Here is a 57,431-nt window from a genome sequence, read left to right on the forward strand (position 1 = left end):
TTACGCCGCACACCTGATTAAATATTAACCGTATCTCTATAAAAATTATCATATCGGCAATTTTTCACCTCTTTAATTGAATAATCATCAAAGTTTGAGCCGCGTCAACGGACTATTTTTCAGAGAAACGCTAAAATGCTTGCGTCAAGGGGGGGAGATAGCGCATTTTCTTATCTATCGGACGACAAACCTCGTCCTACTGATTACGTTACCATCATCACCGTTCTGGGATGTCGATAGGGAGTTAGCTATGTGTTCTATTTTTGGCGTACTGGATCTTAAAAGCGATCCAGTCGAACTGCGTAAGAAAGCTCTGGAGCTTTCCCGTCTGATGCGTCACCGCGGCCCGGACTGGTCTGGCGTCTATGCCGATGACCAGGCAATCTTGTCGCACGAGCGTCTTTCTATCGTTGACGTAAACAATGGCGCACAGCCTCTCTATAACGCAGACCATACGCATGTTTTAGCCGTGAACGGTGAAATCTATAACCATCAGGCGCTGCGTGCAGAGTTAAGCGATCGTTACACGTTTCAGACCGAATCAGACTGTGAAGTGATTCTGGCGCTCTATCAGGAAAAAGGGGTGGATTTCCTCGATGACCTGCAGGGCATGTTTGCCTTTATCCTGTATGACAGCGTGAAGAAAACCTGGCTGATTGGCCGTGACCATATCGGTATCATTCCGCTCTATATGGGCAACGATGAGCACGGCAACCTGTTTGTCGCTTCTGAGATGAAAGCGCTGGTGCCGATCTGCAAATCGATTAAAGAGTTCCCTCCGGGAAGCTATATGTCCAGCACCGATGGTGAAATTCACCGTTACTGGCAGCGTGACTGGTTCAGCTATGAAGCGGTTGAGCATAACAAGACCGATGCTGCTGCGCTGAAAGATGCGCTGGAAGAGGCGGTGAAAAGCCACCTGATGTCGGACGTGCCTTATGGCGTACTGCTCTCCGGCGGCCTGGATTCCTCCATTATTTCTGCTGTAACCAAGCGTTATGCGGCGAAGCGTGTGGAAGATCAGGACAAAAGTGACGCCTGGTGGCCGCAGCTGCACTCCTTTGCCGTCGGCCTGGAAGGTTCACCCGATTTAAAAGCGGCGAAGTCAGTCGCCGATCATCTTGGTACGGTGCACCATGAAATTCACTTCACGGTACAGGAAGGCCTGGATGCCATCCGCGATGTGATTTATCACATTGAAACCTACGACGTGACCACGATTCGTGCCTCAACGCCAATGTACCTGATGTCCCGTAAGATCAAAGCGATGGGCATCAAAATGGTGCTTTCAGGCGAAGGCGCGGATGAGGTCTTTGGCGGTTATCTTTATTTCCACAAGGCGCCAAACGCGAAAGAGTTTCACGAGGAGAACGTCCGTAAGCTGCTGGCTCTGCATATGTTTGACTGCGCCCGCGCGAACAAAGCGATGTCCGCCTGGGGCGTTGAGGCACGCGTACCGTTCCTGGATAAAAAATTCCTCGATGTGGCGATGCGCATCAACCCGGCCGATAAAATGTGCGGTCCGAACGGCAAAATGGAAAAACATATCCTGCGCGAATGTTTCTCCTCTTACCTGCCGGAAAGCGTGGCGTGGCGTCAGAAAGAGCAGTTCTCGGATGGCGTGGGCTACAGCTGGATCGACACCCTGAAAGAAGTTGCCGCGCAGCAGGTTACCGACCAGCAGCTTCAGACGGCCCATTTCCGTTTCCCGTACAACACGCCAACCTCGAAGGAAGGCTATCTGTATCGTGAAATTTTTGAAGAGCTGTTCCCGCTGCCGAGCGCCGCAGAATGCGTACCTGGAGGCCCTTCTGTCGCCTGTTCGTCGGCAAAAGCCATTGAGTGGGATGAAGCGTTCAAAACCATGGACGATCCTTCCGGGCGCGCCGTTGGCGTACACCAGTCAGCCTATAAATAACTGACGGCGGACGGATCAAAAACGGGCCTGTAACGGCCCGTTATTTTTTATATTGCGCGTGTTAGCGTCAGAATTTGTTGATTTAATCAGCATGCTGGTTATAAGCCAGTCAAACAAAACGTTCAGGGCAAAAAACGGGAAAAAACTTGTTGACGCTTTTAGGTCAACTCCGCATAATGCGCCCCGCAACGCCGATGAAGGTAACGCGAAAAAAGATGGCTACGTAGCTCAGCTGGTTAGAGCACAGCACTCATAATGCTGGGGTCACAGGTTCGATTCCCGTCGTAGCCACCATCTTTTTTGCGGGAGTGGCGAAATTGGTAGACGCACCAGATTTAGGTTCTGGCGCCGCAAGGTGTGCGAGTTCAAGTCTCGCCTCCCGCACCATTTCCATAAGCGGCTTTGCACGGATGGGGTATCGCCAAGCGGTAAGGCACCGGTTTTTGATACCGGCATTCCCTGGTTCGAATCCAGGTACCCCAGCCACTTTTTTAAAAAGTATGTTACAGTTATAACGCAGTAAAATTAGGCTACTTAGCTCAGCTGGTTAGAGCACAGCACTCATAATGCTGGGGTCACAGGTTCGATTCCCGTAGTAGCCACCAATTTTATTGGGGTGTCGCCAAGCGGTAAGGCACTGGTTTCTGATACCAGCATTCCGGGGTTCGAATCCCTGCACCCCAGCCATAAAAAAGACGATTTGCATTGCGGATCGCACCGAAAAATTGGGGTGTCGCCAAGCGGTAAGGCACTGGTTTCTGATACCAGCATTCCGGGGTTCGAATCCCTGCACCCCAGCCAGACGTAAAAAAGCCCGCTTTATGCGGGCTTTTTTACGTCTGTTGTCCGGCCTCTGTCGCTTTACCTTGTGCGCCTCCCTTTCTGTCTCAGAGGCGCATCTCACTCCGCTTCCTTATAGTCCCAGCGCGTACCGCAGCGCCTGCCGCTTAAGCACACCTGAGCGCTCGGCCATCATCAGACTGAGGTTGCGTACAACCCGCAACGGCGCGAAGGGATTACTGAAGGCAAAATAGAAAAGATCCATACCGGTTTGCATCAGTAAATTATCTTTCTGCCTGCGCCGCTGATAGCGGAGCAGCACCGCTTCCGAGGCCCAGTCCTCAGCGCGCTCGCGGGAGGCGGTCAGCGTGTCAATCAGCGCATCCACATCGCGATAGCCAAGGTTGACGCCCTGCCCGGCCAGCGGGTTAATGGTGTGCGCAGCATCGCCCACCAGTGCCAGCCCCGGCTGCACATAGCGCGTGGCGTGACGGCGAACCAGCGGGAATGCACCCGCAGCAACCGGCGTCACCCGGCCAAGCCGGGCGGGGAAATGGTTTTTTATCTCCTGGCTAAGCTGCACCATATTCATTCCCTGAAGCTGACGAATCCGCGCCGGTCGGTCGTACCACACCAGAGAAGCCCAGCCGTCAGAGAGCGGCAGGAAAGCACGCGGCCCTTCCGGCGTAAACTGTTGCCAGGTGCAGTCACCTGCCGCCTGCTCACACTTCACGCTGATCAGCATGCAGGACTGCGCGTAGTTCCAGCCATGTATGCCGATACCGGCCAGCTGGCGAACCTGTGAATTGGCCCCGTCGGCACCAATCACCAGCCGCGCATTCAGGGTTTCGCCGCTTTCAAGCATCATCTTCCATCCACCGTTACAGGGCTGCAGATCCTTTAACCGCGCCGGTGACAGGAGTTCGATCTCCTGCGCCTGCAGACGCTCCCAGAGCGCCCGCTGAAGGACGCTGTTCTCCACCATAAAGCCCAGCTCGGGCAGGCCAAGGGAGTCAGCATCAAAGCCGACGCGGGCGGTATGCCATTCCCAGGTCTCCAGGCGACGGTAGGGGGTACAGCGCTTCGCCACGACAGACGGCCAGACTTGTAGCTGCTTCAGCAGGTCAACGGAGGCCGCGCCAATAGCGGAGATTCTGATATCAGGATCGCTGGCCGGGTCAAATTCAGCAGGCGCCTGCTGATCCAGGACGGCCACCTGGAAACCCTGATCCGCCAGGCCGCTCGCCAGCGCAGCGCCAACCATGCCGCCGCCCACGATGACGACATCCCATTTTTTTGTCTCAGTCATGTTTTTATCCTGTCCGTAAGACATCTGCGAGCCCTCTGTCTGTAACGTTCAGGGCGAATTCTGTTACGCTAAGTGTACCGGAATTTTAGGGGCCAATTGGAATTGCTGACAGAAAAGCTTGCGCGCTGGTCACAACAGCAGCAAAGCATTACAATACGCGCCCCGTACTTCCTCCTGCTTGATAAATGGCAACCAGATGACTAAAAAATTGCATATCAAAACCTGGGGCTGTCAGATGAATGAGTACGACTCATCCAAGATGGCTGACCTGCTAAACAGCACCCACGGGTTTACCCTGACCGAGGTGGCGGAAGAAGCCGACGTTCTGCTGCTTAACACCTGTTCCATCCGTGAAAAAGCGCAGGAGAAGGTCTTCCATCAGCTTGGGCGCTGGAAATCGCTGAAAGAGAGTAATCCCGAGCTGATCATCGGCGTGGGCGGCTGCGTTGCGTCGCAGGAAGGCGATCATATCCGTCAGCGCGCCAGCTATGTCGATATCGTGTTTGGCCCGCAGACGCTTCACCGCCTGCCGGAAATGATCAATACCGTGCGGGGTTCCAAAAGCCCGGTCGTGGATATCAGCTTTCCGGAAATCGAAAAATTCGACCGTCTGCCAGAGCCAAGAGCGGATGGCCCGACCGCGTTCGTCTCCATTATGGAAGGCTGCAACAAATACTGTACGTTCTGCGTGGTGCCTTACACCCGTGGCGAAGAGGTCAGCCGGCCTTGCGACGACATTCTTTTTGAAATTGCCCAGCTGGCGGCGCAGGGCGTTCGTGAAGTTAACCTGCTCGGACAGAACGTAAACGCCTACCGGGGTGAAACCTACGATGGCGAGGTCTGCAGTTTTGCCGACCTGCTGCGCCTGGTCGCGGCGATTGACGGCATCGACCGTATTCGCTTTACCACCAGCCATCCGATTGAGTTTACGGACGATATCATTGAGGTCTATCGCGACACGCCGGAGCTGGTCAGCTTCCTGCACCTGCCGGTCCAAAGTGGCGCCGATCGCATCCTGACCCTGATGAAACGTGCGCATACCGCGCTGGAGTATAAGGCGATTATCCGCAAGCTGATTGCGGCCCGTCCCGATATCCAGATCAGCTCCGACTTCATCATCGGCTTCCCGGGTGAAACCCAGCAGGACTTTGAGCAGACCATGAAGCTTATCGCTGACGTCAATTTTGATACCAGCTTCAGCTTTATCTACTCTGCCCGTCCCGGTACGCCCGCGGCCGATCTGCCTGACGACGTGCCGGAAGAAGAGAAGAAACAGCGTCTGTGGCAGCTTCAGGAGCGTATCAGCCATCAGGCGATGACATGGAGCCGCCGCATGATGGGTACCGTCCAGCGTATTCTGGTGGAAGGCACCTCACGTAAAAACGTGATGGAAATGTCGGGCCGTACCGAGAATAACCGCGTGGTCAATTTTGAAGGCACGCCAGCGATGATCGGTAAATTCGTCGATGTGGAAATCGTTGACGTTTACAGCAATTCCCTGCGCGGCGTTGTGATTCGCACCGAAGAGCAGATGGATTTGCGCAGCGTTGAAACCCCGGCCTCGGTTATTGCGCGTACGCGCAAAGAAAACGAACTGGGCGTGGGTCTTTTCCAGCCTTGATCCTCCATTTCCTGCGGCGGGCTTTGCAGGCCCGCTGTGGGTATTCAGTCAGTTACCCTTGCTTTCTTAGAGCAGCGCCCAAATATTTGCTTCAGCGCTTGCGCCTTTTGGCCGCGCCATAAATAATTCCCTTATGGTACCGCCGTTTACTCCTACGGCGCGCCCATGACATGCCATCCTCAACCTGGCCCTGAGCGACCCAAAGGATTAGTTTGAATATTGAAACACGCGAAATAACGCTGGATCCTGCTGATAACGCCCGCCTGCTGAGCCTTTGCGGGCCTTTTGATGACAACATTAAACAGCTGGAACGCCGGCTGGGCATTGAAATCAACCGTCGCGACAACGCTTTCAAGCTTGTCGGCAAAGCGCCGTCCGTCAACGCTGCCGTGACCATCCTGCGCAACCTGTATGTCGATACGGCACCGGTACGTGGTCATATCCCCGATATCGATCCCGAGCAAATCCATCTGGCTATCAAAGAGAGCCGGGCGCTGGAGCAGTCTGACGACAGCGTTCCTGAATACGGTAAAGCGGTCAATATCAAGACCAAACGTGGTGTGATTAAACCCCGTACGCCCAATCAGGCGCAGTATGTGGCTAACATGCTGGATCACGATATCACCTTCGGCGTTGGTCCGGCGGGAACGGGGAAAACCTATCTGGCCGTTGCCGCCGCGGTCGACGCGCTGGAGCGGCAGGAAGTTCGCCGCATTCTGCTCACCCGCCCTGCCGTTGAGGCGGGAGAAAAGCTGGGCTTTTTGCCGGGCGATCTCAGCCAGAAGGTGGATCCTTATCTGAGGCCTCTCTATGACGCCCTGTTCGAAATGCTGGGCTTTGAGCGGGTTGAGAAGCTGATTGAACGCAATGTGATTGAAGTTGCGCCGCTGGCCTATATGCGTGGCCGCACGCTGAATGATGCGTTTATCATCCTGGATGAGAGTCAGAACACCACCATTGAACAGATGAAGATGTTCCTGACCCGCATCGGCTTTAACTCTAAAGCGGTGATCACCGGCGACGTTACCCAGATCGACCTGCCGCGTAATCTGAAATCGGGGCTGCGTCATGCGATTGAAGTGCTGGCGGAAGTTGACGAAATCAGTTTCAACTTCTTTCACAGCGAAGATGTGGTACGCCATCCGGTCGTTGCCCGCGTCGTCATCGCCTATGAAGCCTGGGAGGCTGCCGATCAGAAGCGGCGCGATGCGCTGGCGGAAGAACGCAAGCGTGAAGCCCTGGCCGCGCAGGTGCCGAAATGAGCACCGTGATTCTGGATCTTCAGATCGCCTGCGAACAGCCAGAAGGCCTCCCGGCAGAATCTGATTTTCGCCGCTGGCTGGAAGCGGTTCTGCCACAGTTTCAGGAAGAGAGTGAGGTTACCGTCCGCGTGGTGGACGAGGCGGAAAGCCGCGAGCTGAACCATACCTATCGGGGAAAAGATAAGCCGACCAACGTGCTCTCCTTTCCCTTCGAAGCCCCGCCGGGCATCGAACTTCCGCTGCTGGGCGATCTGATCATTTGTCGTCAGGTCGTTGAGCAGGAAGCGGAAGAGCAGGAAAAACCTTTACTGGCCCACTGGGCCCATATGGTGGTGCATGGGAGCCTGCATTTGCTGGGCTATGACCATATTGAAGATGACGAAGCCGAAGAGATGGAAGGGATCGAGACCGAGATAATGCTTGCTCTTGGTTATGACGACCCGTACATTTCGGAGAAAGCGTTACCCTGACCAGGCTGATGCCTGACATTGCCCCTTTTCCGACCCATCAGTGGAAAGGGGCCTCTCCTAATCTGACTAGAGTGACATAAACAAAAACGCCATGAGCGATGACCATTCACAGAACAATGACAGTCCCAGTAGTAAAAAGGGATTTTTTACCCTCATCCTCAACCAGTTGTTTCACGGTGAGCCTAAAAACCGTGACGACCTGCTGGAACTGATCCGCGACTCCGAGCAGAACGATCTCATCGATCCCGATACCCGTGACATGCTCGAAGGGGTGATGGATATCGCCGAACAGCGCGTTCGCGACATTATGATCCCCCGTTCGCAGATGATTACCCTGAAGCGTAACCAGACGCTGGAAGAGTGTCTGGAAGTGATCATTGAGTCCGCCCACTCCCGCTTCCCGGTGATCAGCGAAGATAAAGACCATGTTGAAGGCATTCTGATGGCCAAAGATCTGCTGCCCTTTATGAGCAGCAGCGCGTCGCCGTTCAGCATGGAAGCCGTGCTGCGCCCGGCGGTCGTGGTGCCAGAAAGCAAGCGTGTCGACCGGATGCTGAAAGAGTTCCGCTCGCAGCGCTATCACATGGCGATTGTCATTGATGAGTTTGGTGGCGTCTCAGGACTGGTCACGATTGAGGACATCCTGGAGCTGATTGTCGGTGAAATTGAAGATGAGTATGACGATGAAGAAGATCGTGATATCCGTCAGCTAAGCCGCCATACCTATACCATCCGCGCCCTGACCCCGATTGAGGACTTCAATGAGGTCTTTGACACTAACTTCAGCGATGAAGAGGTGGATACCATTGGCGGTTTGGTGATGCAGGCGTTCGGTCATCTGCCCGCGCGCGGCGAGAGCATTGAAATTGATGGCTACCAGTTTAAGGTCGCCATGGCTGACAGCCGACGCATTATCCAGGTCCACGTTAAAATTCCGGAAAACTCGCCGCAACCGACTTTGGAAGAATAATTCTCAATGATTGCTTCTTTATATCAGCGCCAGCGGGTCCGCCTGCTTTTAGCGCTGTTGACGGGTGCCGCTGGCACCCTCTCTTTTTCGCCTTATGATTTCTGGCCTGCCGCGCTGGTGGCGCTGTTTGGCCTGTTAGCGCTGACGCTTAACCGCACCACCCGCCAGGCGACCGCTATCGGCTTCGCCTGGGGCTTTGGCCTGTTTGGCAGCGGCATTAACTGGGTGTATGTCAGCATCGCGACATTTGGCGGCATGCCGGGCCCGGTCAATGTCCTGCTGGTCGTCCTGCTGGCGGCTTACCTTTCACTCTACACCATGCTGTTTGCTGCCCTGCTCAACCGGCTGTTTCCAAAGACCTCCCTTCTCCGTCTCGCCGTGGCTGCGCCCATCCTCTGGCAAATCACCGAGTTTTTGCGCGGCTGGATCCTGACCGGCTTCCCGTGGCTGCAGTTTGGCTACAGCCAGATTGACGGGCCGCTGAAGGGCCTTGGCCCGCTGATGGGCGTGGAAGGTATCACTTTTGTGCTAATGGTGACGACCGGCCTGCTGGTCTTTGCCCTGGCTAAACGCCGCTGGATTGCCGCCGTAGCCGCGCTGGCCCTGCTGCTGCTGCCCTGGCCGCTGCGGCTGATAAGCTGGTATCAGGCCATACCTGAACGCGCTGTCGAAGTGGCGATGGTCCAGGGAAATATTCCCCAGTCACTGAAGTGGGATCCTAATCAGCTGATTAACACGCTGAAAACCTACACCTCACTCAGCCGCCCTTACGTCGGTAAAGTCCCGCTGATAATCTGGCCTGAGTCGGCGATCCCCGACCTGGAAAGTAATCAACAGCCGTTCCTGAAGTCTGTCGATCGCGAACTGCGGGCTGAGGGGAGCAGCCTGCTTACCGGCATTGTTGATTCCAGGCTGGAGGATAATCGCTATCACGATTACAACTCCATTATCGTGCTCGGCGGCGAAGCGCCGTATGACTACGCCAGCCCGAACCGCTATCAGAAAAACCACCTGGTACCGTTCGGCGAGTTCGTACCGCTGGAGTCGTTACTGCGTCCGCTTGCACCGTTCTTCGACCTGCCGATGTCCTCTTTCAGCCGCGGCGGCTATATCCAGCCTCAGCTGAAAGTGGCTGGGCTCAACCTGACCGCCGCTATTTGCTATGAAATCGTCCTGGGCCAGCAGGTCAGGGATAATTTCCGCCCCGATACCGATTTTCTGCTGACTATTTCAAACGATGCCTGGTTCGGGCACTCGATCGGTCCATGGCAGCATTTTCAGATGGCGCGGATGCGGGCGCTGGAGCTTGGTCGCCCCCTGCTGCGTGACACCAATAATGGCGTAACGGCCGTCATTAATGCGCAGGGTGATGTGGAAGAGATGATCCCGCAGTTTGTTGCCGGGGTACTGGCAACTCAGGTTACGCCGACCCAGGGATTAACGCCTTATGCCCGTTTCGGCAACTGGTCTGTCTGGATTATCACGCTGCTGTTCGGCCTGACCGCGGCAGTTTTACGCTTCAGGCAGCGCTAGTCATCTCCAACGCTGGCCCTTTCCTGGGGCCAGCGCTTCTTCTCCCCCGCGTTCTCTCACCTGCACTGCGCAATCAGAGCGCTTTCTGGAAACTTTGGCATAACAATTGCTTGATAGGGTGGCAGGCCTGCTGCGTTGCCCGTCATGGCCGCTACGGCATACGCTTATGCACCATAAAGGACCAACACGTGCCCTGTGGCGGAGCATTGCCCCTGAAATGCGCCGCTTTGGTGCGGCGCAGTTCGCAAAAAAGAAACTTTATTGTTTCATTGCGTTAACAATCAGCTATGTTAGGGCTAAGGGTGTGGTTACCCCCAGAGATAAAAAGAAAAGCAGCAGGAAATACACATAACATCATAATCGGCGCAATTTTATTTTTGCGCCCCACCATGAAGGAGTTGGAACATGCAGATGCGCAAAGTGGCGTTATCGCTGCTGCTGTTAAGTGCAGCGGCAGGTGTCGCCCAGGCAGAAGAACTCACCGGCACCCTGAAAAAAATTAACGATAACGGCGTTATCGTTGTGGGTCACCGTGAATCCTCCGTTCCCTTTTCTTATTACGACAATTCGCGAAAAGTTGTCGGCTACTCACAGGCCTATTCCAGTCAGATCGTTGAGGCGATTAAAACCAAGCTGAACAAGCCCAACCTGCAGGTTAAAATGCTGCCAATCACCTCCCAGAACCGTATTCCGCTGCTGCAAAACGGCACCTACGATTTTGAGTGTGGCTCCACGACCAACAACGTTGAGCGTCAGCAACAGGCGGCCTTCTCCAACACTATCTTCGTGATCGGTACCCGCTTGCTGGTGAAGAAAGGCGGCGATATCAAAGATTTTGCCGATCTGAAAGGCAAAACGGTCGTGGTTACCTCCGGCACCACCTCAGAAGTTCTGCTGAATAAGCTGAACGATGAGCAGAAGCTGGGTATGCGCATTATCAGCGCCAAAGATCATGGTGACTCTTTCCGTACGCTGCAGAGCGGACGTGCCGTGGCATTTATGATGGATGACGCACTGCTGGCGGGCGAACGCGCTAAAGCCAAGCAGCCGGACAACTGGGAAATTGTCGGTACGCCGCAGTCGAAAGAAGCTTACGGCTGTATGCTGCGTAAAGATGACGCGTCTTTCAAAACGCTGGTGGATGAAACCATCGCCAAAGCGCAGACCTCAGGCGAAGCGGAAAAATGGTTCGATAAGTGGTTCAAACAGCCTATTCCGCCAAAAGATCTCAATATGAACTTTTCCCTGTCGGACGATATGAAAGCGGTATTTAAAACGCCTAACGATAAGGCTCTGAACTAATAATGAAAATAAGGGCAGCCCTTCGCTGCCCAATGATTGTTGAATAAAGGCCCGGACAGACAACAGCCTGAGAGACGCCCGGTGCGTCGGACCTCAGGCAAAGGCAGGTGATGGTCGTTCCCCAAAACCTGCATCAAGCGGCCTCTCATCAATCTTCAGGGTAGCTTCGCTACCCTTTTTTTAGCGGAGTATTTTATGTCAATTGATTGGAACTGGGGCATCTTCCTGCAAGAGGCGCCGTTCGGTAATACCACCTACCTGGGGTGGCTCTGGTCAGGTTTTCAGGTCACCATCGCCGTCTCCCTCTGCGCGTGGATTATCGCCTTTTTTGTCGGTTCGCTGTTTGGCATTTTGCGTACCGTACCTAACCGGCTGCTCTCCTCAGTCGGCACCTGTTACGTGGAGCTGTTTCGTAACGTTCCGCTGATAGTGCAGTTCTTTATCTGGTATCTGGTGGTGCCAGAACTGCTCCCCGTTGATATCGGGATGTGGTTTAAATCTGAAATCGATCCAAACGTTCAGTTCTTTACCTGTTCGGTGCTCTGCCTCGGCCTCTTTACCGCTGCGCGCGTCTGTGAGCAGGTGCGTGCGGCGATTCAGTCACTGCCCACCGGCCAGAAAAACGCCGGTCTGGCGATGGGGCTGACGCTGCCACAAACTTACCGTTACGTTTTGCTGCCAAACGCCTACCGCGTTATCGTTCCACCGATGACCTCGGAAATGCTGAACCTGGTGAAAAACTCCGCCATTGCCTCCACTATCGGGCTGGTGGACCTGGCGGCACAGGCGGGTAAGCTGCTGGACTATTCCGCGCACGCCTATGAATCTTTTACCGCTATCACCCTGATTTATATTGCTATCAACCTGGTTGTCATGTTCGTGATGAGCCTGGTCGAACGTAAAGTCCGGCTGCCTGGCGGCATGGGAGGCAAGTAATGTACGAATATGACTGGAGCACGATCGCCCCTAACCTGCCTTACCTGGTTAACGGCATGATCCTCACGCTCAAGATAACCCTGACGGCGGTGTTCTTCGGGATTCTCTGGGGCACGCTGCTGGCGGTAATGCGCCTGTCCAGCTTTAAGCCCATCAGCTGGTTTGCCCGGCTGTACGTCAACCTGTTTCGCTCCGTCCCGCTGGTGATGGTGCTGCTCTGGTTCTATCTGATTGTCCCCAGCTTCCTGCAAAAGGTGCTCGGCCTGTCGCCGAAGACGGATATCCGTCTGATTTCTGCAATGGTCGCTTTTTCACTGTTTGAAGCCGCCTACTATTCGGAAATTATCCGCGCGGGCATTATCAGCATCGCCCGTGGGCAGGGTAGCGCTGCGCTGGCGCTGGGCATGACCCAGTGGCAGTCGATGAAGCTGATTATCCTGCCACAGGCTTTCCGCGCCATGGTGCCGCTGCTGCTTACCCAGGGCATTGTTCTGTTCCAGGATACGTCGCTGGTCTACGTGCTCAGCCTGGCGGACTTCTTCCGTACTGCCGACACCATCGGCATCAATAACGGTACCGAAATTGAAATGGTTCTGTTTGCCGGTGCGGTCTACTTTGTTATCAGCCTTAGCGCTTCGCTGTTGGTCAGCTATTTAAAGAAAAAAAGGACAGTTTAAATGATTACCCTGAAAAACGTTTCTAAGTGGTATGGTCACTTTCAGGTGCTGACCGACTGCTCAACCGAAGTGAAAAAAGGCGAAGTTGTGGTGGTTTGTGGGCCGTCGGGTTCGGGGAAATCGACGCTGATCAAAACGGTGAACGGCCTTGAGCCTGTTCAGCAAGGCAGCATTGAGGTAAACGGCATCGCCGTTAACGATAAGCGCACAAACCTGGCGCAGCTGCGTTCGAAAGTCGGCATGGTATTTCAGCACTTTGAGCTGTTCCCGCACCTGAGCATTGTGGAAAATCTGACCATCGCCCAGGTAAAGGTACTGAAGCGTAATAAAGAAGAAGCGCGGCAGAAAGGCTTAAAGCTGCTGGAGCGCGTCGGTCTTTCCGCCCACGCCAACAAACATCCCGGACAGCTTTCGGGCGGCCAGCAGCAGCGCGTGGCTATCGCCCGTGCGCTCTGTATGGATCCTATCGCTATGCTGTTTGACGAGCCTACCTCGGCGCTCGATCCGGAAATGATCAATGAGGTGCTGGACGTCATGGTGGAATTAGCCAATGAAGGCATGACGATGATGGTTGTGACGCATGAGATGGGCTTTGCCCGCAAGGTCGCTAACAGGGTAATTTTTATGGATGAAGGACGCATCGTGGAAGATTCACCGAAAGATGACTTCTTCAACAATCCGCAATCCGATCGCGCTAAAGATTTCCTGGCGAAAATCCTGCATTAATCCCGACGGAACGGGACGCCGCATTACCCTGCGGGCGTCCCGATCGCACTGATTTTTCAGGGTTCAAAAGGCTCCCGCTGAAACTGATCGTGTCCGCACTCAGGACAGCGGGTCAGGCTTTCCGGGGTATAAATAGCGCGGGTAAAGTGACATTTCTCGCAAACCAGATTGCCCAGACCGACCACCTCACCGCTTTGATAAACGCCGTGATGGTTCAGATCCTGAAAGACTTCCCGCCACTCCAGCTGGCTCTTATCCGTGATATCCGCCAGTTCTTTCCAGATGCTTTCACGGATAACGCGCATAAAAACGCTGTCGCTGGTGGTGTCCTGCGTTTCGGTATAGCTGCGGGCGAACTCCTCCAGATCCCGCCTTACCGCACGCGTGACATCATCTATCTGCGTACGGGTAAGCTCGCCTCTGTTATACATACGCTGCCGCGCACTTTCGACCAGCGCATCAATATCGTGCTCTCCCCGATTGATCCTTTCAGTCAGCGCTGAAACCAGCTCCCGGTAGTACTGAGCGACCTTGTTCATTTTTTCTCCTTAACGTTCCAACACGTTACGCTTTAAGTCTAGCGTGAAACCTCATATTGCGTGGAGAAGTGACGCATTCACAGTGAAAACTGCACAGCGTCTTCCAGCTTGCAGAGAAAAGACCGAAGAGGGGGCGGTTACTGTTGTTGCGCTGGATGCTTATCAGCTATGCTATGCGGATCTAAACGCACTCAGAAAATTGCTGACATCCCCTGACATTCAGGAGGCCGCCAGGCGGCGACAGGCTCCCTTACTGAAAGCATACGTTCAAGTAACCTACGCGACGTAAGGTAAGACGCCTGCCCCTGATGCCCGAATGTCGAAGGATTTAGCGCTATTTACAAAGGACCACTGGCTACCATGCAAGAGCAATATCGCCCGGAAGAGATAGAATCCCACGTTCAGCAACACTGGGAAGAGAAGCAAACGTTCAAAGTGACGGAAGAGGAAGGTAAAGAGAAGTATTACTGCCTCTCCATGCTCCCCTATCCTTCTGGCCGCCTACATATGGGCCACGTCCGCAACTACACCATCGGTGATGTGATCTCCCGCTATCAGCGCATGTTAGGTAAAAATGTTCTGCAGCCGATTGGCTGGGATGCGTTTGGCCTGCCGGCAGAAGGCGCAGCCGTCAAAAACAACACGGCTCCTGCCCCCTGGACCTACGATAACATCGCCTATATGAAGAACCAGCTTAAGCTGCTGGGCTTCGGCTACGACTGGAATCGCGAACTGGCGACCTGCCAGCCTGAATATTATCGCTGGGAGCAGTGGTTCTTTACCCGCCTCTATGAAAAAGGGCTGGTTTACAAAAAGACCTCCGCCGTGAACTGGTGCCCGAACGACCAAACCGTTCTGGCCAATGAACAGGTTATCGACGGCTGCTGCTGGCGCTGCGATACCAAAGTCGAACGTAAAGAGATCCCGCAGTGGTTCGTCAAAATTACCGACTACGCCGATGAGCTGTTAAACGATCTCGATACGCTGGAAAGCTGGCCTGAGCAGGTCAAAACCATGCAGCGTAACTGGATTGGCCGCTCTGAAGGGGTGGAGATTGAATTCAGCGTTAAAGAGAGCAGCGAAAAGCTGAGCGTTTATACCACCCGTCCCGATACCTTTATGGGCGTGACTTACCTGGCCGTGGCCGCAGGCCATCCGCTGGCCGCCCAGGCCGCCGCGTCCAATCCGGCGCTGGCTGACTTCATCGCAGAATGCCGCAACACCAAAGTGGCCGAGGCCGAGATGGCCACGATGGAGAAAAAAGGAATGGCTACCGGCCTGTTTGCCGTGCATCCACTGACCGGTGACAGCGTGCCGGTGTGGGTCGCAAATTTCGTGCTGATGGAATACGGCACCGGTGCGGTGATGGCGGTTCCTGGCCACGATCAGCGCGACTGGGAGTTTGCCAGCAAATACGACTTGCCGATCAAGCCTGTCATCCTTAACGGCGACGGCACCGAACCGGATCTCAGCGCCTCTGCAATGACCGAAAAAGGCACGCTGTTTAATTCCGGCGAGTTTGACGGCCTGAGCTATGAAGAGGGCTTTAACGCCATTGCGGACAAGCTGGCCAGCACAGGCGTCGGCACCCGTAAGGTGAACTACCGCCTGCGCGACTGGGGAGTTTCCCGCCAGCGCTACTGGGGCGCGCCTATCCCCATGGTGACACTGGAAGATGGCACCGTAATGCCAACGCCTGAGGATCAGCTGCCGGTGATCCTGCCGGAAGATGTGGTGATGGATGGCATTACCAGCCCGATCAAAGCCGATCCTGAGTGGGCCAAAACTACCGTAAACGGCCAGCCGGCCCTGCGCGAAACCGATACCTTCGACACCTTTATGGAGTCCTCCTGGTACTATGCGCGCTACACCTGCCCGGACTACGATAAAGGCATGCTGGACCCGGCTGCGGCCAACTACTGGCTGCCGGTCGATCAGTATGTGGGCGGTATTGAGCATGCGATCATGCACCTGCTCTATTTCCGCTTCTTCCACAAACTGCTGCGCGATGCCGGGCTGGTCAACTCCGATGAGCCTGCCAAACGTCTGCTGTGTCAGGGGATGGTACTGGCTGACGCCTTCTACTATCACGGCGTAAACGGCGAGCGCAACTGGGTTTCACCGGCTGATGTTACCGTTGAGCGCGACGAGAAAGGCCGTATCCTCAAAGCCACCGACGAAGCGGGTCACGAACTGGTTTACGCCGGTATGAGCAAGATGTCCAAGTCAAAAAACAACGGCATTGACCCACAGGTTATGGTTGAGCGCTACGGCGCGGATACCGTCCGTCTGTTTATGATGTTTGCCTCACCGGCAGAGATGACGCTGGAATGGCAGGAGTCGGGCGTTGAAGGCGCAAACCGCTTCCTGAAACGCGTCTGGCGTCTGGTCTTTGAACATACTGAAAAAGGCGCGACGGCAGCGCTTGATGTGGCCGGTCTGAACGATGAGCAGAAGGCGCTGCGCCGCGATCTGCACAAAACCATCGCCAAGGTGGCCGATGATATTGGCCGTCGCCAGACCTTTAACACCGCTATCGCGGCCATTATGGAGCTGATGAACAAGCTGGCTCGTGCGCCGCAGGAAACGGAGCAGGATCGTGCGCTGATGCAGGAAGCCCTGCTGGCCGTGGTCCGCATGCTTTATCCGTTCACGCCGCACGCCTGCTTCACTCTCTGGCAGGCGCTGGGCGGGTCGGGCGACGTGGACAACGCCATATGGCCGCAGGCTGACGAAGCGGCCATGGTTGAAGACTCTTTGCTGGTGGTCGTGCAGGTTAATGGTAAGGTCCGTGGCAAAATTACCGTTCCGGCCGATGCCACTCAGGAACAGGTTCAGGCGCGTGCCGCGCAGGAGCATCTGGTCGCCAAATATCTTGCTGGCGTTACCATTCGTAAAGTGATTTACGTACCGGGCAAGCTGCTTAACCTGGTCGTGGGCTGATGTCAGGAGGAACTGTGCGACATCCTATTATCTCTCTGGTTGTTGGCCTGGCGGTGTTGATCACCGCCGGTTGCGGCTTTCATCTGCGCGGGACCACCTCGGTCCCGCCCGAGATGAAAACCATGATTGTTGACACGTCCGATCCTTACGGGCCGCTGACGCGTGCGGTACGCGAGCAGCTGCGTCTGAACGATGTGACTATCCTTGACGATCCCGGTGAGCGTACGGATGTTCCGTCACTGCGCCTGCAGGGCGCAACGCTTGGCCGTGATACCGCCTCAATTTTTCAGGACGGTAAAACGGCGGAGTACTCAATGGTCATGACCGTCCGCGCCCAGGTGTTGATCCCGAATAAGGGGATCTATCCTATCCGCGCCACGGTTTATCGTTCCTTCTTCGATAACCCCCTGGCGGCGCTGGCGAAAGACTCAGAGCAAAATATTATCTACAGTGAAATGCGGACGCAGGCCGCAGAACAGCTGGTGCGTAAATTGCTGACCGTACACGCGGCGGAGAAGGACAGCTCAATAGATACGCTGAACGCCACGCCGTCAGCGATGGATCAACCATCTCCCCGTACCGCCATGCCTGACGATACCTATGCCAAATGATCAGGATCTATCCTGAACAGCTGAGCGCGCAGCTTCATGACGGGCTGCGCGCCTGCTATATTCTTACCGGCAATGAACCTCTTCTGCTTCAGGAAGCCCAGGATGCGGTGCGCGCTGCCGCGCAGCAGCAGGGGTTTACTGAACACTTCAGCGTAGCCCTTGATGCCCAAACAGACTGGGACGCGATTTTTTCTACCTGTCAGGCGCTCAGCCTCTTCTCCAGCCGCCAGACGCTGATGCTGATGCTGCCGGAAAACGGCCCCAATGCCGCTATCGGCGAACAGCTGGTCAGGCTCTCCACGCTCCTTCATCCGGATATCCTGCTGCTGCTGCGCGGCGGGAAACTGACCAAAGCCCAGGAGAACAGCGCCTGGTTTAAAGCCCTGAGCGCCCACGGCGTGGTGGTTCCCTGTCAGACGCCGGAACAGGCACAGCTGCCGCGCTGGGTGGCGGCCCGTGGAAAGCACCTCAGGCTGACGCTGGATGACGCGGCGATACAGCTTCTCTGCTACTGTTATGAAGGGAATTTGCTGGCGCTGTCGCAGGCGCTTGAGCGCCTGTCGCTGCTCTGGCCGGATGGCAAACTGACGCTGCCGAGAGTCGAAGAAGCCGTTAATGATGCGGCTCACTTCACGCCATTTCACTGGGTTGATGCCCTGCTGGCCGGCAAAGCTAAACGGGCGCGCCATATTCTGCGTCAGATGAAGGCGGAAGAGAGCGAACCGGTAATTATGCTGAGAACGCTGCAGCGTGAGCTGATGCTGCTGCTGACGCTTCAGCGCCAGATGCAAAATACGCCGCTGCGTACCCTGTTTGACCAGCATCGCGTCTGGCAGAACCGCCGTCCCCTGTTTACCGAGGCGCTGCAACGGCTCCCGGCCCGCCAGGTTGCTCAGGCAGTCAGCCTGCTGACCCGCGTGGAGCTGAAGCTCAAACAGGATTATGGGCAGGATGTCTGGCCGGAACTTGAAACTCTGTCGCTGCTGCTGTGCAGTAAAAATTTTCCGGAGCATTTTTGTGATGTCTGAGAATACGCTGCACGCGCTTTTTGGCGGCACGTTTGACCCCATTCATTATGGTCATCTGAAGCCGGTAGAGATCCTTGCTGAACAGGTCGGGCTGAAAAAAGTCACCCTGCTGCCAAACAATGTCCCGCCGCACCGGCCACAGCCAGAAGCGTCGCCCGCTCAGCGTATTGAGATGGTGAGGCGGGCGATAGCGGGTAACTCGCTTTTCGATCTTGATTTGCGGGAAATGGATCGGCAAACGCCCTCTTACACTATTGAGACGCTGGCCGCGCTCCGGGAAGCCCGCGGACAGGCGCAGCCTCTGGCTTTTATCATCGGGTATGACTCTCTGCTCTCTCTGCCCAAATGGCATCGCTGGCAGGATCTGTTGTCATTTGCGCACCTGCTGGTCAGTAAACGTCCCGGCTACGATCGCGAGATGGCCAGTCCACTATTACAAGAGTGGCTGCATCAGCATCAGGTGCATACGCCTCAGGCACTGCATGAGAGCGCCGCCGGTAAAGTATTTCTGGCAGAGACGCCTCTGCTTCCCATTTCCGCAACGGAGATCCGCCAGCGTCTGCATTGCGGTGCAGCCTGCGACACGCTTCTTCCCGCCGCCGTTCTGGCCTTTATCAATGATGAGGGTTTATATCGAAAGCCCAAACCTCATGGTATACTTCGCCGCTAAATTTTCCGGAACGCTTCGGAAAAATCGTATGCCACACTCACACACCCGAGGGGGAACCTTTTGCAAGGTAAAGCACTCCAAGACTTCGTCATCGATAAGATCGACGATTTGAAAGGCCAGGATATTGTTGCTGTCAACGTGCAGGGCAAGTCCAGCATCACCGACTGCATGATTATCTGCACCGGTAATTCCACGCGCCATGTTGCGTCCATTGCCGATCACGTGATGCAGGAAAGCCGCGCTGCCGGCCTCAAGCCGTTAGGCATTGAGGGTAAAGTGACCTCAGACTGGGTCGTGGTCGATCTCGGTGACGTCATTGTGCACGTAATGCAGGAAGAGAGCCGCCGTCTGTACGAACTCGAAAAGCTCTGGAGCTAAAAAGTGAAGCTCCAGCTGGTCGCCGTGGGAACCAAAATGCCGGATTGGGTACAAACCGGATTTATGGAGTACCTGCGCCGCTTCCCGAAAGATATGCCTTTTGAGCTGACGGAAGTGCCGGCGGGCAAACGGGGCAAAAACGCGGATATCAAGCGCATCCTTGAAAAAGAGGGAGAGCTGATGCTGGGAGCCGTAGGTAAAGGGAACCGCATCGTCACGCTGGATATCCCCGGTCACCCGTGGGAAACCCCGCAGCTGGCTACCCAGCTTGAACGCTGGAAGCAGGATGGCCGCGACGTCAGCCTGCTGATTGGCGGCCCGGAAGGGCTTTCACCCGCCTGCAAGGCGGCAGCGGAACAAAGCTGGTCACTCTCTGCACTCACCCTGCCCCATCCGCTGGTTCGCGTGTTGGTTGCAGAGAGCCTGTATCGTGCATGGAGCATTACTGCGAATCACCCCTATCATCGCGAGTAAGCGACAGGGTTAACCGGACAGACTTAAGCAGCGGATGAAATTAAAACGTAACTCATTTCGTGACTATACCGCCGAGCAGACGCTGTTTGTTCGCCGGGCGCTGATCGCTTTTGCAGGGATTTTACTGCTTTCTTCCGTTCTGGTCGCCAATCTGTATCATCTGCAAATCCTCCGTTACAGTGACTACAGTACCCGCTCCAACGCTAACCGCATCAAACTGGTGCCGGTGGCACCCAGCCGTGGGATCATTTTCGATCGCAACGGTATTCCGCTGGCGCTGAACAGGACCATCTATCAGATTGAGCTCGTGCCGGAAAAGGTCGACGATCTGCAAAAGACCTTGCAGGCACTCCGGCCTATCGTCGATCTGACCGATGAGGATCTGGCCGCTTTTGAAAAAGAGCGCAAGCGCTCCCGTCGCTTTACCTCTATTACGATTAAAACCGGGCTGAACGATGTTCAGGTCGCCCGCTTTGCGGTAAATCAGTACGCTTTTCCTGGCGTCGAAGTGAAAGGCTATCAGCGGCGTTACTATCCCTATAGCTCGGCGCTGACGCACGTGCTGGGCTACGTCTCCAAAATTAACGACCGTGATGTCGAACGCCTGGATAAAGAGGGTAAATGGCCTAACTATGCGGCCACCAACGATATCGGCAAGCTGGGCATTGAACGCTATTACGAAGATATGCTGCACGGCAAAACCGGCTTTGAAGAAGTTGAAGTGAATAACCGCGGTCGGGTAATCCGCCAGCTCCATGAACAGCCTCCCCAGGCCGGTCAGGATATCTACCTGACTATTGACCTGGCGCTACAGCAATATATTGAAACCCTACTGGCCGGCAGCCGCGCCGCCGTGGTGGTGACCGATCCCAGAAATGGCGATATTCTTGCCCTGGTTTCTACGCCCAGCTACGACCCAAATCTGTTTGTGGATGGCATCAGCAGCAAGGATTACAACCGGCTGCTCAACGATCCTGACCGGCCGCTGATCAACCGTACCACGCAGGGCGCCTATCCCCCGGCTTCCACCGTGAAGCCTTTTATTGCCGTTTCCGCGCTGACCAGCGGCGTTATCACCAAAAACACCAGCCTGTTCGATCCCGGCTGGTGGCAGCTACCCGGCTCTGAAAAGCGCTTTCGCGACTGGAAGCATTGGGGCCATGGCCGCCTGAACGTCACGAAATCGCTGGAAGAGTCGGCGGATACCTTTTTCTATCAGGTCGCTTACGACATGGGCATCGACCGCCTCTCTGAATGGATGAGCAAATTTGGCTACGGTCATCTTACCGGTATCGATCTGACCGAAGAGACGGCGGGCAACATGCCGACCCGTGAATGGAAGATGAAGCGTTACAAAAAGCCCTGGTATCAGGGCGATACCATCCCGGTCGGCATCGGCCAGGGCTACTGGACGGCCACGCCGGTGCAGATGAACAAAGCGATGATGACGCTAATCAACGACGGTATGGTTAAAACGCCGCACCTGATGAAATCCTATATGGAAAATAATGTGAAGGTGCCGTGGCGTCAGCCGGAATCCGCGCCGATTGCCGATATCCACTCCGGCTACTGGGAGATCGCAAAAGATGGCCTGTACGGTGTGGCGAACCGCCCCAACGGCACCGCACGGAAAAGCTTTTCCGACGCCCCTTATAAAATCGCCGCGAAGTCCGGGACGGCTCAGGTCTATGGCCTGAAGGCGAATGAAACCTATAACGCGCATAAAATTGCCGAACATTTGAGGGACCACAAGCTGATGACGGCCTACGCCCCTTATGAAAACCCCCGCGTGGCGATCGCGATGATTCTGGAGAATGGCGGCGCAGGCCCGGCGGTCGGCACCATCATGCGCCAGATTCTCGATCACATCATGCTCGGGGATAACAATACCAACCTGCCTGACGCCGCCCCGGTGCCGTTGGGCTATGAGGGTGAATAATCATGAATGACCGTCACCAGAAACGTACGATCTGGACCCGAATTCATGTCGACCCGACGTTTTTCCTGCTGATCTCAGCGCTGCTGGTTTTCAGCTGTCTGGTGATGTGGAGCGCCAGCGGACAGGATCCGGGCATGATGGAGCGTAAGCTTGTCCAGGTGGCGATAGGCGTTATCGTGATGCTGGTTATGGCCCAGATCCCGCCCCGCGTTTATGAAGGCTGGGCACCCTATCTTTATATTGTTTGCGTGCTCCTGCTGATTGCCGTGGATGCGTTTGGCCACATCAGTAAAGGGGCACAGCGCTGGCTGGATTTGGGGGTAGTGCGTTTTCAGCCTTCTGAGATTGCCAAAATTGCTGTGCCTTTGATGGTGGCGCGCTTTATCAACCGCGATGTCTGTCCGCCGACGCTGAAAAATACCGGTATCGCGCTGGTGCTGATCTTTATGCCCACGCTGCTGGTTGCGGCCCAGCCCGACCTGGGCACCTCGATCCTGATTGCCTCATCCGGCCTCTTCGTGCTGTTCCTTTCCGGGATGAGCTGGAAACTGATTGCGGTAGCCGTGGCGCTGGTTGCGGCCTTTATTCCCATTTTGTGGTTCTTTCTGATGCATGACTATCAGCGGGATCGCGTCATGATGCTGCTCGATCCGGAAAGCGATCCGCTCGGTGCCGGCTATCACATTATCCAGTCCAAGATTGCTATCGGTTCCGGCGGCCTGCGCGGAAAGGGCTGGCTCCATGGCACCCAGTCCCAGCTGGAGTTTTTGCCGGAACGACATACGGACTTTATTTTCGCCGTGCTGGCAGAAGAGTTAGGATTGGTCGGCGTGCTGGTGCTGCTGGTGCTCTATATTCTGCTGATCATGCGCGGTCTGGTAATGGCCGCCAGAGCCCAGACCACCTTCGGACGGGTCATGGCTGGCGGCCTGATGCTGATTTTCTTCGTCTATGTTTTTGTTAATATCGGCATGGTTAGTGGCATACTGCCGGTAGTCGGGGTTCCCCTGCCGCTGGTCAGCTATGGCGGCTCTGCCCTGATTGTCCTGATGGCCGGATTTGGCATTATTATGTCGATTCATACTCACCGAAAACTGTTATCGAAAAGCGTTTAAGAGGCTTGAACATGCGTAAGGATTGGCTTTGGATTAGCCTGGCGTCAGCGCTGCTGGCAGCCTGTACCACCAGTGACCAGCAGGCGCCAGTCGCGCAACAGCAGGCCGTGTATAACGGTCCTGTCGTTGAAATCGGCGGCGTGGAGCCGCGCTATGAGCCCGTCAATCCGGACACGAATCAGGACTATAGCGTAAATGGAAAGACCTGGCACATCGTCAAAAACCCGGCCAATTTCAGCGAAACGGGACTGGCCTCGTGGTATGGCGAAGAAGCCAACGGCAACCGCACCGCGACCGGTGAACAGTTCGATCCGGAAGCGCTGACCGCCGCGCACCCCACGCTGCCGCTGCCGAGCTATGTCCGCGTGACCAACCTCGCCAACGGACGCCAGATTGTCGTCCGGGTTAACGATCGGGGGCCTTTTACCCCAGGCCGCATCATTGACCTTTCCCGGGCGGCGGGCGACCGGCTGAATATTTCCAATAATACGCGCGTCAAAGTTGACTACATCAGCGTCGCGCCTGACGGCACCCTCTCCGGCCCAGGCACGATTGGGACGACGGTCGCCAAACAGAGCTATGCGCTACCGCCCCGCCCGGAGATTGGCGGAGGCATGACCATCATGGGTGGCAGCGCTTCCGACGCAGCCTCAACTCAGCCTGCACAGTCCCCTACGGAAGCGGTTAACGTCCGTCCGGTGGAGAACAATAGCCTGAGCAGCGAGGATAATATGGGCGCGCCGGTGCGCAGTAGTGGTTTCCTGGGCGCACCTCAGCCGCTGCCTGATGGTGTGATTGAGGGGCCTGAAACGGTCGCCCCAGCCGCGCCAGTCGCGGCGGCTGCCGCCGCTCCGGCCGTCGCCAACAGCCAGTCCGCCGCGGCCTCAGGTAGCTTCGCGGTTCAGGTCGGCGCGCTGCGTGATGGCGCGCGCGCGAAAACGCTGATGCAAACCCTCAGCAAACAGTTCGGCGTGCCGGGCGCGGTAAGCCACCAGGGCGACGTCTATCGCGTTCAGCTCGGGCGGTTTACCTCCCGTCAGCAGGCCAGCGCCCTGCAACAGCGCCTGACCAGCGAGGCAGGCCAGTCATCCTTTATCACCACCGTCGCACCAGACCAAATGTAATGCCTTACCGGCAGGCCGTCAGCTGCTAACAGTTTGATACATCTGTTAACCTTAAGCAGGTAAAGACGGATGCCGGTCAGGACTGCTTTTGCTATAGTGAGTCACTTTTTTAACTCAGCCCACGGATGTTGTAGTCCTTACATGAACAATCTGACTTCCCCAAAAATGCTCAAACGCCTGACGGCAGGATCGCTGATACTGCTCAGCCTCTCCACCTTTGCCCACGCCGATGACGTGAATATCAAAACCATGATCCCCGGTGTGCCAGACATTGATGCTGAAGCCTACGTCCTGATCGACTATAACTCAGGAAAAGTGCTTGCCGAGAAAAATGCCGACGCGCGTCGTGACCCGGCCAGCCTGACAAAAATGATGACCAGCTATGTCATCGGTCAGGCCGTTAAGGCGGGGAAAATTAGTCAGGATGATATTGTGACCGTCGGCAAAGATGCATGGGCAACGGGCAATCCGGTGTTCAAAGGCTCCTCACTGATGTTTCTTAAGCCAGGCGACAGGGTGCCGGTTTCCCAGCTGACCCGCGGTATTGTACTGCAGTCGGGTAATGACGCCTGTGTGGCAATGGCGGATTACGTCGCCGGTAGTCAGGATGCGTTCGTCGGGCTGATGAACAATTACGTTAAAGCGCTTGGCCTGAAAAACAGCCACTTCCAGACCGTTCATGGCCTGGATGCTGACGGGCAGTACAGCTCCGCACGCGATATGGCGCTGATTGGGCGCGCCCTAATCCGTGATGTTCCGGATGAGTATGCTGTCTACAAAGAGAAAGAGTTCACTTATAACAACATTCGTCAGACCAACCGTAACGGTCTGCTGTGGGATACTAACCTGCATGTTGACGGCATCAAGACGGGCCATACCAACGCCGCAGGCTATAACCTGGTGGCGTCGGCAACCGAAGGCCAGATGCGTCTGATTTCTGCCGTAATGGGCGGCCGGACCTATAAAGGACGTGAAACAGAGAGTAAAAAGCTGCTGACCTGGGGCTTCCGCTTCTTTGAAACCGTGGCACCGCTGAAAGCGGGTAAAGAGTTTGCCTCCGAACCGGTCTGGTTTGGCAACAGCGATCGCGTACAGCTGGGCGTGGCGAATGACGTTTATCTGACCATTCCCCGCGGACGTATGAAAGATCTCAAAGCCAGCTATACCCTGAGCAATACGGAGCTTCATGCACCCTTAACCAAAAATCAGGTTGTGGGCACCATTAACTTCCAGCTGGATGGCAAAACGATCGAGCAGCATCCGCTGGTCGTGCTGAACGATATGCCGGAAGGTGGATTCTTTGGCCGCATTGTTGATTACATTAAGCTGATGTTCCACCACTGGTTTGGCTAACGTTTTGCATTTCAGTTGACAGAGTGTCCTGCTAAGCACAGCACTCACCGCTTGATTTCGACATAAATGCCCCCCATATTTGAAGCATCTGTAGACTCCCGCTGCGGCGGGAGTCTTTGTTTTGGCGTTACCGGAGCCCCCATGAAAACCAACCTGAAAGAACTGCTCGAATTCCCAACGCCCTTTACCTATAAAGTAATGGGTCTGGCACAGCCGGAACTGGTTGATCAAGTTGTGGAAGTTGTTCAGCGTCACGCGCCGGGCGACTACTCCCCGGACGTGAAGCCCAGCAGCAAAGGCAACTATCATTCCGTTTCCATCACCATTACTGCGACACATATCGAGCAGGTGGAAACGCTGTATGAAGAGTTAGGTAAAATTGAAATTGTTCGTATGGTGCTGTAAGCACCGTTACCGGCAGAGAGCGTCTGGCTGTTGCTCTCTGCCGGCGCTATACTGCCCTTCACTCTCCTAACGGACCACGCGTTTTGCCGCAGAACACTCTATTTATCCGTCAACTGGGCCTTCAGCCCTGGGCGCCTGTTTCAGAGGCGATGCATCATTTCACCGACCGGCGCAATGATGAGACGCCTGATGAAATCTGGCTGGTTGAACATCCTCCCGTTTTTACGCAGGGCCAGGCTGGTAAGGCGGAGCACTTGCTGATGCCGGGCGATATTCCGGTGATGCAGAGCGATCGCGGCGGCCAGGTGACCTATCACGGTCCTGGTCAGCAGGTAATGTACGTTATGATCAACCTGAAGCGCCGGAAGGTAGGTGTGCGTCAGCTGGTTACCGCGCTGGAACAAACGGTGATTGAGACGCTGGCCCATTTTGCGATTGAGGCCAGAAGCCGTCCCGATGCGCCTGGCGTTTACGTCAGCGATAAAAAAATCTGTTCGCTGGGCCTGCGCATTCGCAACGGCTGTTCATTTCACGGTCTGGCGCTGAATGTGGATATGGACTTAGCGCCCTTTCTGCGCATCAATCCCTGCGGCTATGCTGGCCTGGAGATGACGCAGCTTAGCGCCCTCAAGCCAGGCACGATGCTGGCAGACGTACAGCCGCTGCTGATTGAGCATCTTGCCAGACTGCTTCATATCGACAGCGTCCGCTGGCACGAGGGCGAAAGCCTGCCTGAAGCGTGACCGTACGTGCGGATTTACAATTACGTCACATTTTCTGTCGCGGGCTGGCTGAAACTCGCCCGGCGAGATGATATAATTTTTGCGCTTTTATCAAAAAAAGTTGAAGACCTCAATCTGAAGCATTCACGATGCGGTCATTCCCCATCCTGAGGGATGACGGTTCAACAACTCACTGAGTTTTATGCGGACCTCAGCGCATGCCAACCTGGAATTTGCAAGATTATGAGTAAACCCATTCAGATGGAACGCGGCGTAAAATACCGCGACGCAGACAAAATGGCCCTGATCCCGGTAAAAACGGTGGTCACCGAGCGCACGGAGATTTTACGCAAGCCGGAGTGGATGAAAATCAAGCTCCCGGCTGACTCCAGCCGCATTCAGGGCATTAAGGCTGCCATGCGAAAAAATGGCCTGCACTCCGTCTGTGAAGAGGCCTCCTGCCCTAACCTTGCAGAATGTTTTAACCACGGCACCGCGACCTTTATGATCCTCGGGGCTATCTGCACCCGCCGCTGCCCGTTCTGCGACGTGGCACATGGCCGTCCGGTTGCGCCCGACGCCAACGAGCCTGAAAAGCTGGCGCAGACCATCGCGGATATGGGGCTTCGCTATGTGGTGATCACTTCCGTTGACCGCGACGATTTACGTGACGGCGGCGCTCAGCATTTTGCTGACTGTATCACGGCCATTCGCGCTAAAAACCCCACGATAAAAATCGAAACGCTGGTGCCTGACTTCCGTGGACGTATGGATCGTGCGCTGGATATTCTTACCGCCACGCCACCGGATGTTTTCAACCATAACCTTGAAAACGTGCCGCGCGTTTACCGTCAGGTTCGCCCCGGCGCCAATTACGAGTGGTCGCTGAAGCTGCTTGAGCGTTTCAAAGAAGCGCACCCTGATGTGCCGACTAAATCGGGACTGATGGTCGGCCTGGGCGAAACCAATGCAGAGATCGTGGAAGTGATGCGCGATCTGCGCCGCCACGGCGTAACTATGCTTACCCTGGGTCAGTATCTGCAGCCAAGCCGTCATCACCTGCCGGTACAGCGCTACGTCAGCCCGGCGGAGTTTGACGAGATGAAAGAGGCCGCGCTGGAGATGGGCTTTACCCACGCAGCCTGCGGCCCCTTTGTCCGCTCTTCCTATCATGCGGATATGCAGGCGAAAGGACTGGAAGTGAAATAAATCATCAGGCGTGATGCTAACGCCCTGCGGGTTACACTCATTTACACTTTCGGCACCGCATAAAAAAACGGATGATTTTATCATCCGTTTTTTTATTGCCTGCGGGGCGATTACTCTTTGTGCGTTACCTGCCCGGCCGGCTTCTCATCTGCCACAGACGCTTTCTGCACGGCAGCATCATCTTCACTCATCGCCTTTTTAAACCCTTTGATCGCTGCGCCAAGATCGCCACCAAGGCTACGCAACTTATTCGTTCCAAAGAGTAAAACGATCAGAGCACCGACAATCAGCAGTTTGGCAATACTGATACCTTCCATACTTACCTTCTTTAATTAACCCGAAAAAGATTAAGGTCATAGTCAGAGCCTGTATTAACGCGCGGTTGATCGGTTAATACAACTGCAATCTGTAACAGAGTAATATCGGCTCCCCGCAGGAAAAGCGCTGACGTCAGGAGACGCTGATCCACCGGTGCCTCTCTTTGCTCCGCCACTTCGTGTTTTATTTCAGTTCAGGAGGGGCAAAACGGCAATTTTCGAGCACCGGCAGCACGCTCCGGGCATGAGCGATACGGGCAGGATCCAGCACGGCAAAGATCAGTCCTGCTCCTTCACCCGCTTTAACAGTTGCGACACCCAGCGGATCGACCACCAGACTGTTGCCAATATTTCGCGGGCCACACTCGCCGACCGCGACCATATAACAGGTATTTTCCAGCGCGCGGGCTGTCACCAGCACTTCCCAGTGCATCTCTTTCAGCGGGCCTCTGACCCAGGCGGCCGGCAGCACCAGTACGTCGGCCCCTTCCAGCGCCAGGCGGCGCGCCAGTTCAGGAAAACGCACGTCATAGCAGGTCATCAGCCCCACTTTCATGCCGGCCACCTCGACCAGCGGCGGCACTTTACTGCCAGAAATAACCTTCCGTGATTCCTGCATAGCGAAGGCGTCATAAAGATGCAGTTTTTCATAGCGCGCAACGATCTCTCCATCCCGCACCACAACCAGCACATTCTTTACTTTCCCTTCCTGAGCAGGAACATGGACAGTCATGATCGTGGTCAGCTGATTATTCCGGCTGGCGGCAAGTATCCTTTTCAGAAAAGGGCCATCCAGCGGCTGGGCTGCCTGAATAACCCGGTCGGGATCGCTTATATCCTGTGCCAGTACAGCTTCCGGCAGCAGCAGCAGGTCGGCTTCGCCCGCCAGCGCCCGCCTCATCAGGCTGATGCAGGTTTCGCTATTGTCCTGCCAGTCGCGGCTGACCGCAAACTGCCCAAGTGCAACTTTCATATTGATGCTCCCTGAAGGGCCTGCTCGCCAGACGCTGACAGAGCCGGATGCGCTCTTATCCCGTACAGGTCGATTGTGGAAGTGATAGCAAGCGTCTTGCCTGCGTGGTTAAATCTGGGCCAGAGGCTTTATCAGGTAACGCGGTGACTCTCTGTAGCCTTCCCGCTCATAGAAAGCATTAGCCTTGATACGGCGCTCATGGCAGTGTACCTCCAGACGATCGCAGCCGTGCGCCCCGGCCAGCTGTTCTGCGAACTGGAGCAGCTGTTGTCCCGCCCCTTTACTTCTTTCACCTTCGGCGATACAAAAATAGCTGATGCGGGCAAAATCCCCCGCCAGCGCCAGCTGGGGAATAAAGTGCAGCGAAAGAAAGCCGAGAATGGTTTCTCCCTGTTCGGCAATCAGCAGGCGCTCAGTGGGATCGTCGATAAGCTGTTCCAGCCGCCGTCCGATAAACGTTTCCGTCCCCTCATAGCCAAGTTCAGCTAACAATGCACTCAGTGCAAAACTGTCATTCGCCTGCGCAAAGCGGATCTTCATCGTTCTCTCCTGTTATGAGCCTGCTTACTATGAGGGGGATCGGTTTATCACCTATTGTTATAGCCTTCAGCCAGGGTTTAGCAAGCAGGCTATGTTAAGCGGATGTAATAAAGGATGAATGCGGTAGCAGGAGGTAAGCCTTTTCGCTGCAACCTTTTTATCTGCCAGCAGTAAGAAGTCTCATTTGCTGGAGGAAAAGTGAAGTATCAGGCAAAAAAAAACCCGCCAGTCGGCGGGTTTTTAGAATTCTGTCTGATAACTTAAATGGCGGCAACGTTAGCAGCAGATGGGCCTTTGGCACCGTTGGTGATTTCGAACTCTACGCGCTGACCTTCAGCGAGAGTTTTGAAACCGTTGCTCTGGATGGCAGAGAAGTGTACGAACACATCTTTGCTACCATCTTCAGGAGTAATGAAACCGAATCCTTTGGACTCATTAAACCACTTAACGCTACCTTTGATCTTAGACATCTATATTACCTTTACATGAAAAATGGACACTAAACTGTGTCGGCAGTTAGTACAGCAATTGCCGAGGCTTTTGTCCAGTAGTCAGTGACGAAAAAGTGATAAATATCGCCTTTTTTGCCGGTACAAGATGATTTCAATGCAGCTCCCTGGTCAAAACTGCCAGCGGAACCAGGCAAAGAAGACGTTGCCGTTATTGTGTGTGCCTGGAATATAAGTCATCTGGAAGGTCGCCTTGTTGTAACCTATTGATGCGAGAGGCAGCAAGGCAGGAACCGGGATATATTTCCAGTTGTCGCGCGCCGTGATCCCGGCCGTATAGCCCAGCCCAAGGCGAAAATTATCATCGTCCAGCGGCCGCCAGATCTTTTCCCAGCCGTAGCCGCCAAAGGGTTCCCATTTGTTGAAGGAATCCTTAAAGGCCATCACATAGAGGCCGTTCCAGTTGCCCTTATCGTCATAGCGCGACATGCCGCCGCCCGCTCCCCAGGGACGCTCATTGTACTTATCAATATGCTCGCGATCGTAAGTAGCCCGGTTATGCCAGGTGATGGCGGGCACATAGAGGTCGTAGTGCTCCGGCTCATTCCAGGTCGTAGCAACTTTACCGCTGAAACTTTGCCAGGTATTGGAGATCCCCTCACCCAACGTGATGGCTTGCGCCGTTCCGGCAGTAGTGAGTAACAATAATAAAAGGGTAATCGGTAGAGTAAGAGTTAACTTCATGTGGTGCCGTGCCAGTGAGTACTATCAGTAGAAATAGAAAACCAGCTTTCTCATGAAAGCCGGTTCCCGCATCCAGCTATAGTAAGGCCGCCTACATGAACGCTCAATAAATAGACTTATGTTATTTTAACACCGCGTCTCAAAATACTGGAAACATTCAGCGCGTTAATGCTTAACACCGCCGTAATATTTTGCCTCTCCTGGTCTGAATGAGGGAGCGAATCTCAACAAAAATCACAGTCCCTTAAAGCGCATTAAATAAACATGACAGCTGAAATCGATTTTAAACTGGTTTTTTCTTTCATCTAATGGGAAATAAACAGGATTAAAGAAAGAAATTTTATCGTGAATACGCTCACTTTTCATTCTACCTGCGGCTGCGAACAGCTTAAAATCAAGTTGTTAGAAGTGAACATCCCCCTCAATAATTAATAAATAAAATTTATCATTTTTTTGACGCATTTTGATAAAATAAATGCTGGTGACGTACCAGATTTGTAGCGAAAGGGAGAAGCGTGTCGTGATCATGCGTTGCGGGCAATGTGGATGTGGTAAATTTTTGTTTTCGACTCGCGGTAGTCGTTATGGCAATCATCATGGCGCAGTTTGCGCAAACTGCCATAAGCCGATGACTTTGCTGGATACGCCTTATTACGCGGCGGCAGGAGGACCTGTTTCCCGACGTAAAAAAAGCGCGCTTATCAGAAAGAGCGATCGACAGCCATCAAAGGGAATATCGTCACAGGCTAAAGGGTAACGGGGAGAAGCTTCCCCGTTACGGGGAGGCGTTTAGAACAGGATTTTAAACACGCCAGTCAGCGTCAGCAGGCCCACAATAAAAATAATTGCGATGATCCAGAGTATTATCTTCATTCCATTTTCCTCACCAAATTAAAAAAGTCACTACAGTGTAGCCACTTAAGTGTAGAAGAAGATGTGCGGTTACGCTTTCAGCTAAGCGTTAAGCTTACGGGCGATGCTGGAAAAAATCACCCTGGTGCTTTTACCACATTACATTGTTATCAAAGGGTTAGATAAATAGATCCTGCTCGTTTCTGCGAGCTTTTTTTCGCGATAGCGATCACGCTCTGCGCTTTGTTTACAGAAAATTCTTAGATGCGCAGGCCCGCCCTGGCTAGAATTATGGCAGTCATTTGCTATGGACTCACTTGCTATGACTTATCCACGATGGTTAACAAGGAGATCATATGAGCACCATTAACAGCAGTATGGGCCGTTACAGCCTGAAAGCGAAAAACGCAGGTAATCATATCCACGGGTTTATTGCTATCAATGATGAAGGCGGTTCACAGCTTACGCGGCAGGAGTTCGATGAACATTACCTGGACGATGTGGTAAATAACGTTATCTTCCCCGTCACCGGCGGTAACCGCGCCATCGCGAATGCGTTCCGGGAAGAGATGGTGAAAGCGGGATTTGAGCAACCTCATTAACCCCAGTACCCGCAGGGCCTCGCAGGAGGCCCTTTTCGCGTTATGCTGCGAGCAGAACTCAGGACTGAGGCGTGGGGTCTTCTGCTTTATTCAACTCTCCGGTCTCCGTTTTGCCTGCGGCGTCATCCAGTTCAAAGTTCCTGTGCAGCCGCTTGCTGACCAGAAAAACCGGCGTGGCAAGGAACAGCAGCAGGCTTCCCGCCATGCCGCAAATCAGCAGGCTGATGCTCCCTGACCATCCTTCCCCGGCCGTCAGCCCCGCGACCACCATAGAGAGTATAAAAAAGAAGGAGAGCGTAATACTGATCGGCCAGATATTGGTGATATCCATATCGCTCAGCGCCATTTTGACCGGTTTTACCGCCTGCCTTTCTGCTTCATTCTCTGCCCGGATGGCAACCTTCAGTGCCTCCAGATCCACGCAGGGAGCAATAAAATCTTCCGCAGGCTGAGGCTGATAAAGCTCATCGAAAACACGGCTTACTGGCGGAAAGGTTAGCGGCCAGCTGCCGCTGTGCACGCCATAGGTTTTTAACGCGGGCAGAGAGATGCGCGGCCACTGTATGGGCTGCAGATAACGGTCATTAAGCACCACCCAGCTCTGTCGCGTATTTCCCCGCGTAACATGATAAAGGCGGAAACGATCGGCTGGCGGATAGTTAAGGTTGCTGACGCGGGCAGACATTAACGGGATATGTCGCTGGCGACAATAATTTACCCGGCTCTGTCCCTGCGCCGCCAGCAGCACGCCCAGAGAAGCAATAAAGTAAAAGGACGTGCTCTCCGCCGCGAATGGCCCGTTAAGGTGTTCAGCCAGTCGGGCCTCGCTGTTCGCATTCAGATGCTCAGGCCACCAGCGCCAGCTGCGCCCGATAACATGTTCCGTCGGCACCTGAAAAACGCCCAGGGGCTCGGTTTCCGCCGGCAGCCGGGCAAAGGGGAAAACTTTGCTGAAAAAGGTGAGCGCATCATCGGGACCGTCCCACTCCCCGCTCGCCTCAAGACCATGCAGGTTGCCCGTCAGCTCGCCCCAGCCGTTTTTTCCGAGTGTATCAATCTGATATTTAGTGTCCGCAAGGCGTTTTCCGAACGTGACGATCTCCGGGGCGATCCCCACGAATTTCAGTTCGGGCACGATATGCGCGTTACTCTGTTCACTTTCCATACTGCAATAGTCCCCAAAGGCAGCTGCCCGCAAACCAGTTCACGGTATCAGGAGAATCAAACCGTTAACGCAAAGGTTAAGGAAATAAAAACGCGCCGGGCAGCCTGCCTCGCAGAGGCGGCAGAATAGTGTCATCAGATTACGTGTGATCCGGGCCCGGTCAAAATTTGGCTTTAGTAAAAAAAATCAAATAATTTCAAGGCGATAGTATACTTACTAAAAGATATTGATGGCAACTTCCCGCGTCATTTTCCTCTTTTTCCCAGAGACGACTGAAAATGGTCAGGCCAGTTTGCTGACGCGCAAGAATTAGCTTCTTGAAATTAAACGGTAAAAAACAGCAGTGTGAATGCCTTTCGGCAAGAGGAAGAATAATTTCATTACCTTCCGGCAGTGACCTGCAGGAGACAAAAGCCAGACAGGACAAAAAACAAGCGAAGGGGGACAGGGAAATAAAGGCAAGCAGAAAGCAGAAAGCAGAAAGCAGAAAGCAGAAACAGTATGCCGCCGCAACGGCGGCATACTGGCTAAACAGATCAGATAACGGCCTGTAGCGCCAGACACCCTATCAGGCCACACACGGCGATAATGGTTTCCAGCACTGACCACGAGCGCATCGTTTCGCCAATGGTCAGGTTAAAATACTCTTTAAACAACCAGAATCCCGGATCGTTAACGTGTGAGAAGATTACGCTGCCGGAGCCCACGGCAATAACCATCAGTTCCGGACTAACGCCGGTGGTTGCGATAATCGGGGCGACGATACCGCCAGCGGTGATCGCCGCCACCGTAGCTGACCCCAGCGCAATGCGCAGCGCGGCAGCGATAGACCAGGCCATCAGGATCGGAGAGACGGTGCTCCCTTCCATCATCGCAGCGATATATTTATCGACGCCGCTGTCTACCAGAACCTGCTTAAACGCCCCGCCGCCGCCAATAATCAGCAGCATCATCGCGATAATCTTAATGGATTCAGTCAGCGTATCCATTACCTGATCCATCGTCCGGCCACGGTTAAGGCCGAAGGTAAACAGGGCGATCAGCACGGCAATCAGCGTAGCCATGATCGGGTCGCCAAAAAATTCCGCATAGGCCAGTAAGCCGTGCCCTTTCGGCAGCACCATCTCGGCAACGGCGCGAAGCGCCATCAGCACTACAGGAACAAGAGCCGTCCAGACGCTGACGCCAAAGCTTGGCATCTCTGCTTCGGTAAAGGTTTTTGGATTATAGAGGCCTTCAGGAATGGGCTTATCGATGTTTTTCAGGAAACGCGCAAAGACGGGCCCTGCCAGGATCACGGTAGGGATGGCCAGTAGTGTCCCAAACAGAAGTGTTTTCCCCATATCGGCGTGGAACAGCGTGGCGATGGCTGTCGGGCCTGGATGAGGCGGTAAAAAGCCGTGGGTTACGGAGAGCGCGGCCGCCATCGGCACGCCAACAAAAAGCAGAGGAACGCGGGCGGAGGCGGCGATAGTCAGCACCAGCGGCAGCATCAGCACGAAGCCCACCTCATAAAACAGGGCGAAACCTACGGTAAAGCCCGTCAGGACCACCGCCCACTGAATGTGCTTCTCGCCAAACTTCGCGATCAGCGTGGTGGCGATACGCTGCGCGCCGCCGCAGTCAGCCAGCAATTTGCCCAGCATGGCGCCAAAGCCCATGATCAGCGCCAGTCCGCCGAGGGTTCCGCCCACGCCCGCTTTTATCGAGCCGATAACTTTATCGACCGGCATTCCCTGCATGACGCCTACCGCCAGCGCGACCAGGATCAGCGCGATAAATCCGTTCAGTCTGAATCGTATCATCAGCAGCAGCAGCAGCAGGACGCCAATCGCAACAATGACTAAAGGCATAGTTTTTCTTCTCCGGTGCGTATAGCCTGCCCGACAGACAGACTTACGTTATTTTTCCCTTACTGCTCAGCCGCAGCGGGTGATTGTTAGAGGGTAGCAGAGCCGTACTCTGGTGTTGTTACCGGGAACATGTTAACGGTAACATCCCACTACGGAAACGTTGTGCCAACGGGAAATTTACATTTTGGGAGAGAGATCAAACTTTCAGGAGTAAATGGGAAACCGGAAACGCCTTCTGGCGCGCCTGACCATCAAACGACCGCCAGGTTGCTCTTTATGATCCTGCCGACAGGCTCCCTGTCTCCTTTTTTAAGCTCCGACCCGGATCGCATACTGCCTTCTTATGCTGTTAATGCCAGTTCATGGCGCTCTGCTTCAGTTTATACGAGATGAGAAATACCTTCTGTTTGCAGTCATAAGCTTGTAACCCGCAATAGCCCCTCTGGAAATGATTGGTTTTTTCCGGGCGAGCACAGCGTCGCTGATGCTTTATTAAGTAAACAGAACGCAGAGAAATTAGAATAGAAGATAACTCACCCTAAAGAGCGTCTTCAGTTAAAAGCTACGGTGATGGGTCTATTCCGGAGCATCTGACGTGAGCTTGCAGAAATAATTTTATCCGGCCATCAGGAAATGGCTTATGGTCAGTTAAAACCTGTAGATCGCCTATTTTTCCGAAGATGCGCGATCAGAATGCGAGAGGCGCTATAATTGGGACTTTCCTCTTCTAATCCCCTGTTATATTTAGCTCTGAATTTATCTGCCGCTTAACTTTACTCCGGCACTTTTTATAATGTTTTCATCCGGAAGAGGTCATCTCATCAGGTTAGTTCATAGCGCTCTCTCGCCGGGGCATTGAGGATGACTCTTCCACCAAAAATTAAGACCCTGATCTAAAACAAGCACAGGTAAAGTAAACCCGGCCAACATGTAACAAAATGCTTCACGGTGAAACTGATTACATCGGTAAACGTTAACATTTACCGTCTTTTGCAAAATCCGCAGTTGCGTCCCCCTCCCCTTTGCCAGGAAGAGCCTGGCTGCTAAAGGATCCCACGCAGCGCGCTTCGTTGTTACAAACCGGTCACATTAATACCCTTACCAGCTTTGCATGCCCGTCCCTCAGTCCCAGTCACTGCGAAGCGATTAACGGCAAGATAAAAAGTTTTATTCACCGCAGATGTTATAAATCGCGCACTCTGTGAAAACGCTCAGTCCCGCTTCGCTTAACGCACTGCACTGAGCGTAACGGTAGCCGGCAACACATTATTTTTACATCAAAAAACCAAAATGAATAATCGTATTAACAATAGGGAAAAATAATTTAACGAAAAAGGGAAACAAATCTTCGCAAAGTTCTATGCTGTTATAGGTAAGAAAGGCCTTACTGTTTCTTCTCCTTCACCTGTTTTGGTCTCAGGATCAAACCTTCGATGAAATTACCCATTAATGGCACGATAACGTGCTGACCAGGCACGCTTTGGTTAACGGTGGGTAAATAATAAAGAAAGGGCAGTGTATGTTAGATCGAGGTAAGCAATGTTTGGATTAGATGCATTTGAACTGGCAAGGATACAATTCGCCTTCACCGTTTCCTTCCATATAATCTTTCCGGCTATCACCATCGGCCTCGCCAGCTTCCTGGCGGTGCTCGAAGGTCTGTGGCTGAAAACCAGAAACCAGGATTATCGCGATCTCTATCACTTCTGGTCGAAAATCTTCGCCGTCAACTTCGGTATGGGCGTGGTTTCGGGACTGGTAATGGCTTATCAGTTCGGCACCAACTGGAGCGGTTTCTCCCAGTTTGCCGGGAGCGTGACCGGTCCCCTGCTCACCTACGAGGTGCTGACCGCCTTCTTCCTCGAAGCGGGCTTTTTGGGGGTGATGCTTTTTGGCTGGAATCGCGTGGGGCCAGGGCTGCATTTCTTCGCCACCTGTATGGTTGCGCTGGGCACGCTTATCTCAACCTTCTGGATACTCGCCTCTAACAGCTGGATGCATACGCCTCAGGGCTACGCGATTCAGGACGGCATCGTCATCCCGGTAGACTGGTTCAAAATTATTTTTAACCCGTCATTCCCTTACCGGCTATTGCATATGTCGACTGCCGCCTTCCTGGCCAGCGCCTTTTTCGTCGGGGCGTCTGCCGCCTGGCACCTGCTGCGTAAAAACGACACGCCGGCTATCCGTAAAATGCTCTCTATGGCGATGTGGATGGCGCTGATCGTGGCCCCGATTCAGGCGATGATTGGCGATGCTCACGGCCTGAATACGCTGAAGCATCAGCCGGCTAAAATCGCCGCCATCGAAGGGCACTGGGAGAACGTCGCCAATGAGCCGACGCCGCTTATCCTCTTTGGCCTGCCGGATATGGAGGAGGAAAGAACCAAATATGCGCTGGAAATCCCCTATCTGGGCAGCCTGATCCTGACGCATAGCCTGGACAAACAGATTCCGGCGCTGAAGAGCTTTCCGAAAGAAGACCGGCCCAACTCCACTATTATTTTCTGGTCCTTCCGCGTCATGGTCGCGCTTGGCTTGCTGATGATACTGCTGGGCACCATCAGTCTCTGGCTACGCTTTCGCGATCGTCTCTACACTTCCCGCCCCTTCTTGTGGTTTGCGCTGCTGATGGGGCCCTCGGGGGTACTCGCCATTCTGGCGGGCTGGTTCACCACCGAAATAGGTCGTCAGCCCTGGGTGGTTTATGGCCTTATGCGCACCCGGGATGCCGTTTCCGCCCATGGTGAAATGCATATGAGCCTCAGCCTGCTCGCCTTTATCCTCGTTTACTCATCGGTATTCGGCGTGGGCTATATCTACCTGATCAATCTGATCAAGAAAGGCCCTAAACCGGGCGAAGGCAGTGATGAACCTGAAGGCGGCCCTGGCACGCGGCATACGCCTGCACGCCCGTTGTCTGCCGTGAAGGAAAAAATTCATACGCCGGAAGAAGAGGGGAAATAACGTGGGTATCGATCTCTCAATTATCTGGTTCGCCATCATCGTCTTTTCGACCCTGATGTATATCGTGATGGATGGTTTCGACCTGGGCATCGGTATCCTGTTTCCGTTTAATAAGGATGCCGGCGAGCGGGACATGATGGTTAACACCGTTGCGCCAGTCTGGGATGGTAACGAAACCTGGCTGGTGCTGGGCGGTGCCGGGCTTTTCGGCGCCTTTCCGCTTGCCTACGCGGTCATTATCGATGCGCTCTCCGTCCCGCTGACCATTATGCTGATTGGTCTGATTTTTCGGGGTGTGGCCTTTGAGTTCCGCTTTAAAGCGACCGAAGAGCACCGGGCGTTCTGGGACAAATCCTTTATTGCCGGATCCTATATCGCCACCTTCAGTCAGGGGGTGGTGCTGGGCTCCTTTATTAACGGCTTTGAGGTGACTAACCGCGCCTACAGCGGGCCTGAACTGCTGTGGCTGACGCCTTTTGCGCTCTTCTGCGGGCTTGGTCTGGTGGTTGCCTATGCCCTGCTGGGCAGTACCTGGCTTATCATGAAAACCGAGAATGAACTGCACCGCAAAATGACCGCGCTGACCAGACCGCTGCTGCTGGTCCTGCTGGCCATTATTGCCGTGGTGAGTGTCTGGACGCCGTTACAGCATGCGAACATTATGCATCGCTGGTTTACGCTGCCTAACCTGTTCTGGTTCCTGCCGGTGCCGGTGCTGGTGCTGCTGGTCTCCTGGTCGCTGCTGCGGGCGCTGAAGCGTCACGCGCACTATTCGCCGTTCCTGCTGACGCTCGCGCTGGTTTTCCTGGGCTTTACCGGGCTTGGCATCAGCATCTGGCCAAATATCATTCCGCCCAACATTACCATCTGGATGGCAGCCTCTCCGCCTCAGAGCCAGGGCTTTATGCTGGTGGGCGGCCTGCTGATCATTCCGGTTATCCTGGTTTACACCTTCTGGAGCTACTACGTGTTCCGCGGGAAAATCAAACCGGATGAAGGTTATCACTGATGATGTCGTCCGGCGTCTGCCGGGCCGCATGGGCCGGGTAAACGCCGGACGTAACGGGAGGACCCAATGACTGAAACTGAGCAGACGCCAAAATCCCCGTTGTGGAAACGCATATTGTGGATGGTAGTCATTTATGCCGGCAGCATCCTGGCGCTCAGCCTGGTAGCAACGCTGTTCCGTATGATGATGACCGCAGCCGGGATGAAATCACACTGACTGCAAAAGCGGGTAAGCCGGCAATATTGTCGGCTTTTTTCTGCCTGTCTTAAGGTGCCTGAGCGCGTGAAAGAGAGACGGCGGGCTGCCGGAAAATTAAGTTACGATGGCCACACCTTCGCCCGCCGGAAACCGAAACTGTCAACGCACTGTCATATTTTTAAACACAACCGCAGCGGTAAGCTGCAGAAGTTGGTCTACGCTTAATGTTCACCCATGAGGAAATCATCTCATTAAGAAGGAGGCACTATGAGTCTGTTAGACAAAGCCAACGATAAAGCTGATGAAGCAGTGGGTCTGGGCCAGGAACAGTTCGGCAAAGCCACTGACTCACCGGAGCATGAGTTTAAAGGTAAAGTGCGTCAGAACGCAGCGAAGGCCAGCTATGCGGTTGATGACGCGCTGGACTGCGTGAAGACCAAAACGCAGGATTCGCCGTTTGTCTCGCTGGCGATTGCTGCTGGCGTCGGCTTCCTTGCCGCGAAAATTTTTGGTCGCCGCTGAGCTGCCAGCGCGTGACCCGCTCACGCACGTTTCCAGAAAGGCCGACGCTGTCGGCCTTTTTTATGCCTAAAGTCTGCCGCGTTTACCCGATTTTCCGCTCATTTCTCCAGCCTGAGCTGTGCCCGTGCCGTATAGAATCGCCCATACGCCAGATAGCCAGCAATGATGGTGGACAGGCTGGCCGTGCCCAGCAGCATAAAGGTCACCATAATCTGATACTTAATCGCCTTCACCGGATCGATACCGGCGAAGATCAGGCCGGACATCATTCCCGGCAGGCTGACCAGACCGACGGTTTTGGCGGCATCAACGGTTGGGATCATGGCGGCGCGAATGCTGTCGCGCAGCAGCGTACCCGTTGCCATTTTCACGGATGCGCCAAGGCTGAGCCTTTCCAGAATCTGCTGCCGGTTATCCCGAAAGCGCTGGTTAAGGTTGCTGTAGCAAAGCCCTACGGCCACCATCGCATTCCCGGCAATCATGCCGCTGAGGGGAATGACCTGCATCGGTACAAACTGAATTGCGCCGCTGAAGATGAGGATCAGGAGCGTCAGCGCTGTGCTCAGAGCGATGGCGACAAATGAGATCGCCAGTCCATGATCCATATTGAGACTGCGCTTGCGGGCGTTCAGGGCGGCATTGATGCAGATAAAGAGTACCATCAGCACCGTAAACCAGCCGTTATCCAGTTCGAAAACAGACTTCAGCACATAGCCGATAATAATCAGCTGAACGACGGCGCGCGCCACGCTCCAGAGAATACTTTTCTCCAGCCCCAACTGCTCTTTCCTGCTGACAAGCAGGGCAATGACCACCAGCATCAGCGCCAGCGCGAGAGACTCATTGGTAATATTATGCCGATCCATCAGCGCTCCCTCTTTCCGGCTGGACTAAGGTCAGAACGCTGGCGGCTTCTGAGATATCCTTGCTGTGGTGGCTGACCGCTATCACCGCCACCCCTCTCTCCTTCACCAGTCCGGCAATCAGCTGGTTGATGCGCTGCCTGTTCTCCTCGTCCAGCGCGCTGGTAATTTCATCCAAAAGCAGCAGGTCCGGCAAAAATTGCAGGTTACGCAGCAGCGCCACCCGCTGTTTCTCGCCGCCGGAAAGCTGCCCGATTTTTTTATCCAGCATATCCGCTGGCAGATCCACCTTCGCTAAGTCCTGCTTCAGCCCTTCACGCGGCGCCTTCTTCTGGCGAATCTGCCAGGGCAGCGCAAGATTGTCATACACGGTTTCGCCAAACAGCACCGGCGACTGAAAACAGTAGGAGACACGCTGACGATAGGTTTCCGGCGGCAGTGCCGACAACGGCTGGCCTTTAAACGCGATGGTGCCCTGTGAGGGCTCAGTAAGAGAGGCGATGATTTTCAGTAACGTGCTTTTCCCACTGCCGGACGGGCCGCTTAACAAGAGAGACTCACCGGCGTTAAGGGTCAGAGAAACGGGCATCAGCAGCGGGATACCGTCCTGCATATAGCCCACGTCCCGCACGTCAAGCAGAGGGGGAGAGATCGACATAATGGCTTCATCCTGAAAAGAGATACGGCCCGATCATAACCCTAAATCTCATCAAAATACCGCCTTAGTTGCCAAACGGCGGATACCGGAAAATAAACGATGACGCTACCGCAACGGCGGTGACGTCATCGCTGACTGCCAGACGATTATTTACGCGCTTCCAGTAACTGGGCGGCATTCGCGGTGGTCACTTCAGTCCACGGCACAGAGTAGCGTTTTGCTTTGCCATCATCCCATGCCATTTTCCCTTCATACTGTTTCCAGATGTCGGACTGTGGCTTGTAGCTGTCACCTTTTACCGCACGCACCGCCACGTCAATGGAGCCCTGCATCTGCGCGTGCGCATCCTGAAGGATGGAGACCATTTCCCCCGCCTGCACTGCCCGGATGGCGTCCGATACGCCATCCACGCCGGCAATGGCAAAATCGTTCACGTTCAGATTGGCGCCTTTAATCGCCTCAATCGCGCCCAGGGCCATTTCATCATTCTGCGCAATAACCCCGTTAATCTGACCACGATGCTTCTGCAGCCAGTTTTCCATCAGCGGCAGCGCTTCAGCCCGCGACCAGTTCGCGGTTTTACGCTCAAGCACCTTGATATTGCCCGCACCGCATTCGGCAATGGCCTTATCATTTCCCTGTCCGCGCTGTATTTCTCCACTGCCGCCCTTCGGTCCCTCAATGATCACGACATTGCCTTTGCAGTTCATCTTTTTCAGTACCGCTTTGGCTTCCATATAGCCGCCCAGCACATCATCAGACACCACTTCCGCCGTCATTTTGTCGGTGTTCAGTCGGGCATTGGTGACAATGACAGGAATTTTGGCTTCGTTCGCCATAGTCACTACGTCAATATTCGCTTCATAATCCATCGGGTTGATGATGATGGCGTCGGCATGCGTCTGAATCGCCGTTTCCGCCTGGTTGTTTTGCACCAGAGGATCATAGCGACCGTCATACATGGTGAGCTGCACCTCGCCGCTTTTCACTGCGGGATGGGCTTTAGCCGCCTTTTCCATCAGCTGCACAAATTCCGCCTTCATGCCATACATCAGCACGGCGATTTTCACCGGCGCAGCCTGAGCGGCAATACTGTTGCCCAGCAGCAGGCTGGAAGTCAGTAACGCCATTTTGGTCATCTTATTCATGAAAACTCCTGGTCTTGTAGGGGAGAGATTGTTGTTATCTGAGTTTTAATCGCGCTGTTGTTTACGCGACGGGTCAAGCAATACAGCCACGACAATTAACGCCCCTTTAATAATCTGCTGGTAATAAGACTGCACGCCCAGCAGATCCAGGCCGTTATTCATTACGCCAATAATTAAAATACCGAAGAAGGTGCCCACCAGGGTTCCTACGCCGCCCGCCATACTGGTTCCGCCAATCACCACCGCGGCAATGGCATCCAGCTCGTAAGCAGCCCCCGCGCTGGTCTGCGCCGAGCCGGTACGGGCGGTCAGGATCAATCCGGCCAGCCCCGCCAGCGCGGCACAGAGGGTGTAAACCAGAACCTTGATTTTCACCACGCCAATCCCGGACGTACGTGCGCTTTTCTGATTGCCGCCCACCGCATAGACATAGCGACCAAAGAGCGTTTTATTCAGCAGGACCCAGCCGAGTGCGAAGACGATCATAAAGATAATCACCGGCACCGGAATGCCCACCACGTAACCATTGCCCAGCGAGCGGAAGTCCGGATTAAGCTGGGAGACCGGGTTTCCGTCCGTGGTTAACAGCGCCAGTCCGCGGGCGGCGGAGAGCATGCCCATGGTGACGATAAAGGGCTGGAGCCGGTAGCGCGCCAGGATGGTGCCGTTGATCAGTCCGCAGACGATACCGATGCCCAGCGCTACAATCATCGGTATCATCACCGCATTAGCGCTATCGCCGATGGAAAGGCCGCTATTGGTAGTGGCGAACCGCGCCGCCACAATGCCGCTGAGTGCCAGCACCGAACCTACCGACAGATCGACACCGGCGGTAATAATGACAAACGTCATCCCGATAGCCAGAATGCCGTTGATCGAAATCTGACGTAATACAATCAGCATATTTTCCTGACTGAGAAAATAATTGCTGCTCCAGGCCCCCTTAGCCACCTGGATTTCACCAATAACGGATACGATCAGGCAAAGAACAAAAAAAGCGATAATAATGCCGTATTTATGCAGGTGTCTTTTATTACGCGTAATAAAGGTCAGCCCCTGGTTCAGCGAATGGGTAGCGTTCATAATGGATGATCTCATAAAGGAAAATTAGGTCAGCGTTATACCGCCAGCTTCATTAATTCAGCCTGGGTAGCCCCGGCCGCCAGCAGTTCACCCGCCAGCTGACCATCTCTGAACACGACTATTCTGTCGCTCATGCCGATAATTTCAGACAGCTCGGAGGAAACCATGATGATGCCTTTATCCTTCAGGGCAAATTCAGACATAAAACGGTAAATTTCTTTCTTGGCGCCGACATCAATGCCGCGCGTCGGCTCATCCAGCAGCATGACCTGCGGATCGAGCAGCGCCCAGCGCCCCAGCACCACTTTCTGTTGATTACCGCCGCTCAGATTACCGACGATGTGGTCGCCGTCCGGCGTTTTGACATTGAAGCGTTTGATCATCTCCGCCGAGCGCTCCCGCTCCAGCCGGTTATTGACAAAGCCTCCCCGGCTGATGGCAGGGAAAGAGGCGATATTGATGTTTTCCGTTACGGACCGGCAGAGCACCAGCCCGGTAGCCTTACGATCTTCGGTAACGTAGGCGATGCCGCTGGCAATCGACGCCTGGGGAGAGTGGCGATCCAGCTGCCGTTCGCCGATCTTCACCGTGCCGCTGTCGGCATGGCGGATGCCAAAAATCAGATCGAGAAATTCGCTGCGGCCGGAGCCCACCAGTCCGTAAATGCCCAGGATCTCCCCGCGCTTGAGCGTCAGGCTGATGTCATTAACCTTGTTGCCCCAGCGCAGGTTTTTCACCTCCATCATCACTTCTTCGCCCGGCTGATTGAATTTGGCAAACTCATCCTTAAACTCACCGCCAATAATATGTTCGATCAGCTGTTCGCGGGTAATATCAGCCAGCAAGCCCTCGTGAATATAAGTGCCGTCGCGAAAAATGGTATAGCTGTCAGCAATCTGGAATATTTCCGACAGGCGGTGCGAAACATAGATAATCCCCTTCCCTTTTTCCGCAAGTCGGGTAATTACCTGAAAGATCTTCTGCACATCCTCTTCGCCTATGGCGGAAGTAGGTTCATCCATAATGATGATGTCAGCATTGGCATGTGAGAGCGCCTTGGCAATTTCCACCAGCTGCTGCTCCGCCACGCTCAGATTGCGCATTTTTTCCGTCGGGGAAACGGTAAACTGCAACTCCTCCAGCAGGGCGGCGGTTTGACGGTTCATCTTGCCGAAATCAACAAACCCCAGCCGGCGTGGCTCACGACCAAGCCAGATATTTTCCGCTACCGTCAAATCGGGTATCGCACTCAGCTCCTGCTGCACGATAGCAATACCTGCTGCCAGCGCCTCCTTCGGGTGGGCGAACTCACAGCGCTGACCGTTAATAAAAATGTCGCCGCTGTCTGGCTGAATAAATCCCATCAAGATGCTGAGAAAGGTCGACTTTCCGGCGCCATTACCGCCGCACAGCGCATGAACCGAGCCCCGGCGCAGACAAAATTCGGCATTTTTCAGTGCCACAACCGGCCCGAAACTCTTCTTCACCCCGGTGACCTCAAGCAGGTAGGCTGCTTCTTTGTCTGGGTTTTTCTCGCTCACAGGCTCACCTCATACTCATGTTGCAGCAGGCGCAAATAGCGCGGATACAGTTCGGCGTAACGTTGCTGCCGTGCCGCCACCGGCTGGCAGCGGCTGGCGTCATCAAGCTGCACGAAGCGTGTGCATATCTCCCTCAGTGCTTCTCCGGCGTTCTGCTCTGGCTGCACCATCAGACGGTGACACCAAATCGCCTGAATGGCGGCGCCCAGCGCGGCGGCTTCTTTCTCCGCCGGGCAGACCACTGGACAGTTCATCACGTCCGCCACTATCTGCCGCCAGCGCGGGCTGCGTGCGCCGCCGCCGGTCAGGCGGATTTCAGCCACCTCTATCCCCTGCTGACGGAACAGATCGATGCCGTAACGCAGCCCGTAGGTGGCACTTTCCACCACGGCCAGGCACAGATTTTCCGCAGTGAAATTGTCGCTATCCAGGTTATGCAGGCTGGCCCTGGCGGCAGGAAGTTGAGGCACCCGCTCGCCGTTGAAAAAGGGCAGCATCATCATGCCGCCGGCACCCGGCTCCGCCTGTTCCAGCGCCAGGTTAAAGGCGCGGATATCCTTATCCAGCAAACCCTGTACTGACCCGCTGGCCGACGTGACGTTCATGGTGCAAATCAGCGGCAACCAGCCGTTGGTACTGGAGCAGAAGCCAGCGATCATTTCTGATTCCACCGCCGGAGGCGCATCGGCACAGGCGAACAGCGTACCCGACGTGCCAAGGCTCATGGTCAGTATGCCCGGCTGAATGTTACCGGTGCCGATAGCGGCCATCATATTGTCGCCGCCGCCGCTCGCCACTGGCGTGCCCGCCTTTATACCGAGCAAACGTGCAGCGCTTTCGCTGACCCGGCCAATACAGGTTTCGGCACTGACCAGCGGCGGCAGCGCATTCCATAACCGGCCGCTCGTATCGATCTGCTCAACGGTAAAGCGATCCCAGCAGCGGTCGCGCACATTAAACAGACCCGTGCCGGATGCATCGCCATACTCCATCACACGCTGCCCGGTGAGCCAGAAGTTGAGATAATCGTGCGGCAGCAGAACCGTTGCGAGTCTTTCCCAGAGCGCCGGATGCTGCTGTTTAAACCAGATGATTTTCGAGGCGGTATAACCGGTGGCCACCGCCAACCCCAGCCGCGTCAGCGATCCGCCTGTCCCGCCGAGTCGTTCCAGCAGCCAGGCGTTTTCCGCTGCGGTTTCGGTATCGCACCACAACTTGACGCTATGCAGCACCTCGCCCGCCTCATCCAGTGCCACAAAACCATGCTGCTGCCCCGACACCGCCAGCGCCGCGATCCCGGCGGGATCGATCGCAGCGGCCCGGCAGGCCTGTTGAAAGGCGAGGATCAGCGCGTCCGTCCACCAGACAGCGTGCTGCTCACGACGACCTGAAGAGTCGCTAATCATAGGGTGGGGAGCGCTGCCTGCCCCCAGAATGCTGCCGCTCTGGTCATCCACAATAAGCACTTTTGTGCCCTGCGTACCGCAGTCAATCCCCGCATAGAGCGCCATAAGCTATTCCATTTCCAGCATGATTTTGATGTCGCCAGGATGGCCGGCGGCAGCGCGATCGAACGCCTCCACGCTCTGGGCAAACTTGTAGGTCTGGGTGATCAACGGCTGGACATTCAGCTTGCCGGAACTGAGAAGGCGCAAGGTGCGGGGATACATGTTGGCGTAACGGAAAATGGTTTTGAAGGTGACTTCCTTCGCCTGCGCGGCGACGATATCCATCGGCGCGGCATCGACAGGCATACCAACCAGGACGGCGGTGCCGCCGGGGGCAATATGGTCGCTGATGCCGGTAATAGCCTGCTTTGCGCCACTGCACTCAAACACCAGATCGACCCCGTTGCCGGATGTCAGACTGGCGACTTTGTCCGCCAGCCCACCCGAGTTGATATTGACCGCATGGAGCCCTTCATAGTGACCGGCTACTTTCAGCTTCTCATCAAAGAGATCGCAGATGATAACGTCGGAACAACCGCCCGCGAGTGCCGCCAGCGCCGTCACCACCCCGATAGGCCCGGCGCCGATCACCAGCGCAATATCGCCCGGCCTGATCCCCGCTTTGGTAGCAGCATGCATGCCGATAGCTAACGGCTCCACCATCGCCCCTTCGCTGAAGCTGACGTTATCGGGCAGGCGGAAAGTGAACGCGCCCGGGTGGACAACGGTTTCCCGCAGGCAGCCATCCACCGGCGGCGTGGCCCAGAAGCGGACGGCAGGATCGAGGTTATAGATGCCTGCACGTGACTGGGCCGACTGAGGATCGGGAATGCCGGGCTCCATACAAACACGATCGCCTGTCCTGAGATGCGTCACATTTTTCCCCAGCGCCATCACCACGCCTGCCGCCTCGTGCCCCAGCACCATCGGTTCCTTCACCACGAAGGGCCCGATACGGCCATGCTGGTAATAGTGCACGTCGCTGCCGCAAATCCCGACGGAGTGGATCTTGATCAAAACGTCGTTATCGCCTGGCTGCTGATCAAACTCGCGATCCTGAATCGCTATTTTCCCGGCTTCTTCAAGGACTAATGCTTTCATCTCAGCTCTCCGGTGGTTCATTTTAATGGTATCGTTATCATTTAACTGCGGAGATAGTAAAAGAGTCCCGCGTTGAAATGTGTGATATTGGTTAAAAAATTAGCATAAATGTAAACAAACAAGAGAAAGCTGCCCTGATAATAGCCATATGACGCCAGTCACCAGAAAAAAAGAGTGATACCGATAACATCAACAATGCAGGGGTTTTCATGAAAGATCGGCAAAAAATGCGCGAGCAGACCGCCTTATTGCTTCAGAAGGCCGGGATTGTCCTGACGGATGGAGAGAAAAACGCCATTGAAGTTACCGCCTTTGGCCTGCCTGACTATCCGCTTTCCGGGCTGCAGTTAGTGACCTATTTCAATTCTCCCCGCTATTGTGCAAAAGAGCTGGTGCTTTTCCCCGGACAGACCTGCCCCGAACATCGCCATCCTCCCTTTAACGGAACGCCGGGCAAGCAGGAGACGTTTCGCTGCCGCTGGGGAGAAGTTTATCTTTTCGTGGATGACCTCAGCCTGACGCTCAGTCAGGGCGAGATTGCCCCTCCCGACGATGCCGCGCAGTGGTACAGCTGTCAGCGCTATATCTTGCTGCGGCCAGGCGAGCAGTACACTATCGCTCCTAACACCCGACACTGGTTTCAGGCGGGGAAAAAAGGGGCTGTTGTCTCTGAGTTTTCCTCGGAAAGCCGCGACGATCTGGATATTTTCACCGACCCGCGCGTCAGTCGGGTCGATCGGCACTCGCATCCGGCTTCAGGATGTGCCATGATAACTAAATGATATAAAATGATAACATTATGGAGCATATTTTGGCGGCAGGCAGGAAGGGTAAAGCGACGCTGGAAAGCGTGGCCGCGCAGGCTAACGTCAGCAAAATCACCGTGTCGCGCGCATTTTCTCATCCGGCGAAGGTTCATCCCGATACGCTGAAGCGGGTGCTGGAAGCCGCTGAAGAGATGGGCTATGTGGTCAATACTGCGGCGCGTAACCTGCGGGCCAGAGACAGCAAAACCATCGGTATAGTCAATCCTGATATGGGCAATCCTTTCTTTGGCGGTCTGACCAAGCTGATGACGCTGGAAGCGCAAAAAGCGGGCTATGACACCCTGGTGTTTGACTCCTGGGAGTCGCAGGAGCAGGAAAGCCGCATCATTGATAAGCTGATTGGCTATGGCGTCGATGCGATAGTGCTCTCGGTAATCTCCGCGGATAAAAATTACCGCCCGGCCTATTTCAACCGTCTCGAATCACTGAATATCCCGGTGATCCTTGTGGATCGCGAGCTAGGGATCAAATCCTGTAGCGGCGTCTATATTGATAATCTCGACTGCGGCCTGCAGGCCGGGCGCTATCTGCAGGAGCAGAATGCACAGCGGGTGGTGGTGGTGTCAGGGCCGGAAGACTCTAACGTGGCAGGTGAAAGGGTGACGGGCCTTACAGCGGCGCTGCAGGGGAAAATAGCCCGGCTCGATATCCTCTATGCCGACTTTTATATGGATGCCGCCTGCAAGGTGACGAGCGGTTATCTGAAGCATCATCCCGCACCTGATTATTTTGTTGGCTGCAATAACCAGATTTCTCAGGGCATTATCAAATCCTGTATCGATCATAACCTGCGTCCAATGCAGGATGTGTCGCTGTTCAGTATTGATGAAATTTCGAATGCGTCCGTGTATGGCTTCACATTTCCCTGCATCGCTCACGATCTCGCTGAAATGGCCTGGCAGGCGATTAACCTCGCCGTGCGTCGCGCAACGGACAGCCATATCAAGCCGGGTAAAGTAATTGTACGCGGTAAGATTATGGGCATCTGAGCATCAAAAAAGATGGCAATATCCACCAGTAGCGCCGTCTGCTCGTCTCTCGCGCTGAAAAAGGAAAACTTCTGTAAGCTTGTGCGGGCGTGTGCTGAGGTTAAGCCTGTTCGCTGAATGGAGCTGCATTAGCCATAAAAAAAGGCGATCCCCTGCGGGATCGCCTTTATTCTTTGTCGCGAACGGCCAGCTAAGATTCGCCGGGGGCGATGCAAACGCCGCCCGGGGAAATATTACTTAGCGTCGTCCGGCAGCGCATAGGCAACAATATAGTCGCCCATTTTAGTGCCGAAAGAACCGTGGCCGCCGGCAGAGATCACCACGTATTGCTTACCGTTCACCTCATAGGTCATCGGCGTCGCCTGACCGCCTGCTGGCAGACGGCCTTCCCACAGCTTTTCACCGTTGTTCACGTTGAATGCGCGCAGGTAGTTGTCTGCGGTTGCCCCAATAAACATCAGATTACCGGCCGTGGAGATTGGACCGCCCAGCATTGGCATCCCCATTTTGAACGGCAGCGGAAGCGGCGAGCTGTCGCGCACGGTACCGATGCGTTTCTTCCAGACAATGTCGTTCGTTTTCAGATCGACCGCGGAGATATATCCCCACGCTGGCTGTTTACACGGAAGACCAAACGGCGACAGGAACGGGTTCAGCGTGACGCCATAAGGCACGCCATACTGTGGCTGAACGCCCGTTTCTGAACCTGTACCGCCTTTGTCTGACTCGTTTGGCCAGATAGGGTTTTCAGGGCTGCGTGGGATCAGACGGGAAACAAACGGCAGCGCCATTGGGTTCATCAGCGCGATCTGGCGATCGGTGTTGACGGAAATACCGCCCCACTCGAACATGCCCAGGTTACCGGGGAAGACCAGCGTCCCCTGCTCTGACGGCGGCGTGAATGGGCCTTCGTAGCGCAGGCTGTGGAACATCACGCGGCAGACCAGCTGATCGTAAACCGTGGCACCCCACATATCCGCGCCGCTCAGATGCTGCTCCGGACGGTAGGTCAGCTTAGAGTAAGGCTGGGTAGGTGAAAGACGATCGCCCTTCGCCGGACCTTGAGGAACCGGTGTTTCAGGCGCAGGAACGACCGTTTTACCGGTCCGGCGGTCCAGGACAAAGATGTCACCGGTTTTCGCCGGCACATAAATAACCGGAACGGTATTGCCGTCTTTATCAGTAATGTCCGCCAGCGTTGGCTGGGCAGGCACGTCCATATCCCACAGATCGTGATGAACGGTCTGATAGAACCAGGCCACTTTACCGGTAGTCGCGTTCAGCGCGAGCATGCCGTTCGCAAAACGCTCCATTTCCGGCGTACGGTTACCGCCCCAGATATCAGGCGTACCTACGCCCATCGGTATATAGACCAGATCCAGTTTGGCATCATAAGCTAAAGGCGCCCATGCGTTAGGCGAGTTAGCCACGTAATGCTGATCTTCCTCAGGTACCAGATTAGGATCTTTCGCACCCGGGTCAAACGCCCACAGCAGCTCACCGCTGTTAACGTCAAAGCCACGGATAACGCCAGAGGGTTCACGGGTAGAGTAGTTATCGGTAATCGCGCCCGCGATCACAATGACTTTGTCCGTGATAATCGGCGGAGAAGTTGGCTCATACGCACCGGCACGGGCGTTAGGCATGTTCTTCTGCAGGTTCAGCTTGCCGTTCTCGCCAAATTCCGGGCACAGTTCGCCCGTTTCAGCGTCCAGCGCATAGAGGCTGCCATCGTTAACCGGCAGGATAATGCGGCGCGAGCAGAGTGCTGGCTCGCTGCCAGCAGGCAGCGCTGCCGCCTGTGGCGTTTCATGATAGGAAACGCCACGGCAGGTCACATGCTGGAAAGCCGGTGTGGTCTGCAGCTGTGGATCAAATTTCCACTTTTCCTTACCGGTTGCCGCATCCAGCGCGAACAGGATCTGGTGCGCGGTGCAGAGATAGAGCGAATCACCAATTTTGATCGGCGTCACTTCGTTAGTGATCTCGCCCGGATCGGAAGGGCGCTTGACATCACCTGTCTGGAAGGTCCAGGCCTCTTTCAGCTGACCGACATTTTTATCGTTGATCTGCGTCAGCGGCGAATAGCGGGTGCCTGCCTGAGTACGGCCATAGGCCGGCCAGTCACCGTCTGCGATACCCTCCGGTGAAGGCGCAACGTTAACCGCCTCATCGGACTTGAATGTACCGTCAATAACCTGCGGATCGTTAAATACCGAATAGGCCAGCGCGATCACAGTGACCAGCAGCACGGCAGCCAGCGAACCCCGTGACGCTTTGCCCGGATTCAGGCCTCGATAGACGAACGGCAGCACCAGCCAGAGTCCGAGGAAGAACGTCACGTCCAGACGTGGGGTTAGCGCCCAGAAGTCAGAGCCCACTTCCCAAAGGGACCAGACCAGCGTGGCCAGCAGAAATATCGCATAAAGCATCAGCGCTGATGAGCGACGACGGAAAAGCAGCCAGGCGACAGCCAGCTCAATCACACCGGCGATGATGTAATAGAACGAGCCGCCCAGTTTCGCCAGCCAGATACCCCCGATCAGCAGGTATAACCCACTGATAGCGGCAAATACAGCCGTAATAATCACCAGAATCCGTGATAACGGTGTTTTACTTTGCATAGTATGAACCTTACCAAAATTTAAACGTCTTCGATTTAGCGCCTGTGCCAAATCGTAAAAAACACCCGGCTTATCTTATTTATCCATCCCGGTGCTTTGAACCTGTCGACCCGGCCACGCCGGAGGACAGGTTGTTCTGGATACTGTTACTGGAAACTATAGGTAAGCGTAGCTCCACCACCGTAGTTCCGCCCTGGCGCAGGCTCGTAATAGCGCCCGTTGCCCTCATTGACAATGACCGAACCGACGTAGGCTTTATCAAAAAGATTATCAACGCGTCCAAAGAGATCGAGTGACCACTTATCCCAGTTAAGCCGGTAACCTGTATTCAGGCTGGCAACCGTATAGGAAGGCGCTTTTGCCTCGTTTTCATCATTGGCCTGCACGCTGCTCATATAGCGCACCTCTGCCCCGGCGTGCCAGCCTGCTTCCGGCGCCCACGCCAGCGAGGCATAGCCCATATTCCGCGCCACGCCCGGCAGGCGGTTGCCGGACGGCGTGCAGCTGCCGCCGTCGTTACAGGTTTCATTACGGTAAGTGGCGTCCAGCAGCGTCCAGGCCATCTTCATCTGCCAGTTTTCAGCAAACTGCTGGTCAAAGGCGAGCTCAACGCCCCGGCGACGGGTTTTACCCGCATTCTTATAGACCGAGCGGCCATTGCTGCTTTCCGCCACCACCAGCTCGTTATCGGTGTTGGTCTGGAAAATCGCCGCCGTCAGCAGGCCATAGCCGATACGGGTTTTACTGCCCAGTTCGAGGGTATCGCTGGTGGCCGGCTTGAGACCAAGATTGAGTCCGGTCTGATTGCCGCTGACTGAGCGGTAGGAGAGTTCATTGATAGTTGGCGTTTCAAAACCGCGTCCGGCGGAAACGTAGAGATTCCAGGCATCGGTAACCGCGTAGTTCAGCGAGCCCATCGGCAGCAGTTTATGATAGCGCGTACTGCCGCTGTCATCGCCGTTGCCGGGCTCAATATAATAGTCTTCCGAATCAAAGCTAATCGTGCTGTAGCGCAGCCCGGCATCCAGCGTCCATTTTGACGTCAGCTGCCAGCTGGTCTGCAGATAGGGATCGAGATTCCACATGGTGTTTTTTTCGTTACGCCGCTGGCTCCCCTTCTCGCCATACTCCAGCGTGCCGTTAACATAATTGAAATTTTCGAAGCCCTGGCGACGCTCGGTCAGGGTTTCATAATCCAGCCCGACGATCGCCGTAAACGGCAGCGAGCCGATGCGATCTTCATGCTTCCAGCGGGTATCCACGCCGGAATATTTGCGCTCAAGGACGATCACGCCCCCGGCCTGGGTCGGATTAAGCTGCGGCGCGCGTGGGATAGATTGATACTGCGTGGTGTGCCGCTCGCCGTGCCAGGTCGTCAGAGTAAGCTGATCTTTCTCGCTCATCTCGCGCTGATAACGCAAACCAACCTGCGTCTGATCGAGGCTTTTGCGGGTATTGAAGCTGTCACCGCGCGGTGACTGACGCGGATTCTGCTGCCACTCTTCTTTGCTCAGGCCGCCGGGATCGTTGGCATCCACCGACACGCTGTTAAACATCAGCGTCAGCGTACTGGCCTCATCGAGACGGACACCCAGCTTACCGTTGCCGAGGCTTTTCTGCGTCCCGCTGTGATCGCGGTAGCCATGCGTCGTAAAGCGTGAGCCGGACAGCGTGTAGTTAACGTCACCAACGTGGGTGCCGTCTCCTGTTGCGCCGCTGGCCTTAACGCTGTTGCGCCAGCTCCCGTAGCTGCCAAACCAGGTTCCGGCGCTGAGCGTCGTGGGTTCAGCGCCGGTTTCCGTTTCAATGTTCACCACGCCCCCGGACGCATTGCCGTAAAGCGCGGAGTAGGGTCCGCGCAGCACTTCTACCCGGTCTACCGAATTGATATCAATGTTCGAGGTCTGTCCCTGGCCATCCGGCATCGTCGAAGGGATCCCGTCAACGTAGACCCGCACGCCCCTGACGCCATACATTGCCCGGCTGCCGAAGCCACGCACGGAAAGTTGCAGATCCTGCGCGTAATTTTGCCGGTTCTGTATTTGTAGTCCGGGTACGCTGCCCAGCCCCTCGGAGAGGTTGACCTGGGCAGAATTATTGCGAAGCGTCTCGCCGTCAACAATGCTGACCGCAGCAGGGGTATCCAGCGCCGACAGGCCGGTGCGCTGTTTTATGACGATCATGGCGCTTTCCTGGCCTGATACGTCAGCGCTGTCTGATATCCCGGAGGCGTGGGCATAGCTGGCAGACGCTGGCAGCAGAAATAGCGGCGTCAGCAAAAAAGCAGAAGTTTTGTTATTCACAGGAATGATTCAGTCTGTTGTGTTCGTCCGTCAAAAAGCTTCTCAGCCCGGCAGCGCCGCTGAGAAACGCGTGTGCATCACTGCAACGAAAGTATATAAGTAGTTTCAAAACTTGCGCTATTCGCCCCACCATTGGTGGGAGAAGTCCCCTTAAGTCGGGAAAGATGGCTGTTATCATGCAGAATGACAGAAGATTAGGTTGCTGACGGCGGCGATTGTAGCATTACCTCACCGTTTTGCGAACCGTTGTTAACATTTTTGCTGAATTGATTCAGTCAGACGTTGGCATTTTGTGAAAAAAAAAGGCAAACCCCGGGAAGAAGGCAGCTTCCGGTCGGTTTTTGTCCGCGTAACGCCTGACTCAAACCGCCGGGGCCGACTATACTTACTCCCTTAACATACTTAAGGACGACGTATGCGCAGCCAGGACTTACAACAACGCTCAGCGGGAACGGTTTTCGCCAGGGGAGCGCTATGTGCCGCACTACTCCTTCTTACCGCCTGTTCCGGCGGTAATAAAGGCATGCCCTGCCATGGCCGGGTGGAAACGCTGAGCGGCAAGCAGCAAGGCCTTGTGGAAGGCACCATCATTGACCGCTTCACCTCTTTTCGCGTCAGCATGCCCGATATCACCCTGGAGAGCGGTCCGCTTTACAGCAGCGATCGGCAGCGCTACCTCCCCTCGGCCGTCACCCGTGAAGGATGGCTGGCTCAGCGCCTCTCCGATACCCGCTTCAGCGTGATCAACGCGCCACAGGATAAAATGATTACCTTCTCCTGCCCTGCGCGCGCAATCTGACCTTACGGCTCTTCCCCGCAACGTCTTCACTCACCGGTCTGCCTGCCCCCCCTGAAAGCGGCTTATCTGAAAGAGACGGGCGGGCGGGAAAACCTGCACAGGGCTGTGTTATAACCTCTCCTCATCCCTCTGTCTGAAAAGGATAATAAAAATGAACACCAGTCTGATGATTGCCAACCGCCAGACCTTTTTCGGTCCCGGCAGTTTACGGGAGCTGCTGCCGTTGCTACAGGGTAACAACCTGCCGACGCTGCTGTTTTGCGGCCAGTCTTTTTTGCAGGGCGAGGCGTGGCAGGCGCTGGAATCCAGGCTGGCGCCGCTGCTGACCGGTATGGAAATTGTCAGACATGAAGCCTCACCGCAGGAGATTGACGCCTGGGTTGAACGCTGGCGCGGCAAGGTTCACCGGGTGGTGGCTATCGGCGGTGGCAGCGTACTCGATGCCGCTAAGGCATTTGCCACCATGAGCCAGCATCCTCTTGCCACTCTGCGCTATCTGGAAAAGGTGGGGGATATGCCCGTGACCGGGGAAACGCTGCCGCTGATAGCCGTGCCGACCACCGCAGGAACGGGCAGCGAAGTCACCCAGAATGCCGTGGTCACCGATAAAAAAGATATCCAGGTCAAAGCCTCGCTTCGTCACGCCAATTTTGTACCTGACGTCGCTATTCTCGATCCCGATCTGCTTAAAGGGACGCCGGACAATATCCTGGCGTGCTGCGCTGTCGACGCCTTTACCCACCTTTTTGAAGCGTACCTGTCCAGTAAGGGCAACCTTTTTACCCGGCAGACGGCGCTCAGCGGCCTGCGGGCCTTCGTGCACGCCTGGCCCAACCTCAACCGCGCTGACCAGGCGGGCGATGAGGCCCGCGAACAGATGCTGCTGGCTTCCTGGCTGGGGGGCGTCAGCCTGAGTATGGCCGGACTGGGCATAATCCACGGTATCGCAGGGGAGCTGGGCGCGATCCGGGACTTCCACCACGGCGAAGTTTGCGGACGACTATTGCTGCCCTTCCTGACGCTGCTGGCCGATGAAGAGAACGCGCAGCAGCAGGCGCTGATGAGTGCACTGGTGGAGGAACTCTTTCCGGGCTTTACCGTGCCGCCGGCACGCCTGCTGATGGCCTGGCTGAAGGACAACGCCATTACGCCGTTCTGGGAAGCACCGCCTTCGCTGAGCGAAGAAGAGGTCAGCTGGGTGCTGGCGCGCGCAAACAGCAAAAATGCCCTGGTGAACTACAGCGAGGCGCAGCAGCGCTTTATGATTGAGGAAGCTTATCGCATCGCGTAAATGTTCAAACCGAAGCTCGCTCTGACGGACTATGCTGGCCCGGGCGGGCCAGCTGGCAGGATCACTGCATAACGTTATTCAGTAAAATAGAGGTGATCACGCCTGTCGCGGCGGCAATCAGCACATAGTTGCCGTCGATATAGGCCCAGTGCTCACCGCGCGACGGTCTGTGCAGCCCACGTTCATGCCAGTTATTTACGCGATAATCCCTTTCACGGAAATGGGCCGGTAACGGCTGGCCGCGCCGGAAGTGATAACCCTGCCAGGCAAAACGATCGCGTTGCTGATAGTGGCCGTGCTCATCCCGGTGAGAATTATCGTTATGATGCGCAGCGGCGTGGTGACGATCGCTATCGCGATCTCTTCCCTGCTGGTGCCATTGCTGGCCACGAGGGCCGTCAGCCCGGGCCAGGGTGGAAAATGCGCTGCCTGCGGTAATCACCGTGATGAGCAAGGCGAGTGTCATTTTTTTCATCCGATCTTCTCCATTAACGCGCGGCTTCTTAAGCGCCGCTGAAGGAGACTATCGGCTAAAGTGGGCGGGAAAAACA

52 protein-coding genes and 6 tRNA genes are annotated in these 57,431 nt (G+C 55.0%); 38 read left to right on the forward strand and 20 right to left on the reverse strand.

What is annotated here, in order from left to right:
- Positions 1–250: 250 nt before the first annotated feature.
- From asnB to AAH446_RS05615, 7 genes are all read left to right on the forward strand, one after another.
- Complete coding sequence (gene asnB / locus AAH446_RS05585) at positions 251–1,918, forward strand: asparagine synthase B (protein WP_342905687.1); 1,668 nt, start codon at positions 251–253, stop codon at positions 1,916–1,918.
- Between the two features lie 217 nt (positions 1,919–2,135).
- Positions 2,136–2,212 (forward strand) — tRNA-Met (locus AAH446_RS05590).
- An 8-nt stretch (positions 2,213–2,220) separates the two neighbouring features.
- A tRNA-Leu gene (locus tag AAH446_RS05595) sits at positions 2,221–2,305 on the forward strand.
- A 24-nt stretch (positions 2,306–2,329) separates the two neighbouring features.
- A tRNA-Gln gene (locus AAH446_RS05600) sits at positions 2,330–2,404 on the forward strand.
- Positions 2,405–2,446: 42 nt separating this feature from the next.
- Positions 2,447–2,523 (forward strand) — tRNA-Met (locus AAH446_RS05605).
- Positions 2,524–2,530: 7 nt separating this feature from the next.
- Positions 2,531–2,605 (forward strand) — tRNA-Gln (locus AAH446_RS05610).
- A 39-nt stretch (positions 2,606–2,644) separates the two neighbouring features.
- A tRNA-Gln gene (locus tag AAH446_RS05615) sits at positions 2,645–2,719 on the forward strand.
- A 112-nt stretch (positions 2,720–2,831) separates the two neighbouring features.
- On the opposite strand, the gene ubiF is transcribed toward AAH446_RS05615, so the two are convergent.
- Positions 2,832–4,007 carry a 3-demethoxyubiquinol 3-hydroxylase gene (gene ubiF, locus AAH446_RS05620; protein WP_342905688.1) on the reverse strand — a complete coding sequence of 392 codons (1,176 nt, stop codon included), beginning with the start codon at positions 4,005–4,007 and terminating at the stop codon, positions 2,832–2,834.
- A gap of 196 nt (positions 4,008–4,203) precedes the next feature.
- Here ubiF and miaB point away from each other — a divergent pair, with 196 nt between their 5' ends.
- The 9 genes from miaB to AAH446_RS05665 all read left to right on the forward strand — a co-directional run bounded on the left by miaB (position 4,204) and on the right by AAH446_RS05665 (position 13,504).
- Positions 4,204–5,628 (forward strand): tRNA (N6-isopentenyl adenosine(37)-C2)-methylthiotransferase MiaB, encoded by a 1,425-nt coding sequence (gene miaB, locus AAH446_RS05625; protein WP_342905689.1) that lies wholly within the window; start codon positions 4,204–4,206, stop codon positions 5,626–5,628.
- Between the two features lie 212 nt (positions 5,629–5,840).
- Positions 5,841–6,890 (forward strand): PhoH family protein, encoded by a 1,050-nt coding sequence (locus AAH446_RS05630; RefSeq protein ID WP_342905690.1) that lies wholly within the window; start codon positions 5,841–5,843, stop codon positions 6,888–6,890.
- On the forward strand, positions 6,887–7,360 hold the full coding sequence (gene ybeY / locus AAH446_RS05635; RefSeq protein WP_342905691.1) for an rRNA maturation RNase YbeY: 474 nt from the start codon (positions 6,887–6,889) through the stop codon (positions 7,358–7,360). The genes AAH446_RS05630 and ybeY overlap by 4 nt, the downstream gene beginning before the upstream one ends.
- Before the next feature lie 91 nt (positions 7,361–7,451).
- Complete coding sequence (corC, locus tag AAH446_RS05640) at positions 7,452–8,330, forward strand: CNNM family magnesium/cobalt transport protein CorC (RefSeq protein WP_342905692.1); 879 nt, start codon at positions 7,452–7,454, stop codon at positions 8,328–8,330.
- A 6-nt stretch (positions 8,331–8,336) separates the two neighbouring features.
- Positions 8,337–9,863, forward strand: coding sequence for an apolipoprotein N-acyltransferase (lnt, locus tag AAH446_RS05645; protein WP_342905693.1), 1,527 nt, complete (start codon positions 8,337–8,339; stop codon positions 9,861–9,863).
- A gap of 405 nt (positions 9,864–10,268) precedes the next feature.
- Entirely contained in the window at positions 10,269–11,165 is an 897-nt protein-coding gene (locus AAH446_RS05650; protein ID WP_342905694.1) for an amino acid ABC transporter substrate-binding protein, read from the forward strand.
- A 195-nt stretch (positions 11,166–11,360) separates the two neighbouring features.
- A complete protein-coding gene (locus AAH446_RS05655; RefSeq protein ID WP_342905695.1) occupies positions 11,361–12,101 on the forward strand; it encodes an amino acid ABC transporter permease in 741 nt (246 codons plus the stop codon).
- Positions 12,101–12,778 carry a glutamate/aspartate ABC transporter permease GltK gene (gltK, locus tag AAH446_RS05660; protein WP_342905696.1) on the forward strand — a complete coding sequence of 226 codons (678 nt, stop codon included), beginning with the start codon at positions 12,101–12,103 and terminating at the stop codon, positions 12,776–12,778. The genes AAH446_RS05655 and gltK overlap by 1 nt, the downstream gene beginning before the upstream one ends.
- On the forward strand, positions 12,779–13,504 hold the full coding sequence (locus tag AAH446_RS05665) for an amino acid ABC transporter ATP-binding protein (RefSeq protein ID WP_342905697.1): 726 nt from the start codon (positions 12,779–12,781) through the stop codon (positions 13,502–13,504).
- Positions 13,505–13,560: 56 nt separating this feature from the next.
- Here the strand turns inward: AAH446_RS05665 and AAH446_RS05670 are convergent, their stop codons facing one another.
- The gene (locus tag AAH446_RS05670; protein WP_342905698.1) at positions 13,561–14,043 is read right to left on the reverse strand and encodes a zinc ribbon-containing protein; all 483 of its coding nucleotides are present in this window, start codon (positions 14,041–14,043) and stop codon (positions 13,561–13,563) included.
- Positions 14,044–14,403: 360 nt separating this feature from the next.
- Here AAH446_RS05670 and leuS point away from each other — a divergent pair, with 360 nt between their 5' ends.
- The 13 genes from leuS to lipA all read left to right on the forward strand — a co-directional run bounded on the left by leuS (position 14,404) and on the right by lipA (position 28,014).
- Positions 14,404–16,986, forward strand: coding sequence for a leucine--tRNA ligase (leuS, locus tag AAH446_RS05675; protein WP_342905699.1), 2,583 nt, complete (start codon positions 14,404–14,406; stop codon positions 16,984–16,986).
- A gap of 14 nt (positions 16,987–17,000) precedes the next feature.
- On the forward strand, positions 17,001–17,597 hold the full coding sequence (lptE, locus tag AAH446_RS05680) for an LPS assembly lipoprotein LptE (protein ID WP_342905700.1): 597 nt from the start codon (positions 17,001–17,003) through the stop codon (positions 17,595–17,597).
- Positions 17,594–18,625 (forward strand): DNA polymerase III subunit delta, encoded by a 1,032-nt coding sequence (gene holA / locus AAH446_RS05685; protein WP_342905701.1) that lies wholly within the window; start codon positions 17,594–17,596, stop codon positions 18,623–18,625. The genes lptE and holA overlap by 4 nt, the downstream gene beginning before the upstream one ends.
- Positions 18,618–19,295: a nicotinate-nucleotide adenylyltransferase gene (gene nadD / locus AAH446_RS05690; RefSeq protein ID WP_342905702.1), complete on the forward strand. Its 678-nt coding sequence runs from the start codon at positions 18,618–18,620 to the stop codon at positions 19,293–19,295. The genes holA and nadD overlap by 8 nt, the downstream gene beginning before the upstream one ends.
- A gap of 60 nt (positions 19,296–19,355) precedes the next feature.
- Positions 19,356–19,673, forward strand: a complete 318-nt coding sequence (gene rsfS, locus AAH446_RS05695) for a ribosome silencing factor (protein WP_342905703.1) — start codon at positions 19,356–19,358, stop codon at positions 19,671–19,673.
- Between the two features lie 3 nt (positions 19,674–19,676).
- On the forward strand, positions 19,677–20,147 hold the full coding sequence (gene rlmH, locus AAH446_RS05700) for a 23S rRNA (pseudouridine(1915)-N(3))-methyltransferase RlmH (protein WP_342905704.1): 471 nt from the start codon (positions 19,677–19,679) through the stop codon (positions 20,145–20,147).
- Positions 20,148–20,181: 34 nt separating this feature from the next.
- Positions 20,182–22,086, forward strand: coding sequence for a peptidoglycan DD-transpeptidase MrdA (mrdA, locus tag AAH446_RS05705; protein ID WP_342905705.1), 1,905 nt, complete (start codon positions 20,182–20,184; stop codon positions 22,084–22,086).
- A gap of 2 nt (positions 22,087–22,088) precedes the next feature.
- Entirely contained in the window at positions 22,089–23,201 is a 1,113-nt protein-coding gene (gene mrdB / locus AAH446_RS05710) for a peptidoglycan glycosyltransferase MrdB (protein ID WP_342905706.1), read from the forward strand.
- An 11-nt stretch (positions 23,202–23,212) separates the two neighbouring features.
- A complete protein-coding gene (gene rlpA / locus AAH446_RS05715; protein ID WP_342905707.1) occupies positions 23,213–24,325 on the forward strand; it encodes an endolytic peptidoglycan transglycosylase RlpA in 1,113 nt (370 codons plus the stop codon).
- Between the two features lie 141 nt (positions 24,326–24,466).
- Positions 24,467–25,678 carry a D-alanyl-D-alanine carboxypeptidase DacA gene (gene dacA, locus AAH446_RS05720; protein ID WP_342905708.1) on the forward strand — a complete coding sequence of 404 codons (1,212 nt, stop codon included), beginning with the start codon at positions 24,467–24,469 and terminating at the stop codon, positions 25,676–25,678.
- A gap of 141 nt (positions 25,679–25,819) precedes the next feature.
- Positions 25,820–26,083, forward strand: a complete 264-nt coding sequence (gene ybeD, locus AAH446_RS05725) for a DUF493 family protein YbeD (protein ID WP_158783723.1) — start codon at positions 25,820–25,822, stop codon at positions 26,081–26,083.
- Between the two features lie 83 nt (positions 26,084–26,166).
- A complete protein-coding gene (gene lipB / locus AAH446_RS05730) occupies positions 26,167–26,826 on the forward strand; it encodes a lipoyl(octanoyl) transferase LipB (protein ID WP_342905709.1) in 660 nt (219 codons plus the stop codon).
- 222 nt (positions 26,827–27,048) lie between these two features.
- Positions 27,049–28,014 carry a lipoyl synthase gene (lipA, locus tag AAH446_RS05735; RefSeq protein WP_342905710.1) on the forward strand — a complete coding sequence of 322 codons (966 nt, stop codon included), beginning with the start codon at positions 27,049–27,051 and terminating at the stop codon, positions 28,012–28,014.
- 110 nt (positions 28,015–28,124) lie between these two features.
- Here the strand turns inward: lipA and tatE are convergent, their stop codons facing one another.
- The 6 genes from tatE to AAH446_RS19735 all read right to left on the reverse strand — a co-directional run bounded on the left by tatE (position 28,125) and on the right by AAH446_RS19735 (position 31,910).
- Complete coding sequence (tatE, locus tag AAH446_RS05740; protein ID WP_342905711.1) at positions 28,125–28,331, reverse strand: twin-arginine translocase subunit TatE; 207 nt, start codon at positions 28,329–28,331, stop codon at positions 28,125–28,127.
- Between the two features lie 184 nt (positions 28,332–28,515).
- Positions 28,516–29,304: a deaminated glutathione amidase gene (locus tag AAH446_RS05745; protein ID WP_342905712.1), complete on the reverse strand. Its 789-nt coding sequence runs from the start codon at positions 29,302–29,304 to the stop codon at positions 28,516–28,518.
- Between the two features lie 108 nt (positions 29,305–29,412).
- Positions 29,413–29,844: a GNAT family N-acetyltransferase gene (locus AAH446_RS05750; protein ID WP_342905713.1), complete on the reverse strand. Its 432-nt coding sequence runs from the start codon at positions 29,842–29,844 to the stop codon at positions 29,413–29,415.
- Positions 29,845–30,104: 260 nt separating this feature from the next.
- The gene (cspE, locus tag AAH446_RS05755; protein WP_004156612.1) at positions 30,105–30,314 is read right to left on the reverse strand and encodes a transcription antiterminator/RNA stability regulator CspE; all 210 of its coding nucleotides are present in this window, start codon (positions 30,312–30,314) and stop codon (positions 30,105–30,107) included.
- A gap of 150 nt (positions 30,315–30,464) precedes the next feature.
- A complete protein-coding gene (gene pagP / locus AAH446_RS05760; RefSeq protein ID WP_342905714.1) occupies positions 30,465–31,037 on the reverse strand; it encodes a lipid IV(A) palmitoyltransferase PagP in 573 nt (190 codons plus the stop codon).
- Positions 31,038–31,826: 789 nt separating this feature from the next.
- Positions 31,827–31,910 carry a small membrane protein YohP gene (locus tag AAH446_RS19735; RefSeq protein ID WP_442897173.1) on the reverse strand — a complete coding sequence of 28 codons (84 nt, stop codon included), beginning with the start codon at positions 31,908–31,910 and terminating at the stop codon, positions 31,827–31,829.
- A gap of 335 nt (positions 31,911–32,245) precedes the next feature.
- Between AAH446_RS19735 and AAH446_RS05765 the strand changes: the two genes are divergently transcribed.
- A complete protein-coding gene (locus AAH446_RS05765) occupies positions 32,246–32,491 on the forward strand; it encodes a hypothetical protein (RefSeq protein ID WP_342905715.1) in 246 nt (81 codons plus the stop codon).
- A 58-nt stretch (positions 32,492–32,549) separates the two neighbouring features.
- Here AAH446_RS05765 and AAH446_RS05770 read toward each other — a convergent pair whose 3' ends face one another.
- Both AAH446_RS05770 and gntT read right to left on the reverse strand, forming a co-directional pair.
- Positions 32,550–33,656: a hypothetical protein gene (locus AAH446_RS05770; protein ID WP_342905716.1), complete on the reverse strand. Its 1,107-nt coding sequence runs from the start codon at positions 33,654–33,656 to the stop codon at positions 32,550–32,552.
- 536 nt (positions 33,657–34,192) lie between these two features.
- Positions 34,193–35,509, reverse strand: a complete 1,317-nt coding sequence (gntT, locus tag AAH446_RS05775; RefSeq protein WP_342905717.1) for a gluconate transporter — start codon at positions 35,507–35,509, stop codon at positions 34,193–34,195.
- Between the two features lie 1,539 nt (positions 35,510–37,048).
- On the opposite strand from gntT, the gene AAH446_RS05780 reads away from it, so the two are divergent.
- The 4 genes from AAH446_RS05780 to AAH446_RS05795 all read left to right on the forward strand — a co-directional run bounded on the left by AAH446_RS05780 (position 37,049) and on the right by AAH446_RS05795 (position 40,205).
- Complete coding sequence (locus AAH446_RS05780; RefSeq protein ID WP_342905718.1) at positions 37,049–38,476, forward strand: cytochrome ubiquinol oxidase subunit I; 1,428 nt, start codon at positions 37,049–37,051, stop codon at positions 38,474–38,476.
- 1 nt (position 38,477) lies between these two features.
- Positions 38,478–39,485, forward strand: coding sequence for a cytochrome d ubiquinol oxidase subunit II (gene cydB / locus AAH446_RS05785; RefSeq protein ID WP_342905719.1), 1,008 nt, complete (start codon positions 38,478–38,480; stop codon positions 39,483–39,485).
- Between the two features lie 66 nt (positions 39,486–39,551).
- Positions 39,552–39,701 (forward strand): DUF2474 domain-containing protein, encoded by a 150-nt coding sequence (locus AAH446_RS05790; protein ID WP_342905720.1) that lies wholly within the window; start codon positions 39,552–39,554, stop codon positions 39,699–39,701.
- Positions 39,702–39,950: 249 nt separating this feature from the next.
- Positions 39,951–40,205, forward strand: coding sequence for a CsbD family protein (locus tag AAH446_RS05795; RefSeq protein WP_024967381.1), 255 nt, complete (start codon positions 39,951–39,953; stop codon positions 40,203–40,205).
- Between the two features lie 98 nt (positions 40,206–40,303).
- On the opposite strand, the gene fetB is transcribed toward AAH446_RS05795, so the two are convergent.
- From fetB to AAH446_RS05830, 7 genes are all read right to left on the reverse strand, one after another.
- On the reverse strand, positions 40,304–41,071 hold the full coding sequence (gene fetB / locus AAH446_RS05800) for an iron efflux ABC transporter permease subunit FetB (protein WP_342905721.1): 768 nt from the start codon (positions 41,069–41,071) through the stop codon (positions 40,304–40,306).
- Positions 41,058–41,726 carry an iron efflux ABC transporter ATP-binding subunit FetA gene (gene fetA / locus AAH446_RS05805; RefSeq protein ID WP_342905722.1) on the reverse strand — a complete coding sequence of 223 codons (669 nt, stop codon included), beginning with the start codon at positions 41,724–41,726 and terminating at the stop codon, positions 41,058–41,060. Before fetA ends, fetB begins: the two co-directional genes overlap by 14 nt.
- Before the next feature lie 146 nt (positions 41,727–41,872).
- The gene (locus AAH446_RS05810; RefSeq protein ID WP_463322783.1) at positions 41,873–42,865 is read right to left on the reverse strand and encodes a substrate-binding domain-containing protein; all 993 of its coding nucleotides are present in this window, start codon (positions 42,863–42,865) and stop codon (positions 41,873–41,875) included.
- Positions 42,866–42,919: 54 nt separating this feature from the next.
- A complete protein-coding gene (locus tag AAH446_RS05815; RefSeq protein ID WP_342905724.1) occupies positions 42,920–43,957 on the reverse strand; it encodes an ABC transporter permease in 1,038 nt (345 codons plus the stop codon).
- Between the two features lie 35 nt (positions 43,958–43,992).
- A complete protein-coding gene (locus AAH446_RS05820; protein ID WP_342905725.1) occupies positions 43,993–45,498 on the reverse strand; it encodes a sugar ABC transporter ATP-binding protein in 1,506 nt (501 codons plus the stop codon).
- A complete protein-coding gene (xylB, locus tag AAH446_RS05825; protein ID WP_342905726.1) occupies positions 45,495–47,009 on the reverse strand; it encodes a xylulokinase in 1,515 nt (504 codons plus the stop codon). The genes AAH446_RS05820 and xylB overlap by 4 nt, the downstream gene beginning before the upstream one ends.
- Positions 47,010–47,012: 3 nt before the next feature.
- On the reverse strand, positions 47,013–48,047 hold the full coding sequence (locus AAH446_RS05830; protein ID WP_342905727.1) for an NAD(P)-dependent alcohol dehydrogenase: 1,035 nt from the start codon (positions 48,045–48,047) through the stop codon (positions 47,013–47,015).
- 209 nt (positions 48,048–48,256) lie between these two features.
- On the opposite strand from AAH446_RS05830, the gene AAH446_RS05835 reads away from it, so the two are divergent.
- The gene (locus AAH446_RS05835) at positions 48,257–48,829 is read left to right on the forward strand and encodes a D-lyxose/D-mannose family sugar isomerase (protein ID WP_342905728.1); all 573 of its coding nucleotides are present in this window, start codon (positions 48,257–48,259) and stop codon (positions 48,827–48,829) included.
- 17 nt (positions 48,830–48,846) lie between these two features.
- Positions 48,847–49,863 carry a LacI family DNA-binding transcriptional regulator gene (locus tag AAH446_RS05840; protein ID WP_342905729.1) on the forward strand — a complete coding sequence of 339 codons (1,017 nt, stop codon included), beginning with the start codon at positions 48,847–48,849 and terminating at the stop codon, positions 49,861–49,863.
- A gap of 233 nt (positions 49,864–50,096) precedes the next feature.
- Here AAH446_RS05840 and AAH446_RS05845 read toward each other — a convergent pair whose 3' ends face one another.
- Positions 50,097–52,487 carry a glucose/quinate/shikimate family membrane-bound PQQ-dependent dehydrogenase gene (locus AAH446_RS05845; RefSeq protein ID WP_342905730.1) on the reverse strand — a complete coding sequence of 797 codons (2,391 nt, stop codon included), beginning with the start codon at positions 52,485–52,487 and terminating at the stop codon, positions 50,097–50,099.
- A 146-nt stretch (positions 52,488–52,633) separates the two neighbouring features.
- Positions 52,634–54,790, reverse strand: a complete 2,157-nt coding sequence (gene pqqU / locus AAH446_RS05850; RefSeq protein ID WP_342905731.1) for a TonB-dependent receptor PqqU — start codon at positions 54,788–54,790, stop codon at positions 52,634–52,636.
- A gap of 415 nt (positions 54,791–55,205) precedes the next feature.
- Here pqqU and AAH446_RS05855 point away from each other — a divergent pair, with 415 nt between their 5' ends.
- On the forward strand, positions 55,206–55,589 hold the full coding sequence (locus AAH446_RS05855) for a hypothetical protein (protein WP_342905732.1): 384 nt from the start codon (positions 55,206–55,208) through the stop codon (positions 55,587–55,589).
- 151 nt (positions 55,590–55,740) lie between these two features.
- The gene (locus AAH446_RS05860) at positions 55,741–56,880 is read left to right on the forward strand and encodes an iron-containing alcohol dehydrogenase (protein ID WP_342905733.1); all 1,140 of its coding nucleotides are present in this window, start codon (positions 55,741–55,743) and stop codon (positions 56,878–56,880) included.
- A 61-nt stretch (positions 56,881–56,941) separates the two neighbouring features.
- Here AAH446_RS05860 and AAH446_RS05865 read toward each other — a convergent pair whose 3' ends face one another.
- Entirely contained in the window at positions 56,942–57,355 is a 414-nt protein-coding gene (locus AAH446_RS05865; RefSeq protein WP_342905734.1) for an RcnB family protein, read from the reverse strand.
- Positions 57,356–57,431: the final 76 nt, after the last annotated feature.

It is taken from the genome of Erwinia psychrophila, from assembly GCF_039023475.1.
GTDB lineage: Bacteria > Pseudomonadota > Gammaproteobacteria > Enterobacterales > Enterobacteriaceae > Erwinia.

What these genes read in the sequence shown, in the direction of transcription:
- asnB (WP_342905687.1), top strand. Translation starts at nt 251, where the DNA reads ATGTGTTCTATTTTTGGCGTACTGGATCTTAAAAGCGATCCAGTCGAA.
- ubiF (WP_342905688.1), bottom strand. Translation starts at nt 4,007, where the DNA reads ATGACTGAGACAAAAAAATGGGATGTCGTCATCGTGGGCGGCGGCATG.
- miaB (WP_342905689.1), top strand. Translation starts at nt 4,204, where the DNA reads ATGACTAAAAAATTGCATATCAAAACCTGGGGCTGTCAGATGAATGAG.
- ybeY (WP_342905691.1), top strand. Translation starts at nt 6,887, where the DNA reads ATGAGCACCGTGATTCTGGATCTTCAGATCGCCTGCGAACAGCCAGAA.
- corC (WP_342905692.1), top strand. Translation starts at nt 7,452, where the DNA reads ATGAGCGATGACCATTCACAGAACAATGACAGTCCCAGTAGTAAAAAG.
- lnt (WP_342905693.1), top strand. Translation starts at nt 8,337, where the DNA reads ATGATTGCTTCTTTATATCAGCGCCAGCGGGTCCGCCTGCTTTTAGCG.
- AAH446_RS05650 (WP_342905694.1), top strand. Translation starts at nt 10,269, where the DNA reads ATGCAGATGCGCAAAGTGGCGTTATCGCTGCTGCTGTTAAGTGCAGCG.
- AAH446_RS05655 (WP_342905695.1), top strand. Translation starts at nt 11,361, where the DNA reads ATGTCAATTGATTGGAACTGGGGCATCTTCCTGCAAGAGGCGCCGTTC.
- gltK (WP_342905696.1), top strand. Translation starts at nt 12,101, where the DNA reads ATGTACGAATATGACTGGAGCACGATCGCCCCTAACCTGCCTTACCTG.
- AAH446_RS05665 (WP_342905697.1), top strand. Translation starts at nt 12,779, where the DNA reads ATGATTACCCTGAAAAACGTTTCTAAGTGGTATGGTCACTTTCAGGTG.
- AAH446_RS05670 (WP_342905698.1), bottom strand. Translation starts at nt 14,043, where the DNA reads ATGAACAAGGTCGCTCAGTACTACCGGGAGCTGGTTTCAGCGCTGACT.
- leuS (WP_342905699.1), top strand. Translation starts at nt 14,404, where the DNA reads ATGCAAGAGCAATATCGCCCGGAAGAGATAGAATCCCACGTTCAGCAA.
- holA (WP_342905701.1), top strand. Translation starts at nt 17,594, where the DNA reads ATGATCAGGATCTATCCTGAACAGCTGAGCGCGCAGCTTCATGACGGG.
- nadD (WP_342905702.1), top strand. Translation starts at nt 18,618, where the DNA reads ATGTCTGAGAATACGCTGCACGCGCTTTTTGGCGGCACGTTTGACCCC.
- mrdA (WP_342905705.1), top strand. Translation starts at nt 20,182, where the DNA reads ATGAAATTAAAACGTAACTCATTTCGTGACTATACCGCCGAGCAGACG.
- mrdB (WP_342905706.1), top strand. Translation starts at nt 22,089, where the DNA reads ATGAATGACCGTCACCAGAAACGTACGATCTGGACCCGAATTCATGTC.
- rlpA (WP_342905707.1), top strand. Translation starts at nt 23,213, where the DNA reads ATGCGTAAGGATTGGCTTTGGATTAGCCTGGCGTCAGCGCTGCTGGCA.
- dacA (WP_342905708.1), top strand. Translation starts at nt 24,467, where the DNA reads ATGAACAATCTGACTTCCCCAAAAATGCTCAAACGCCTGACGGCAGGA.
- ybeD (WP_158783723.1), top strand. Translation starts at nt 25,820, where the DNA reads ATGAAAACCAACCTGAAAGAACTGCTCGAATTCCCAACGCCCTTTACC.
- lipA (WP_342905710.1), top strand. Translation starts at nt 27,049, where the DNA reads ATGAGTAAACCCATTCAGATGGAACGCGGCGTAAAATACCGCGACGCA.
- tatE (WP_342905711.1), bottom strand. Translation starts at nt 28,331, where the DNA reads ATGGAAGGTATCAGTATTGCCAAACTGCTGATTGTCGGTGCTCTGATC.
- AAH446_RS05745 (WP_342905712.1), bottom strand. Translation starts at nt 29,304, where the DNA reads ATGAAAGTTGCACTTGGGCAGTTTGCGGTCAGCCGCGACTGGCAGGAC.
- AAH446_RS05750 (WP_342905713.1), bottom strand. Translation starts at nt 29,844, where the DNA reads ATGAAGATCCGCTTTGCGCAGGCGAATGACAGTTTTGCACTGAGTGCA.
- cspE (WP_004156612.1), bottom strand. Translation starts at nt 30,314, where the DNA reads ATGTCTAAGATCAAAGGTAGCGTTAAGTGGTTTAATGAGTCCAAAGGA.
- pagP (WP_342905714.1), bottom strand. Translation starts at nt 31,037, where the DNA reads ATGAAGTTAACTCTTACTCTACCGATTACCCTTTTATTATTGTTACTC.
- AAH446_RS19735 (WP_442897173.1), bottom strand. Translation starts at nt 31,910, where the DNA reads ATGAAGATAATACTCTGGATCATCGCAATTATTTTTATTGTGGGCCTG.
- AAH446_RS05765 (WP_342905715.1), top strand. Translation starts at nt 32,246, where the DNA reads ATGAGCACCATTAACAGCAGTATGGGCCGTTACAGCCTGAAAGCGAAA.
- AAH446_RS05770 (WP_342905716.1), bottom strand. Translation starts at nt 33,656, where the DNA reads ATGGAAAGTGAACAGAGTAACGCGCATATCGTGCCCGAACTGAAATTC.
- gntT (WP_342905717.1), bottom strand. Translation starts at nt 35,509, where the DNA reads ATGCCTTTAGTCATTGTTGCGATTGGCGTCCTGCTGCTGCTGCTGCTG.
- AAH446_RS05780 (WP_342905718.1), top strand. Translation starts at nt 37,049, where the DNA reads ATGTTTGGATTAGATGCATTTGAACTGGCAAGGATACAATTCGCCTTC.
- AAH446_RS05790 (WP_342905720.1), top strand. Translation starts at nt 39,552, where the DNA reads ATGACTGAAACTGAGCAGACGCCAAAATCCCCGTTGTGGAAACGCATA.
- AAH446_RS05795 (WP_024967381.1), top strand. Translation starts at nt 39,951, where the DNA reads ATGAGTCTGTTAGACAAAGCCAACGATAAAGCTGATGAAGCAGTGGGT.
- fetB (WP_342905721.1), bottom strand. Translation starts at nt 41,071, where the DNA reads ATGGATCGGCATAATATTACCAATGAGTCTCTCGCGCTGGCGCTGATG.
- fetA (WP_342905722.1), bottom strand. Translation starts at nt 41,726, where the DNA reads ATGTCGATCTCTCCCCCTCTGCTTGACGTGCGGGACGTGGGCTATATG.
- AAH446_RS05810 (WP_463322783.1), bottom strand. Translation starts at nt 42,865, where the DNA reads ATGACCAAAATGGCGTTACTGACTTCCAGCCTGCTGCTGGGCAACAGT.
- AAH446_RS05815 (WP_342905724.1), bottom strand. Translation starts at nt 43,957, where the DNA reads ATGAACGCTACCCATTCGCTGAACCAGGGGCTGACCTTTATTACGCGT.
- xylB (WP_342905726.1), bottom strand. Translation starts at nt 47,009, where the DNA reads ATGGCGCTCTATGCGGGGATTGACTGCGGTACGCAGGGCACAAAAGTG.
- AAH446_RS05830 (WP_342905727.1), bottom strand. Translation starts at nt 48,047, where the DNA reads ATGAAAGCATTAGTCCTTGAAGAAGCCGGGAAAATAGCGATTCAGGAT.
- AAH446_RS05835 (WP_342905728.1), top strand. Translation starts at nt 48,257, where the DNA reads ATGAAAGATCGGCAAAAAATGCGCGAGCAGACCGCCTTATTGCTTCAG.
- AAH446_RS05840 (WP_342905729.1), top strand. Translation starts at nt 48,847, where the DNA reads ATGGAGCATATTTTGGCGGCAGGCAGGAAGGGTAAAGCGACGCTGGAA.
- AAH446_RS05845 (WP_342905730.1), bottom strand. Translation starts at nt 52,487, where the DNA reads ATGCAAAGTAAAACACCGTTATCACGGATTCTGGTGATTATTACGGCT.
- AAH446_RS05855 (WP_342905732.1), top strand. Translation starts at nt 55,206, where the DNA reads ATGCGCAGCCAGGACTTACAACAACGCTCAGCGGGAACGGTTTTCGCC.
- AAH446_RS05860 (WP_342905733.1), top strand. Translation starts at nt 55,741, where the DNA reads ATGAACACCAGTCTGATGATTGCCAACCGCCAGACCTTTTTCGGTCCC.
- AAH446_RS05865 (WP_342905734.1), bottom strand. Translation starts at nt 57,355, where the DNA reads ATGAAAAAAATGACACTCGCCTTGCTCATCACGGTGATTACCGCAGGC.